At 73.2% G+C, this 57,671-nt stretch carries 40 protein-coding genes (1 of these 40 running past the window's edge); 18 read left to right on the top strand and 22 right to left on the bottom strand.

Annotated elements, in window-relative coordinates; all coding sequences use genetic code 11:
* Window positions 1-53: 53 nt before the first annotated feature.
* A complete protein-coding gene (locus ABZ564_RS20340) occupies window positions 54-929 on the bottom strand; it encodes a carbon-nitrogen hydrolase family protein (protein WP_360858095.1) in 876 nt (291 codons plus the stop codon).
* Window positions 930-1,165: 236 nt separating this feature from the next.
* Here ABZ564_RS20340 and ABZ564_RS20345 point away from each other — a divergent pair, with 236 nt between their 5' ends.
* Complete coding sequence (locus ABZ564_RS20345; RefSeq protein WP_360858098.1) at window positions 1,166-2,077, top strand: LysR family transcriptional regulator; 912 nt, start codon at window positions 1,166-1,168, stop codon at window positions 2,075-2,077.
* Between the two features lie 89 nt (window positions 2,078-2,166).
* Window positions 2,167-3,528 (top strand): histidinol dehydrogenase, encoded by a 1,362-nt coding sequence (hisD, locus tag ABZ564_RS20350; protein ID WP_360858101.1) that lies wholly within the window; start codon window positions 2,167-2,169, stop codon window positions 3,526-3,528.
* Window positions 3,529-3,609: 81 nt separating this feature from the next.
* Here hisD (ABZ564_RS20350) and ABZ564_RS20355 read toward each other — a convergent pair whose 3' ends face one another.
* Window positions 3,610-4,608, bottom strand: coding sequence for a LacI family DNA-binding transcriptional regulator (locus tag ABZ564_RS20355; RefSeq protein ID WP_360858104.1), 999 nt, complete (start codon window positions 4,606-4,608; stop codon window positions 3,610-3,612).
* Window positions 4,609-4,870: 262 nt separating this feature from the next.
* On the opposite strand from ABZ564_RS20355, the gene ABZ564_RS20360 reads away from it, so the two are divergent.
* The 7 genes from ABZ564_RS20360 to ABZ564_RS20390 all read left to right on the top strand — a co-directional run bounded on the left by ABZ564_RS20360 (window position 4,871) and on the right by ABZ564_RS20390 (window position 11,930).
* The gene (locus tag ABZ564_RS20360; RefSeq protein ID WP_360858107.1) at window positions 4,871-6,010 is read left to right on the top strand and encodes a cupin domain-containing protein; all 1,140 of its coding nucleotides are present in this window, start codon (window positions 4,871-4,873) and stop codon (window positions 6,008-6,010) included.
* Between the two features lie 5 nt (window positions 6,011-6,015).
* Complete coding sequence (locus ABZ564_RS20365) at window positions 6,016-6,753, top strand: alpha/beta fold hydrolase (protein ID WP_360858110.1); 738 nt, start codon at window positions 6,016-6,018, stop codon at window positions 6,751-6,753.
* Window positions 6,754-6,801: 48 nt separating this feature from the next.
* The gene (gene hisD / locus ABZ564_RS20370; RefSeq protein ID WP_360858112.1) at window positions 6,802-8,112 is read left to right on the top strand and encodes a histidinol dehydrogenase; all 1,311 of its coding nucleotides are present in this window, start codon (window positions 6,802-6,804) and stop codon (window positions 8,110-8,112) included.
* Complete coding sequence (locus ABZ564_RS20375) at window positions 8,109-8,882, top strand: SDR family oxidoreductase (protein WP_360858115.1); 774 nt, start codon at window positions 8,109-8,111, stop codon at window positions 8,880-8,882. Before hisD (ABZ564_RS20370) ends, ABZ564_RS20375 begins: the two co-directional genes overlap by 4 nt.
* The gene (locus ABZ564_RS20380; protein ID WP_360858118.1) at window positions 8,879-9,664 is read left to right on the top strand and encodes an aldolase/citrate lyase family protein; all 786 of its coding nucleotides are present in this window, start codon (window positions 8,879-8,881) and stop codon (window positions 9,662-9,664) included. The genes ABZ564_RS20375 and ABZ564_RS20380 overlap by 4 nt, the downstream gene beginning before the upstream one ends.
* Before the next feature lie 330 nt (window positions 9,665-9,994).
* A complete protein-coding gene (locus tag ABZ564_RS20385; protein ID WP_360858121.1) occupies window positions 9,995-10,993 on the top strand; it encodes an ester cyclase in 999 nt (332 codons plus the stop codon).
* A 352-nt stretch (window positions 10,994-11,345) separates the two neighbouring features.
* Complete coding sequence (locus ABZ564_RS20390) at window positions 11,346-11,930, top strand: TMEM165/GDT1 family protein (RefSeq protein ID WP_360858124.1); 585 nt, start codon at window positions 11,346-11,348, stop codon at window positions 11,928-11,930.
* Between the two features lie 70 nt (window positions 11,931-12,000).
* On the opposite strand, the gene ABZ564_RS20395 is transcribed toward ABZ564_RS20390, so the two are convergent.
* The 7 genes from ABZ564_RS20395 to ABZ564_RS20425 form a co-directional block, all read right to left on the bottom strand.
* Window positions 12,001-12,501: a methylated-DNA--[protein]-cysteine S-methyltransferase gene (locus ABZ564_RS20395; protein WP_360858127.1), complete on the bottom strand. Its 501-nt coding sequence runs from the start codon at window positions 12,499-12,501 to the stop codon at window positions 12,001-12,003.
* Window positions 12,498-13,988 carry an AlkA N-terminal domain-containing protein gene (locus tag ABZ564_RS20400; protein ID WP_360858130.1) on the bottom strand — a complete coding sequence of 497 codons (1,491 nt, stop codon included), beginning with the start codon at window positions 13,986-13,988 and terminating at the stop codon, window positions 12,498-12,500. The genes ABZ564_RS20395 and ABZ564_RS20400 overlap by 4 nt, the downstream gene beginning before the upstream one ends.
* Before the next feature lie 113 nt (window positions 13,989-14,101).
* Window positions 14,102-15,814, bottom strand: coding sequence for an aldehyde dehydrogenase family protein (locus ABZ564_RS20405; protein ID WP_360858133.1), 1,713 nt, complete (start codon window positions 15,812-15,814; stop codon window positions 14,102-14,104).
* 36 nt (window positions 15,815-15,850) lie between these two features.
* The gene (locus tag ABZ564_RS20410) at window positions 15,851-17,152 is read right to left on the bottom strand and encodes an MFS transporter (RefSeq protein ID WP_360858136.1); all 1,302 of its coding nucleotides are present in this window, start codon (window positions 17,150-17,152) and stop codon (window positions 15,851-15,853) included.
* A 239-nt stretch (window positions 17,153-17,391) separates the two neighbouring features.
* Window positions 17,392-18,327: a TauD/TfdA family dioxygenase gene (locus tag ABZ564_RS20415; RefSeq protein ID WP_360858139.1), complete on the bottom strand. Its 936-nt coding sequence runs from the start codon at window positions 18,325-18,327 to the stop codon at window positions 17,392-17,394.
* Between the two features lie 170 nt (window positions 18,328-18,497).
* Window positions 18,498-19,100 carry a TetR/AcrR family transcriptional regulator gene (locus tag ABZ564_RS20420; protein ID WP_360858142.1) on the bottom strand — a complete coding sequence of 201 codons (603 nt, stop codon included), beginning with the start codon at window positions 19,098-19,100 and terminating at the stop codon, window positions 18,498-18,500.
* Window positions 19,101-19,162: 62 nt separating this feature from the next.
* Window positions 19,163-20,695: an AMP-binding protein gene (locus tag ABZ564_RS20425; RefSeq protein ID WP_360858145.1), complete on the bottom strand. Its 1,533-nt coding sequence runs from the start codon at window positions 20,693-20,695 to the stop codon at window positions 19,163-19,165.
* 73 nt (window positions 20,696-20,768) lie between these two features.
* Here ABZ564_RS20425 and ABZ564_RS20430 point away from each other — a divergent pair, with 73 nt between their 5' ends.
* Complete coding sequence (locus ABZ564_RS20430; protein WP_360858148.1) at window positions 20,769-21,386, top strand: TetR/AcrR family transcriptional regulator; 618 nt, start codon at window positions 20,769-20,771, stop codon at window positions 21,384-21,386.
* 34 nt (window positions 21,387-21,420) lie between these two features.
* Entirely contained in the window at window positions 21,421-23,079 is a 1,659-nt protein-coding gene (locus ABZ564_RS20435; RefSeq protein ID WP_360858151.1) for an acyl-CoA dehydrogenase family protein, read from the top strand.
* Between the two features lie 30 nt (window positions 23,080-23,109).
* On the opposite strand, the gene ABZ564_RS20440 is transcribed toward ABZ564_RS20435, so the two are convergent.
* The 3 genes from ABZ564_RS20440 to ABZ564_RS20450 form a co-directional block, all read right to left on the bottom strand.
* Entirely contained in the window at window positions 23,110-26,451 is a 3,342-nt protein-coding gene (locus ABZ564_RS20440) for an AAA family ATPase (protein ID WP_360858154.1), read from the bottom strand.
* A gap of 81 nt (window positions 26,452-26,532) precedes the next feature.
* Window positions 26,533-29,475, bottom strand: coding sequence for an FG-GAP-like repeat-containing protein (locus tag ABZ564_RS20445; RefSeq protein WP_360858157.1), 2,943 nt, complete (start codon window positions 29,473-29,475; stop codon window positions 26,533-26,535).
* Window positions 29,475-32,027 carry a S8 family serine peptidase gene (locus ABZ564_RS20450; RefSeq protein ID WP_360858159.1) on the bottom strand — a complete coding sequence of 851 codons (2,553 nt, stop codon included), beginning with the start codon at window positions 32,025-32,027 and terminating at the stop codon, window positions 29,475-29,477. The genes ABZ564_RS20445 and ABZ564_RS20450 overlap by 1 nt, the downstream gene beginning before the upstream one ends.
* A gap of 262 nt (window positions 32,028-32,289) precedes the next feature.
* Here ABZ564_RS20450 and ABZ564_RS20455 point away from each other — a divergent pair, with 262 nt between their 5' ends.
* Window positions 32,290-33,600 carry a hypothetical protein gene (locus ABZ564_RS20455; RefSeq protein WP_360858162.1) on the top strand — a complete coding sequence of 437 codons (1,311 nt, stop codon included), beginning with the start codon at window positions 32,290-32,292 and terminating at the stop codon, window positions 33,598-33,600.
* Between the two features lie 34 nt (window positions 33,601-33,634).
* Window positions 33,635-34,654, top strand: a complete 1,020-nt coding sequence (locus ABZ564_RS20460) for a DUF389 domain-containing protein (RefSeq protein WP_360858165.1) — start codon at window positions 33,635-33,637, stop codon at window positions 34,652-34,654.
* A gap of 23 nt (window positions 34,655-34,677) precedes the next feature.
* On the opposite strand, the gene ABZ564_RS20465 is transcribed toward ABZ564_RS20460, so the two are convergent.
* Window positions 34,678-36,111 carry an NAD(P)/FAD-dependent oxidoreductase gene (locus ABZ564_RS20465; protein ID WP_360858168.1) on the bottom strand — a complete coding sequence of 478 codons (1,434 nt, stop codon included), beginning with the start codon at window positions 36,109-36,111 and terminating at the stop codon, window positions 34,678-34,680.
* A 127-nt stretch (window positions 36,112-36,238) separates the two neighbouring features.
* Between ABZ564_RS20465 and ABZ564_RS20470 the strand changes: the two genes are divergently transcribed.
* Window positions 36,239-37,045: a nucleotidyltransferase domain-containing protein gene (locus ABZ564_RS20470; protein WP_360858246.1), complete on the top strand. Its 807-nt coding sequence runs from the start codon at window positions 36,239-36,241 to the stop codon at window positions 37,043-37,045.
* A gap of 35 nt (window positions 37,046-37,080) precedes the next feature.
* Here the strand turns inward: ABZ564_RS20470 and ABZ564_RS20475 are convergent, their stop codons facing one another.
* The 6 genes from ABZ564_RS20475 to ABZ564_RS20500 form a co-directional block, all read right to left on the bottom strand.
* Window positions 37,081-37,908, bottom strand: coding sequence for an inositol monophosphatase family protein (locus ABZ564_RS20475; RefSeq protein ID WP_360858171.1), 828 nt, complete (start codon window positions 37,906-37,908; stop codon window positions 37,081-37,083).
* Between the two features lie 82 nt (window positions 37,909-37,990).
* On the bottom strand, window positions 37,991-39,268 hold the full coding sequence (locus ABZ564_RS20480) for a lectin (protein ID WP_360858174.1): 1,278 nt from the start codon (window positions 39,266-39,268) through the stop codon (window positions 37,991-37,993).
* A gap of 283 nt (window positions 39,269-39,551) precedes the next feature.
* Window positions 39,552-41,234 (bottom strand): ABC transporter family substrate-binding protein, encoded by a 1,683-nt coding sequence (locus ABZ564_RS20485; protein WP_360858177.1) that lies wholly within the window; start codon window positions 41,232-41,234, stop codon window positions 39,552-39,554.
* Between the two features lie 52 nt (window positions 41,235-41,286).
* Entirely contained in the window at window positions 41,287-43,413 is a 2,127-nt protein-coding gene (locus ABZ564_RS20490; RefSeq protein ID WP_360858180.1) for an ABC transporter ATP-binding protein, read from the bottom strand.
* Complete coding sequence (locus ABZ564_RS20495; protein ID WP_360858182.1) at window positions 43,410-44,330, bottom strand: ABC transporter permease; 921 nt, start codon at window positions 44,328-44,330, stop codon at window positions 43,410-43,412. Before ABZ564_RS20495 ends, ABZ564_RS20490 begins: the two co-directional genes overlap by 4 nt.
* A 1-nt stretch (window position 44,331) precedes the next feature.
* Entirely contained in the window at window positions 44,332-45,315 is a 984-nt protein-coding gene (locus ABZ564_RS20500; RefSeq protein WP_360858185.1) for an ABC transporter permease, read from the bottom strand.
* 354 nt (window positions 45,316-45,669) lie between these two features.
* Between ABZ564_RS20500 and ABZ564_RS20505 the strand changes: the two genes are divergently transcribed.
* Window positions 45,670-46,734, top strand: coding sequence for a biotin/lipoate A/B protein ligase family protein (locus ABZ564_RS20505; protein ID WP_360858188.1), 1,065 nt, complete (start codon window positions 45,670-45,672; stop codon window positions 46,732-46,734).
* On the opposite strand, the gene ABZ564_RS20510 is transcribed toward ABZ564_RS20505, so the two are convergent.
* A complete protein-coding gene (locus tag ABZ564_RS20510; protein WP_360858191.1) occupies window positions 46,731-48,215 on the bottom strand; it encodes an amidase in 1,485 nt (494 codons plus the stop codon). The two genes, ABZ564_RS20505 and ABZ564_RS20510, sit on opposite strands and share 4 nt — an antisense overlap.
* A gap of 113 nt (window positions 48,216-48,328) precedes the next feature.
* The gene (locus ABZ564_RS20515) at window positions 48,329-48,682 is read right to left on the bottom strand and encodes a hypothetical protein (protein WP_360858194.1); all 354 of its coding nucleotides are present in this window, start codon (window positions 48,680-48,682) and stop codon (window positions 48,329-48,331) included.
* Between the two features lie 273 nt (window positions 48,683-48,955).
* Here ABZ564_RS20515 and ABZ564_RS20520 point away from each other — a divergent pair, with 273 nt between their 5' ends.
* From ABZ564_RS20520 to ABZ564_RS20530, 3 genes are all read left to right on the top strand, one after another.
* Window positions 48,956-49,729, top strand: a complete 774-nt coding sequence (locus tag ABZ564_RS20520; protein WP_360858197.1) for a hypothetical protein — start codon at window positions 48,956-48,958, stop codon at window positions 49,727-49,729.
* A 127-nt stretch (window positions 49,730-49,856) separates the two neighbouring features.
* Window positions 49,857-53,165, top strand: a complete 3,309-nt coding sequence (locus ABZ564_RS20525; RefSeq protein ID WP_360858199.1) for a right-handed parallel beta-helix repeat-containing protein — start codon at window positions 49,857-49,859, stop codon at window positions 53,163-53,165.
* 66 nt (window positions 53,166-53,231) lie between these two features.
* Window positions 53,232-54,404 (top strand): S8 family serine peptidase, encoded by a 1,173-nt coding sequence (locus ABZ564_RS20530; protein ID WP_360858202.1) that lies wholly within the window; start codon window positions 53,232-53,234, stop codon window positions 54,402-54,404.
* A 9-nt stretch (window positions 54,405-54,413) separates the two neighbouring features.
* On the opposite strand, the gene eccCa is transcribed toward ABZ564_RS20530, so the two are convergent.
* Window positions 54,414-57,671: the 3' portion of a type VII secretion protein EccCa gene (gene eccCa / locus ABZ564_RS20535; RefSeq protein WP_360858205.1), read on the bottom strand. The gene runs 714 nt beyond the window's last position; the window shows 3,258 of its 3,972 coding nt (coding positions 715-3,972); its start codon lies off the right edge, out of view; the stop codon is at window positions 54,414-54,416.

The following is a 57,671-nucleotide window of genomic DNA, read 5'->3' on the forward strand; positions in this document are numbered from 1 at the left end:
CCGGCGCCCCGGGGGCCCTGGGGGCCCGGGGGCGCCGTTCACCGGCCGGCTGCTCAGCCTTCCGGACCGCGCCGCCAGCTCTCCGGATCGATCCGTCCCGCGTACAGGGGGAGATCGATCGGCGACCGGCCGGCCTCGAACGGATCCCACACCCGGGTGAGACCTACGGTTCCCCGCGCGCGCACCCGGCGGGCCTCGCCCAGATCGAGTACGTCCGTCAGGATCTCCTCCGGGCCCGGCCCGGCCTCGGCACGCAGGTTCCCCTCGGGATCCACGACGACGCTGCGCCCGACACCGTCCGGCGCCGCCGCGTTGAGGCTGGCCATGAACACCTGGTTCACGATCGAGTTCGCCTGGGCGAGGACGACCTCCTGGGCCCGGTCCACGGTGGGCGTACGCACCAGGTTCAGTACGAGGTCGGCGCCCTGCCACGCCAAGTGGCGGGTGACCTCGGGGAACCAGGCGTCGTAGCAGATCGTCAGGCCCACGCGCCCGTGGCCCGGCAGGTCGAAGACCACGAAAGCGCTGCCGGACGCGGTCGTCTCGTACGGCCGCCACGGAAAGATCTTGCGGTACTCCGCGACCCGTTCGCCCGTGGGCGCGTAGACGGGTGCCGTGTTGTAGATCCGGCCGTCCGCGCCCTGCTCGTACACGCTGCCGGGAACCAGCCAGATGCCCAGTTCGCGTGCGAGGGCGGCCAGCGCGGTGCCACGCGGCCCGTCCAGGGGTTCGGCCGCCGCGCGCATCACGGCCTCGGGGTCCTCGTCCGGCCGGTGACCGCACAGGTGCAGTTCCGGGTAGGCGAGCAGCCGCACACCGGGGTGCGCCGCGACCACGCGGCGTACGTCCGCGGCGAACGCGCCCGGATCATCCGCGGCATGGTGCAGGGCGGCCGTCTGTACGAGCCCGATCGACAGGGGGGTGGTCATCGCTGGGTCAGCCTTCCGCGCTGAGTGGGATCCGGGGGACACGGTCGAGCCAATCACCGCGTCGGCCACGGGACAAGCCCCCTCATCCCAGCGGTATCCACAGGAAGAACCAGCACATCGATGACGGCTTCACCCGCCCCCGCGCCGCCCTCCCCCCGAAGGCACCGTGGTAGAACGAGGTCGTCGCGGCCGTGCGACACGGACGCGGACCACCGACTCGACAGGACAGGCATCGGATGACCCTCAACCAGCTGAGGGCCTTCGTCGAGGCGGAGCGGCTCGGGTCGTTCACCGCGGCGGCGCGGGCCATGGACATCGCCCAGGCGTCGGCCTCCGAACTGGTGCGCCGGCTCGAGACGGAGCTGGACGCCGAGCTGTTCGCACGCGGCAGCCGGACCCTGACCCTGACCTCGGCCGGCCAGGAGCTGCTGCCGTTCGCCCAGCAGGCGGTGGAGGCCGCCGAGAGCGGCACCCGGGCGGTGCGTTCGCTCGGGTCGCTGGGCGGCGGGACCGCCACGCTCGGCGTGCTCCGCAACGCGGACTACTACCTGCTGTCCGATCTCGTACGGCTGTTCCACGCCCGCTATCCGTCCGTCCGGGTGCGGCTGGTGGGCCAGAACTCGGCCGAGACCGCGTCGGCCGTGGCCGCCGGACGCATCGAGGCGGGCCTGGTCGTACTGCCGATCGACGACGAAGGGCTGGTGGTGAGGCCTCTCCTGCGCGACGAGGTCCTCTACGTCAGCGCGAGCGAGGAGCGCACCCGCACGCCGGTGACCATGGAGGCCTTCGCCGGAGCGCCCCTGGTGCTCTACGACGCCCATTACGGGTGGCAGGACCCCACCCGGCGCCAGCTGGCGGAGCGGGCCCAGCTCGCGGGGGTCCGCATCGATCCGCTGATCGAACTCGAACACGTCGAGGCCGCACTGAAGCTCACGGCCGCGGGGGTGGGAGACACCATCGCCAGTCGGGCGGTGGTCGCCGGCCCGGCGTTTCCGCCCGGTCTGCGCACCGCCCCCTTCGCGCCCCCGCTCTTCGACACCATCGCCCTGGTCAGACGGCAGGGGCATCCCCTGTCCCGGGCCACCAGAGAGCTCGTCAGGATCGCCGAGGACACCCTGCGCGAACTGCGGACCGACCTCGGTCTGTGACCCGTTCTCTCAGGGACAGGGAAACCCTGTGGTTGCGACAGGATCAGACCCTCTAGTCCTGTGGCAGCGTGCCGTCTAGCGTTCCTGCCATGCAGATCACGCACGACGAAGCACAGACCCTTCCGCCTTTCCAGTGGCTCAAGAAGCCGTCCGTGGACGGTCCCCCCGCCCAGCGCGACCCCAAGGTGGTCGAGCGCGTCTCCCAGATGCTGACGGAGATCGAGCGCAGGGGCATGGACGCGGTGCGCGCCTACGCCGAGGAGCTGGACGGCTGGTCGGGCGACCCGGAGATCGGTGCCGCCGAACTGAAGAAGTCGGGCGACGCCCTCCCGCCGGACGTCCGCACCGCTCTGGAGATGGGCTACGAACGCACCCACCGATTCGCCGCCGCGCAGCGCGAGCACCTGACGGACTTCGAGATCGAGGTCGCTCCCGGCGTGGCCGGCGGCCAGCGCTACGTACCCGTCTCACGGGTCGGCGCGTACCTTCCGGCCGGCCGTTTCCCCCTCCTCGCCAGCGCCTTCATGACGGTGAACGTGGCGAAGACCGCCGGTGTCCCCACCGTCCTGGCGTGTACGCCCCCCTCCGGTGAGCACGGGGCGCACCCCGCCGTGCTGTACGGCGCCTACCTGTCCCGTGCCGACCGCGTGTTCGCCCTCGGCGGCGTCCAGGCGCTCGGCGCCCTGGCCTTCGGCCTGCTCGGCGAGGCCCCGGTCGACATGCTGGTCGGAGCGGGCAACGCGTTCGTCACCGAGGCCAAGCGGCAGCTGTTCGGCCGGGTCGGCATCGACCTGCTGGCCGGCCCCTCCGAGGTCGCCGTCATCGCCGACGACAGCGCCGACCCGGTCTGGGTGGCGGCGGACCTGCTGGGCCAGGCCGAGCACGGCCCCAACTCGCCCGCGGCCCTGATCACCACGTCCGAGCGGCAGGGGCGGGCCGTCATCGCGGAGATGGAGCGCCAGCTGGCGACCCTGGCCACGCGCGACATCGCGGGTCCGGCCTGGCGCGACTTCGGCTCCGTCATCGTGGTGGCCGACCGGGCCGACGCGGTGGCCGTCGCCGACGTCATCGCTCCCGAGCACCTGGAGGTGCAGACCGAGGACGACGACTACTACCTGCAGAACCTCTCCAACTACGGTTCGCTGTTCATCGGCTCGTGGTCGACGGTCGCCTACTCGGACAAGGGCATCGCCGGCACCAACCACGTGCTGCCCACCGGCAAGACCGCCCGCTACAACGCGGGGCTCTCCGTCTCCCGGTTCCTGAAGCCGCTGACCTACCAGCGCGCGTCGAAGGAGGGGACGGTGTCCCTGGCCCCCGCCGTCGAACGCATCTCGGCGTTCGAGGGACTGGCGGCCCACGGCGCCACCGCGACGCTCCGCATCGACCGGATCGGCCGGACCTCCGGCGCGTTCGACGGCATCCCGGCCGCTCTGCACGACCAGCTCTGACCCTCCTGCGTGCCGCCGCGCCACGGGTGCGGCGGCACGCAGGCGGTCGTCCGCGGCCGGCCACGCCGGAGGCGCGAGGGCTCAGCGGGCGCGGGCGTGGGTGGCCCGGGGGACGAACTCCGTCGGCAGGACCACGCGTTCGCCCGCGGGGTCCACGTCCTTGGCGATCCGGCGGACCAGCAGGCGGGCCGCCTGCCGCGACAGCTCCCGCAGATCGTGCCGGACGGTGGTCAGCCGGAACACCTCCCACGCGGCCATCGGAAGGTCGTCGAAGCCGACCACGGTGAGGTCCTCGGGTACCTTGACGCCCGCTGCCATGGCCGCGTTCAGGACGCCGATGGCGACGACGTCGTTCCCGCAGAACACCGCCGTCGGCGCCCGGTCGGCCGCGAGCAGCGCGGGCAGCGCCCGGTAGCCGGTCTCGTACTCGAACGCGCCACGCACCACCCGGGCCTCCGGCAGCCCGACCCCCGCCTCGGCGAGGGCCAGACGAAAGCCCAGTTCCCGCTCGCGGCCCGTCGTGGTGTTCGGAGCGCCGAAGACGCCGGCGACGCGCCGGTGTCCCAGGGCGACGAGCTCCCGGGCGACGAGCCGCCCGCCGCCCTCGTTGTCGACGACGGAGGCGAAGTCACCGGCCCGGCCGGTGTCGCGGTTGAGAAAGACATAGGGCATGCCGCGCCGCTCCAGCTGGTCGGGCAGGCGGGAGTCGGTGGTGGCGGTGGCGAGGACGACGCCGTCCATCGACTGATCGAGGAGCTTCTCCTCGGCGACCGCCTCGTCGGAGCGCTCGGTGATCAGCATCATCCGGTAGCCGAGGCTCCCCAGTTCATCGTGAAGCGGGGCGATGACGTGTGGGTAGAACGGGTTCGTCAGGTCGGTGACGATCACGCCGACCCGTCGTGTGGCACGCGTCGACAGGGTGCGTCCGGCCTCGCTCGGCACGTAGTCGAGGGCCTCGGCGGCCCGTCTGACCTTCTCCCGGGTGGCCGGGGAGACCCGGGGGTCGTCGCGCAGGGCGCGGGAGACCGTCGGCTGCGAGACACCGGCCAGCCTGGCCACGTCGTGACTGGTGATCCCCATGGGCGCTCTCCTCGTCGCAATCGGCGCCGGTCCGAGGGCGCACGCCTTACCAGTATACGTATGCCATACCCGCATCCGGGGCGCCCGCCGAACGCTCCGGAAACACCACCAGGTCCGGGCTGCCGGACATGTTCCGGGCGCAGAACAAAGAAAAATCCGGGCGCAGAACAAAGAAAAAAATGAATCACCCTTCCCCCCTTGACATCCCGCCGCCCGCCACATGTCATGGGTATGCATACGTATACACGAATGAGGAGCGGCCATGTCCGAGACCGTCGTCACCCCCAGCGAGCTGGCGCGCCGTACCGTGCGCCGCAGCGACTTCGTCTCCTGCAACCAGGCCTTCATCGACTGCCGCACCCCCGGGTCGGACCGCAAGGAGAACTACGCGATGATCGGGCCGGGGGTCTCCCAGGCAGCCGGTCAGCACGTGAACCTCCGGCTGCCGCACGGCTACAACATCGGTGCCGCCGCGATGCCGCACGGCATCACCAACAATCTGCACCTGCACTACACCGCCGAGGTCTTCGTCTGCACCGAGGGCGAGTACCTGCTGCGCTGGGGCGCCGACGGCACCGAGGGCGAACTCCTGCTCCGGGCCGGCGACATCGCCTCCATCCCGACCTGGATCTTCCGCGGGTTCACCAACACGGGCCCGGACAACGGCTGGATGTTCACCGTGCTCGGCATGGACGACACCGGCGGCATCATCTGGGGCCCCTCGGTGCTGCGGGAGGCGCAGAAGCACGGCCTGTACCTCACCGCGGACAACACACTCGTCGACGCCGTCGCGGGCGACACCGTGCCGCCGGAGTCCGAGCTCGTCACCCCCCTGGCGCAGGAGCACCTCGACCGGCTGCGCAGCTACACCCCGGACGAGATGAAGCGCCGGATCGCCGCGGCGGACGAGCTGGTCTTCTCCGACCGTCCGTTCCTCGACAGCACGCTGCCCGGCGGAGGCGCCCGGCTGAGCTGCGTCATCGGCTACGGCATGACCGAGGACCCGCACCAGGAGCCGCGTGTCTTCAACCCCCACGGGCACAACGTCGCCTGGCTGCGCGCCGAACCCGGGCAGGGCGTCTCGACGCACCGCCAGCACGAGACCCAGACCCTGATCGTGAAGGACGGCCTGTGGGAGGTCACCCTCAACCGCACCGATCCCGTCTCGGTGCGCCTCGGTCCCCGCGACATGATCTCCGTGCCGCAGGACGCCTGGCGCACCGTGCGCAACGTCGGTGACGAGCGGGGCGACCTGCTGGTGGTCAACTCCGGTGACGGCCGTGTCCGCCTGGAGTGGGACGAGGAAGTGCTCAAGAGCGCCGCGGACGCGGGGCTGGGCATCGACCACAACGGGTACGTCGCCCCGTACGCGCTGCTGCCCCGTTCCGCGCGCTCCTGGTGACCGGCGTGCCGAACGAGGACACCGCGGGCCCGCTGCCCCTCGTCGTGGTCCCCGGGATGCTGTGCGACGCGGACCTGTGGAGCGAGGTGGCCTTCCCCGCGGGTCATGACGTCCACCACGTCGCCCTGCGCCGGCCGGACGTCGGCGCGCTCGCCGAGGACGTACTGGCGGCCGTGGAGGGCCCGTTCGTGCTCGTGGGGCTCAGCCTGGGTGCCATCGTCGGGTTCGAGGCGCTCCGCAGGGCGCCCGGACGCGTCGCCGGCCTGTGCGTCATGGCGACGAACGCGGCGGCGCCGCGCCCCGAGCAGTACACGGCCTGGCGGGAGCTGGACGAGCTGATCACGGCCGGCCGGTTCCCGGACGTCGTCGAACGGACGCTGCCGGACATGTTCCCGGACCGGAGTCCCACCCCCGAGGGGGCGCGACGCTACCGCGAGATGGCGCGCTCCGTGGGCGCCGACGCGGCCCGGGCCCAGCTCGCCGCACAGGCGACCCGCTCGGACGCGGCCGAGGTGCTGCGGGCGACCCGCTGCCCCACCGTCGTCCTGGCCGGGGCGCGCGACACCCTCTGCCCGCCGGCCTTCCACCGCCGCGTCGCCGACGCCGTGCCCGGAGCCCGTCTGACGCTGCTGCCCGACGCCGGGCACCTGCTGCCCTGGCAGCAGCCCGGCGCGGTGACGGCCGCACTGCGTGACCTGGTGGCGGCCGCCTCCGTCGCGGGGCCCTCCGCCACCCGCCCCTGAGTACCACCCGACCTGTCCCCCCCCATGCCCACCCGGAAGAGAGCCGTCATGCCCCGACACCTCAAGTCCCCCGTCGCCGCCGCTCAGGTGACCGCGGCCCGAGCGGACGTCAGCGAACGCGTCGCCGCCATCCTCGACGACATCCGTGCGCACGGCGACGACGCGGTCCGCCGGTACTCCGAGCAGTTCGACGACTGGAGCCCCGCGGAGTTCCGCCTGAACCCGGACGAGATCCGGCGGATCGTGTCCCAGGTGCCCGACACCGTCCTGGACGACATCCGCTTCGTCCAGCAGCAGGTCCGCACGTTCGCCCGGGCCCAGCGGGACGCGCTCGCCGACGTCGAGATCGAGACGCTGCCGGGTGTCCGGCTCGGTCACCGCCACGTCCCCGTCTCCGGCGCCGGCGCCTACGTGCCCGGTGGCCGCTACCCGCTGACCGCCTCCGCGCACATGACCGTCGTGACCGCCAAGGTGGCGGGCGTCCCGCGCGTCGCGGCGTGCACCCCTCCCATCCGCGGGGAGATCCCCGCCGCGACGGTCGCGGCGATGCACATGGCGGGCGCCGACGAGATCTATCTGCTGGGCGGGGTCCAGGCCGTCGCGGCGCTCGCCCTCGGGACCGAGACCATCAGCCGCGTCCCGATGCTCGCGGGTCCGGGCAACGCCTACGTGGCCGAGGCCAAGCGGCAGTTGTTCGGTGAGGTCGGCATCGACCTGTTCGCCGGTCCCACCGAGATCCTGGTGATCGCCGACGAGCACGCGGACCCGTTCGTGGTGGCCGTCGACCTGCTGTCGCAGGCGGAGCACGGCCCCGACTCCCCCGCCGTCCTCGTCACCACGTCCGAGGAGCTGGGCCGCGAGGTCGAGCGGCACATCGAGCGTCTGCTGCCCGGCATGCCCACCCGTGACTTCGCCGCGCCGGCCTGGCGCGACCACGGTGAGATCGTCGTCGCCGACACCCTCGACGAGGCCTTCGAGATCGCCGACTCCTACGCGAGCGAGCACGTGGAGGTGCTGACCGAGGAGCCGCGCCAGGCACTGGAGAAGATGCGGGACTACGGTGCGCTCTTCCTGGGCGAGGGCACCTGCGTCTCCTACGGCGACAAGGTCATCGGCACCAACCACGTCCTGCCCACCCGTGGCGCCGCCCGCTACACCGGCGGACTGTGGGTCGGCAAGTACCTCAAGACGGTGACGTACCAGGAGGTCACCGACACCGCCTCCTCCGCCCTGCTCGGCGAGGTGTGCGGCCGGGCCGCCCGGGTCGAGCTCTTCGAGGGGCACGCCCGCTCCGGTGACGTCCGGGCCGCCAAGTACGGCAAGGGCACGCTGCCGTGGAACGAGGAGGACGTCGCATGACCGGGCGCACCTCTCCGCTGGAGGGCCGCACCGCCCTCGTCACCGGCGGCGGCAGCGGCCTGGGCCGGGCCGTGACCGGGGCGCTGCTCGCCGACGGGGCACGGGTGGTGATCACCGGCCGCGACGAGACGGTGCTCAAGGAGACCGCGGCGCGCTTCGGGCCGCGCGTCACGCACCGCGTCTGCGACGTCTCCCGCCCGGACGACGTCGACGGACTCGCCCGGAGCCTGGCCGACGAGGAGATCTCGATCCTGGTCAACAACGCCGGCATCGCCGGCCCGGTGGCCCCCCTCACCGAGATCGATCCGCGCGACTGGGACGAGGTCTTCGACGTGAACGTGCGCGGGGTGTTCCTGATGTGCCGGGCCTTCCTGCCCGCCATGACCGCGCGGGGCGCCGGCGACATCATCAACATCGCCTCGGTGTCCGGCAAGCGCCCGCTGCTGCGGCGCACACCGTACTGCGCGTCGAAGATGGCGGTCATCGGCCTCACCACGACCCTGGCCGGCGAGGTCGGCCCCCTGGGCGTGACCGTCAACTCCCTTTCTCCCGGGCCGGTGTCCGGGCCGCGGATGGAGCGCAACTTCCGGCTGGAGGCCGAGCGCACCGGCAGCACGTACGCACAGGCCGAGCAGGCGTTCGTGGGTCGGTCCGCCCTGGGTCGCATGGTCACCGAGGACGAGGTGGGCGAGGCGGTCAGCGCGATGCTGCGCATGCGCGGTCTGTGCGGGGCCGATATCGACCTCTCCGCGGGGATGGTGGCCCGATGACGGCACCCGCCCCGGCACGGCGCAGCCTGAAGCAGCGCCTGGCGGCCGGCGAGCGGCTGCGGGGGGCCCTGCTACGGCTCCCCTCGGAGACGCTCGTGGAAATGGCGGGGGTCGCGGGCCTGGACTACGTGGCCATCGACTGCGAGCACGGGCCTGCCGACACAGCCCTGCTCCAGCAGCATCTGACGGCCGCGGCGGCGCACGGGCTCGACGTCCTGGTCCGCGTGGGCTCGGACGAGCCGGCGTTCGCCCTGCGCTGTCTCGACCTCGGTGCCGCCGGGCTGATCCACCCGCACGTGGACGGTCCGCAGGACGCCCGGAGGGCGGTCTCCGTCAGCCACTATCCGCCGTGGGGGGAGCGGGGCTTCGCCACCTACAGCCGAGCCGGTCGCTTCGGCACGGTCACGGCCGCGGACCATGTGGCGGCGTCCCGCGAGACCCTGGTCGTGGCGATGATCGAGACGCGGCGCGCCTGTGACGCCGCCGACTCCATCATCGCCACCGAAGGGGTGGACGCGGTCCTGGTGGGCCCCGCCGACCTCGCCGCCGACTGCGGCTTCCCGGAGCCCGCGACGGTCGACGGCCTGATCGCCCGGGTCCATGACGCCGCCCGGGCCGAGAAGTGCGCGGTGATGACGATCGTGCCGGGCCTCGAGGCCGGGGTGGCCGCCGAAAGCCGTGGGGACCAGTTGATCCTCTTCAACATGACCCACGTCCTGATGGACACCTTCCGCTCACTTGCCGCGCCCCGGGCGACAGGGGCCGCGCAGGACTTCACCTGACAGGTCGCGGCAACCCGCGAGGGGGCCGCCGCCCGGGCGACGGGGCCCCGTCGCGACCCTTCGGAGCCACCAAAAGTTCATACGTATGCACTACTCTTCCCGTGTCATCGGGGCGGCCGCGTCCGCCGCAGCGGCCGCCACTCCCGCCGCCGACCCGTCTCCCCTCGACAAGGATCGACACGGACGAGTGGAACGGCATACTCCGAGCCCATCGCCATGATGGCTGCGCGGCGGCCGGAAGCCGCACCCCAGCCACCCGGGACGCACCCTGGGCGATTACTCTCCTGACATCCCTCTACATACGCATTCACACACTGGAACGGAAGCACCATGACCCTGGACCCCGTCGCGTACCTCCCCTACAAGGACCCGGACGACTTCATCCGCGAGGTGACCGACCGTATCTGGGTCGACCGCGACATCGCGCACATCGTCGACAACTACGAACCCGACTCCATCGTGCACACCAGCCTCGGCACCGTCGTCGGCCGTGACGGGGTCATCGAGGGCAGCACGATCCGCATGGGCAGCGCCCCGGGCCACATCGGTCAGGCCGAGGACGTGGTGTGGGAGGCGCGCGGGGACGACGCGTTCCTCAGCAGCCACCTGGTCTTCTCCGCCGACGAGCACCTGGTGGACGGCCGCAACATCCGCATCCGCAAGCGCACGGTGGCCAACTGCCTGTACCGGCGCGGCCGGATGGTCGAGGAGTGGGTCGTGCGCGACGACCTGGCCGACTGCCTGCAGAGTGGCCAGGACCCGGACGAGGCGGCGAGCAAGCTGACCTTCCAGGGGTACAGCGGCTCCATGCTGGAGGAACCGCCGCGGGACGTCCTGCTGGAGGGCGTCAGCGGCGCCCGCCCGGACGAGTTCCGCCCCGAGTGCGAGATGGTCCTGCGGTTCATCGACGAGGTCTGGACGCAGCGCCAGCTCAACAAGGTCCACGACTACATGGACCGCGACCTGTTCCTCCACACGATCGGCGACCGGACGGTCATCCGCCCCGAGCGCTACCAGAGCGACCTGCTCGCCATGGTCGGCCCCTTCCCCGACGCCCGGTTCGCCGTCCGTGACATCCAGACGAACCACTCCCCGCGCTACGCGGGGCTGCGCGTGGCCGTCCTGTGGACCATGCACGGCACCTACCGCGGTGTCCCCGCCTTCGGCCCGCTCACCGGCCGGCCGGTGACGGTGCTGGGCGTATCGCAGTTCCTGATCCAGGAGGGCCGCATCGTCAAGGAGGTGCGCGTCTACGACGAGATCTCGCTGCGGGCGCAGATCAACGCCGCGCGCGCGGACGGCCCCGAGGTGGAGGCCAACATCTACTGAGGTTCCGTGCACGGGCCTCCGTCCCGCAGCGGCGATGCCCGCCGCGTGCGGACGGGGCCCCGCACGGGCCCGGTCGCGTACGGGACCCGCGACGCTCCCCCGCGGCCATGCGGTAATATGGACGGCTGCGAAGGGGAGTAGCCCTGCAAACCGGTCGTCGACATACTGGAGCCTCCGGGTTCCCGGTGGCCGGGCTCGTGGAGTGTCACGGGCGGGCGAGACCTTCGGTCAGGTATGACACACCCACGCCCCGTGGGCGGTGCCGTCATGCCGGGCCGAGTGGTCCTCCGAAACGCCCGAGCGGCACTTCGCGGAGATCCCGGGCCCGGCTCGTAACAGAAAGCCACCCGGAATGCATCTCGACCCCCTGGCGATCATCACCGCTTTCGGGCTGATCTTCCTCGCCGAACTCCCGGACAAGACGATGTTCGCGTCGCTCGCCATGGGCACGCGCATGCGCCCGCTCTACGTCTGGTTCGGCACCTCGTCCGCGTTCATCGTGCACGTCGCCATCGCGGTGGGCGCCGGCGGGCTGCTCGGTCTGCTGCCCGACTGGATCGTCAAGCTCGTCTCGGCCCTCCTCTTCGCCTTCGGCGCCTTCATGCTGCTGCGCGGGGGCGGGGACGACGAGGACGACGAGGCGGGCCCGAAGACGGTGACCGGGTTCTGGCCGGTGTACTCGACGGCGTTCATGGCGGTGTTCATCAGCGAGTGGGGCGACCTCACGCAGATCACGACCGCCAACCTGGCGGCGAGCAACGGCACCTGGTCCACGGCGATCGGCTCCGCCGCCGCCCTGATGTCCGTGTCGGCGCTGGCGCTGCTGGCCGGCCGGTTCATCGCGAAGCGCGTACCGCTGAAGACCGTGCAGCGGATCGGCGGGCTGTGCATGCTGGGCCTGGCGGTCTGGACGGTGATCGAGATCTTCACCGGCTGACCCACCGGACGGACGGTCCACGGCGAAGGGGCCCCGCACACGCTCGTGCGGGGCCCCTTCGCCGTATCCGTCAGAACAGCGCCGGCGCGCTCTGCTCCGTACCGTTCTCGAACGCCAGCAGGCGCTGTTTGCGGTCCAGGCCGCCGCCGTAGCCGGTGAGGCCGCCCGATGCCCCGATCACCCGGTGGCAGGGCACGATGATGCCGACCGGGTTCTTGCCGTTGGCCAGGCCCACCGCCCGGGAGGCGCCGGGCTTGCCGAGGTTCTCGGCGAGTTCCCCGTACGAGCGGGTCTCGCCGTACGGGATGAGCCGCAGCTGCTCCCAGACGCTGCGCTGGAACGGGGTGCCCTCCAGACGCAACGGCAGGTCGAAGTCGCGCAGTTCGCCGGCGAAGTAGGCGTCGAGCTGGCGGATCGCCTCGGTGAAGGGGCGCGGGTCGGGCTCTCCGAAGGTCTCCTCGGGGGGCCGGTGGCGCTGGCCGGTCATGTAGAGGCCGGCGAGGACGCCGTCGGTGGCGACGAGGGTCAGCGGGCCGTAGGGGCTGTCGGTGACGGTGTGCTGCCGGGTCACGGGGTGCTTCCTTCGGCTTGGGGGAGGTGGTTGATGGGATGGTCGTCGACCGTCCAGAGGTACTGGACGGCGTACGCCCGCCAGGGGCGCCAGCCGGCCGCGCGGGCGGTGAGGGCGGCCGGGGTGACGGGCAGGCCGAGGTGCTGGGCGGCCCTGCGGATGCCGAGGTCGGTCGGGAGGAAGGCGTCCGGGTCGCCGAGGGCGCGCATGGCGATGACCTCGACGGTCCAGGGGCCGAAGCCCGGCAGCGCGGCCAGTTCGGTCCGGGCCCGTTCCCACTCGGAGTCGGGGCCGAGGCGCAGCGAGCCGTCCGCCAGGGCGTGGACGAGGGTGGTGAGCGTGCGGCGGCGGCTGCGCGGCAGGGCCAGCCGCTCGGGGTCGAGGCCGGCCAGCGCCTCCGGGTCGGGGAAGAGGTGGGTGAGCCCGCCCTCCGGGTCGTCGACCGGGGTGCCGTGGGCGGTGACCAGGCGGGCGGCATGGGTGCGGGCGGCGGCGGTGGACACCTGCTGGCCGAGCACGGCCCGGACGGCGAACTCCGCGCCGTCGACGGTCCGCGGCACCCGGCGGCCCGGTGCCGCGTCGACCAGCGGGGCGAGCAGCGGGTCGGCGCGCAGCTGCTCGTCGACGGCGACCGGGTCGGCGTCGAGGTCGAGCAGCCGGCGGCACCGGCTGATGGCGAGGGTCAGGTCGCGCGGGTCGGTGAGGGAGAGCCGGCAGGCGATGTGGTCGGGGCGCGGGGTGAGCGCGACGATGCCGTGGCCGTGCGGCAGGGCGAGGGTGCGCCGGTAGGCCCCGTCGCGCCACTCCTCGACGCCGGGGACGGCGGTGGCGGCGAGGTGGCCGAAGAGGTTGCCGGGGTTGAGCGGGGCACGGTACGGCAGGCGCAGCGCGATGACGCCGGGGGTGGCGGGTGCCGGTGCGCTGCGGGCGGCCCGGGTGCGCAGTTCGCCGGGGGCCAGGGCGAAGACCTCGCGGACGGTGTCGTTGAAGGTGCGGACGGAGGAGAACCCGGCCGCGAAGGCCACCTCGGTCATGGGCAGCGCGGTGGTCTCGATCAGCACGCGCGCGGTCTGGGCGCGCTGGGCACGGGCCAGGGCGAGCGGTCCGGCGCCCAGCTCGGCGAGCAGCTGGCGTTCGATCTGCCGGGGTGAGTATCCGAGGCGGGCGGCGAGGCCGGGTACGCCTTCGCGGTCGATGACCCCGTCCCGGATGAGGCGCATCGCGCGGGCCACCGAGTCGGCGCGCGCGTTCCACTCGGGCGAGCCGGGGCTGGTGTCGGGCCGGCACCGCTTGCAGGCCCGGAACCCGGCCTGCTGGCAGGCCGCCGCGCTCGGGTAGAACGTCATGTTCTCGGCCTTGGGCGGCACGACGGGGCAGCTCGGGCGGCAGTAGATCCGGGTGGTCAGGACGGCGGTGAAGAACCAGCCGTCGAAGCGGGCGTCCTTGGACCGGACCGCCCGGACGCAGCGCTCGGTGTCGGTGTGCATGGTTCAAGGATGGGCCACGGGCGGGGCTCGGGCTGGCGGAAATCCGACATGGGCGTCGGGCTGCCTGGGGCTGCCCGACGCCATGTATCCGGCGTGGCTTCGCCGGCTCCGGCTCAGCCGCGCAGGGCGGAGGCGAAGATGCCGGGCAGCCGGGTCGCCCTGGGGTCGGCGGTGTAGGCGGTGAGCCGTTCCATGGTCGTACGGCCGGTGCGGTTGGTGACGTAGTACGGAGGGCGCGGGGACAGGGACGGCGAGCCGGTGAACAGGCCGCGCGGGGCGGGTGCGAAGGGGGCGCGTACGACCGTCTTCTCCACGTGCTCCAGCATGAACGCGTTGTGCACGAAGCCGATGCCGCTGCCGATGTCCTGCCGGGTGTGCCCGGGGAAGGCGCCCCACGGGGTGTAGCCGAGCAGGAAGCCGAACGCCGACCAGCAGTTGACGCCGAGGGTGCCGTAGCGCAGCCCGGCGACCGCCTCGTCGACCGCGCGGCGGTGGGCGCGTTCGGTGCGGGGGTGGACCAGCAGGGTCGCACCGAGTGTGCCGGGGAGCCGGTCGTTGGCGAACTCCGTTGCGGCGCGCAGGAACTGCGGGGCGTCGGCGCCCGGCAGGCGTACGACTCCGAGGGCGCTGGCGAACACCTCGGTGTCCAGCATCGGGTCGCCCTCGTCCGTGATGTCCGGCACCAGGAGGCGGCAGGCCCCCTCGCCGTGGGTCTCGGCGTCCGGGTGGGAGCGGACGACCGCGTCGAGGCGGTCGGCGGCGCCCGGGTAGTAGTCGGCGCGGGGCGGCAGTTCGCGCAGCACCCGGCGGATCTCGGCGAGCAGCCGCTCGGTGCCGTCCCAGTCGCGGGGTACGACGAGGATCTGGCTGGCGACGCAGTTGTGGCCGGAGTTGTTCATCTTGCTGGTGACGATGTGCTCGGCCTGGAAGCGGAAGTCGGCCGCGCTCCACGGGCCGGGGGTCACGATGCAGGGGCTGACGCCGCCCAGTTCGCTGGTGAACGGCTTGTCGTTGAGCGAGGTGTCCTCGTTCCTGCGCCGCTCGGCCTGCTCGTCGGTGCCCCAGACGATGGCGTCGTGGGTGCGTTCGCTGCCGGTGACGTGGATGCTGTCGATGCCGTCGTGGGTGGTGAGGTAGGCGCCGGTCTCGGCTCCGCCGTCCACGAAGCGCACCCAGCCCCGCTCGATGAACTCGGCGAACACCTCCTCGAAGTGCGGGCGGAGGTAGGCGTTGACGGGGTTCATCTTGGCGAGGACGACCTCGCCCTCCGCGTAGAGCTTGTGCAGGATGTCGAGCGGGGTGATCGCGGGGACGTTCCCGGCGCCCAGGACCAGGGCGACGGCCGGGCGGCCGGGGCGGCCCCGGTACTCCCCCGCCGCGTCGGCCAGCGCCTCCCGGCGCGTGGTGCCGGGGAGCGTCCAGACCTCGGCGGTGAACCCGTTGAGCAGGAGGCGGTCCGCCGCGGTGGCGGGGAAGACGTCGACGAGGACGCGGCCGTCGTGGTCGCGGACGGCCTCGGGGCCGACCGGGTCCTGTCCGGCGGCCAGCCTGCGCAGCACGTGCAGATAGGCGCTCACCGTCTGGGCCAGGGCCCAGGGGGCGGTGACCCAGTCCTCGGCGGCCCAGGCCGAGTCGGCTTCGTACCCCTTGGCGGCGGCCGCGTCGGCGACCATGGCGGGCGCGGCTTCGGCGATGCGGGGGAGCATCCGCTCCAGCAGCCGGACGCGTTCCGCCGGCGGGGTGGCGGTCCAGCTGCCGGCGTGTTCGCGCAGGCCGGAGACGGCGAGGTCGAGCGAGCTGGTGTCGAGTGCGGGGGCTGCGCTCACGGGCGGGCTCCTTGGGAGGGTTCCGGTGGGGGGAGGTCAGGGGGTCGGGCGGGCCGCGTCGCGGGCCGGGTCGATGAACCAGAAGGATGCCGCAGACCCGAGGACGAGGAGAAGACCGGAGAGCACGACGGCGTTCTGGTAGCCGTCCGTGCCCTGGGCGTCGACCAGGGCGCCCACGACGGCCGGGGCGGCGAGTCCGGCCATGGTGACCAGCGCGTTCATGACGCCCAGGGCGCCGCCGCGCCGGGTGGGCGGGGCGAGTTCGCTGATGGTGGTGGCCGCGACGGCCGCGTACGAACCGCCGAAGCCGAAGCCGAGGGCGATCAGCACGGTCTTGGCCGTGGAGCCGTCCGCGAGCGGGACGGCCAGGCAGCACAGGGCGCCGAGCGCGAGCAGCGCGCCGCCGACCCAGCCGCGGGCGCGGCGGCTGCTGACGCCGCGTCGCATCAGCCGCCCCGTGACGCCGGCCTGGGCGAGCAGGACGACGGCGCCGATGGTCCAGGGGGCGACGACGACGGTGCCCGCCTCGCCGGCCGTGTAGCCGAGCGCGTTGCGCAGGTAGGACGGCAGCCAGACCAGCATGAGGGCGACGGTCCAGTAGCTGGTGAAGTAGGCGAAGGTGGCCCCGATCCAGGTGCGGCTGGTGAGGATTTCGCGGTACGGGACCCGGTCGGCCGGGGCCTGTTCGCGTACGGGCGTACGGGCGGTCTCGACGCGGTGGCCGCCGTCGGCGCCCAGTGCCGTCCAGACCGCGGCCCACACCAGGCCGATCGCCGCCAGCACCCACAGGGCCGTGCGCCAGCCGTGGTGCTGGATCAGCCAGGACAGGCCGGGTGCGGAGGTGATCACGCCGAGCGTGACGCCGAGCGTGATCAGGGCGCCCGGCAGGTTGCGCCGGTCGTTGGGGAACCAGGCGAGCGTGGCCTGCTGCGCCACCGGGAAGGCCGGGCCCTCCGCCGCGCCGAGGAAGACCCGGGAGGCGACGAGGACGGCGAGGCCGCCGCCGATCGCGGCGGGCACCTGGGCCACGGACCACAGCAGGGCCATGAGCAGCAGCAGGATCTTGGGCGAGACCCGGTCGGCGGCGAGGCCGACCACCACGGCGGCGACGGAGAAGAGCAGGAAGAACGCGCCGTTGACGAGGCCGAACTGAGTGGCGCTCAGGTGCAGGTCCGCGCGGATCTCGTCGGCGGCCAGGCCGAGCACGGACTTGTCGGCGAAGTTGACCATCATGAAGACCACGAGGAGCACGGTCACCGTCCAGGCCCGGGTGGGGGTGCCGGCGGGTTCCCCCGTGTGGGTGGGGTGTGGGGGCCGTTCGATCGGTGCCGCGGTCATGGGATCTCCTGAGGAGCAGGGTCGGCGGGGTGCGGCCGTGAAGGGCGCGGGGCGGCCGTGAAGGGCGCGGGGTGGCCGTAAAGGGCGCGGGCCGGCTGTGAAGGGCGCGGGCCGGCTGTGAAGGGCGCGGGCCGGCTCGCACCGCGATCGGCGGGCGGTGCGAGCCGGGAGGGGGCCTTGCGAGGTGCCGTGCCAGGCGCCGCGGATCCGGCCGCGATCGGCAGGACACCCCCTGGGGGTCAGGACAGCGGGACGCCGGCGATGGCGATGCGCTCCATGACCCGGCGCTGCGGGAAGTAGTCGTTGATCGCGTAGTGCTGGGTGGCGATGTTGTCCCAGATGGCGATCGAGTCGGCCTCCCAGTGGAAGCGGACCTGGTACTCGGGGATGCGGGCCTGGAGCACCAGGATGTCGAGCAGTTCGCGGCTCTCGGCGTCGGACAGGCCGTTGATCCGGGTGGTGAACGGCTCGTTGACGTACAGGGTCCTGCGGCCGCTGCGCGGGTGGCGGACCACGACGGGGTGCTCGACCTGGGGCCAGGACTTGCGGAACTCGGCCTTCTGCTCGTCGTTCATGAGGGCGCCCCAGCTGGGTGCCCAGTCGTGGACGGCGGTGAGTTCCCCGATCCGCTCCTTCAGGTCGTCGGGCAGGTTGTCGTAGGCGGCGGCCATGTCCGCCCACATGGTGTCGCCGCCCGCCTCCGGCACCTCCACGGCGCGCAGCACCGAGCCGAGCGCCGGGTTGACCATGAACGAGTGGTCGCTGTGCCAGATGTTCTTGTTGCCGGCCGCCTTGGCGTCCTTGGCGAGGCGCGAGACGCCGGCCGTCCCGGTCTTCGGGAAGAACGGGTTGGGCTCCGGCGGGCCCCAGATGCCGGACAGGGCGAGCTGGTGCTCGGCGGTGAAGCCGGTCTGCTTGCGGAAGAAGACCACCTTCCACTCCAGCAGGGCCTGGCGCAGTTCCTCGGCGAGTTCGCCGGTGATCGGGCGAGTCAGGTCGACGCCGCCGAGCACGGCGCCGAAGTGCGGGGTGAGCGGGCTGATCTCGACGTGCCGGTAGGCGGTCGGCTCCGCGCCGGGAGCGAGCCGTTCGAGGGTGCGGCTCCCGTAGTGCATGAGGGGCTTGTCCAGGACCGGCCTCGGGTTCTCGACCGGGTTCGTCACAGCGGTCTGCATGGGGTTCCTCCCGACGGCGGGCTAATTACGTAACCAGCAGTATCGATATGAGGATGCGGCGGGGCAAGAGGTGTGACGGCTCGATTTGCCGGTGGATTCCGCGACCGGTCCGAGGCGCTCGCGGGCAGGCAAAAGCGCCCGGCGGCGCGGCCGGGTGACGGGGTTCTGGCCTACGCCGGAGCGGCCACCGCCCGACCGATGAGGTCCACCACGGAGTCCACCAGCCGCTCGTCCGGCAGGCGTTGTTCGCCGACCATGCGGAAGACCAGCGAGGCCGCGACGAGCGTCGCGGCGGCGGCCATGTCGATGTCCGCCCGCACGTCGCCGCGCGCCACACCGCGCTCCAGCAGGTGCCGGGTCTCGCTCATCACGCGGGCCGTGTAGGCGCGGTACGCGCCCGGTTCGGCGCCCGCCTCCGACGCCGAGCCGATCACCCCGGCCAGCAGGCGGGAGACGCCCGGCCGCCGGTACGCCTCCATGCGCGCCGTCAGCACGGCGCGCAGCTCGGCCCGGAAGTCGCCCATGTCGGGGACGGTCAGCGGCCCGATCCGGGACTCGGCGGCGGCCAGGACGAGGTCCTGCTTGGTGGCCCAGCGCCGGTACATGGCCGGCTTGCTCACCCCGGCGCGGGCGGCCACGGCGTCCATCGTCAGGGCGCCCATGCCGTTCTCCGTCACCAGCTCGACGACGGCGTCGAGTACGGCCCGGGTGACGCGCTCCTCGCGGGGTCTGCCGGGGCCCCGCCGCGCCTTGGTCACCTGTTCGTCGGCCATGCGCCGACCCTACGCGGGCCGGACCCGCCGGCGGCGGCAGGGGTACGGGTCCGGGCCGGGGCTCACCGTGCGGCGGTCCCGTTCAGCTCGTCGCGCAGGACGTGCTTGGTGATCTTCCCGGAGGGCGTACGGGGCAGGTCGGGGCGCAGGACGAGCTCGCGGGGCACCTTGTAGCGGGCGATCCGGGTCTCCAGCCAGGCGCGCACGCCCTCCAGGTCGAGCGAGGCGCCCTCGCGCGGGACGACCACGGCCACCACGGTCTCGCCCCACTGCGGATGGGGCCGCCCGACGACGGCGACGTCCAGGACGTCCGGGTGGCCGCGCAGGGCGCCCTCCACCTCCTGCGAGGCGACGTTCTCGCCGCCGGTGATGATCACGTCCTTCATCCGGTCGACGACCGTGACGAACCCGTCCTCGTCGACCCGGCCGAGGTCGCCGCTGCGGTACCAGTCGCCGGCGAACGCCTCGGCGGTGGCCTTCTCGTCGTCGAGGTAGCCGGCCATGCGGGTGTCGGAGCGCAGCCAGATCTCCCCGGTCTCCCCCACGCCCGCGTCCGTGCCGTCCTGGCGCACGACCCGCAGGTCGACCCCGGGCATGCCGCCCCGGCCGATCGCCCCGGCCTTCGTGAGCTGCTCGGCGGGCGAGAGCGAGGCGCCCACGGGGCCGGTCTCGCTCATCCCGTACACCTGGTGGAAGTCGTCGGAGCCGTACGCCTTCATGAGGCGGCGCGCGGTGTCCGCGTCGAGCGGTCCGGCGCCGTAGATCCAGGCGCGCACGGACGAGAGGTCGTACGAGGCGAAGTCGGCGACCGCCTGCGTCGGGGCGATCAGGGCGATCGGGGCGCCGAACATGGCGGTGACGCGTTCGCGCTGGACGGTCTCCAGCATGCCCCGGGGGTCGTACTCGCGCTGGAGCACCACCGTGCCGCGCGTCAGGAGCGTGCCCATCACCCAGTTGTTGAGCGGGGACGCGTGCCAGACGGGCATGCAGATCAGGAACCGCTCGTCGCGGCGCAGCGGGATGGCGGCGGCGGTGTACGCGGCCGTCAGGGTGATCGTCCGGTGGGTGTGGACGCAGCCCTTGGGGGTGCCGGAGGTGCCCGAGGTGTACAGGATCTGCGCGACCTCGCCGTCCGGGCCCGCTTCCCCCGCCCACGGCACGGCCGCCGCCACCCGTGCCTCGAACGCGTCGGCGGGCAGCTCGGCGGCCTCGGTGTCGGGGTGGCTGACCAGCCAGGTCACCTCGACGTCGGCGGCGGTGGCGCGCGCCCCGATCTCCGCGTCGACGACGGCGATCCTTGCCCCGCAGTGCCGCAGCTGCCGCTCCACCTCGGCCGTCTGGAGCTTGTGGTTCACGGGGACCAGGGTGGCGCCCGCGTACCAGGCGCCGAACGCCGCGAACAGGAACGCCGGGGTGTTGTACGTCATCACGGCGAGGCGGTCGCCCGGTCGCAGCCCGGCCTCCCGCAGCACGGTGGCGGCACGGCGGGCCGCGTCGGCGAACTCCCGGTAGGACCACCGCTGCTCCCGGTAGACGACCGCTTCGTGGTCGCCCGCCGAGCGGACGGCGCTGTCCAGCAGGGTACTGAGGTGCATCACGTTCTCCTGACGAGCCGGCCCGTTCACACGGACCGTGGCGGGAAACTCTGAATGATGGTTCACTTCTTTCATGGCCTACCGCAAGACCCCAGCCGAAATCAGTCGGCTCGAAGCAGCCAGGGAACACCTCGTCGCCTGCGCCACCTCGGTGGTCACCGAGGTGGGCTGGGCGCAGGCGTCGGTCACCGCCGTCGCCGACTCGGCCGGCATCGCGGCCGGCTCCGTCTACCAGCACTTCGCGTCCAAGGCGGCCCTGGCCGTCGAGGTGTTCCGGCGCGCCGCCGGACGCGAGGTGGAGGTCCTGGGCGAGGTGCTGCACGAGCCGGGCACGCCGGTCGAGCGGCTCGCCCGCGGCGTCGAGGTCTTCGCCCGCCGGGCGCTGGAGAACCGCGGACTGGCCTACGCGCTGCTCGCCGCCCCCGCCGATCCGGCGGTCGGCGCCGAACGGCTGGATTTCCGCCGCCGCTACCGGGCGCTGTTCGCGGAGGTCGTCCACGAGGGCATCGAGGCCGGGCTGCTGCCCGCGCAGAACGGCGGGATCACCGCCGCCGCGCTCACCGGCGCGGTCGGCGAGGTCCTGGTCGACCCGCTCGGCGCCCGGGACGGGGAGACCACCGAGACGCTGCTGACCGAACTCGTCGCCATGGCCCTGCGCTGCGCGGGCGCCCCGTCCGCCGCGCGCCCCTGACCGATCCGTATACCCCTTCCCCCAGGAGGCTCCCGTGTCCACGACCGCCGTCCCCCGCAGCAACCCCGGCGCCACGACCCACGAAGTGACCAACCAGCCGCCGCCGTTGACCGGGCACGACGTCGCCGACGACGCGGTGCTCCTGGAGGGGCTGCGCCGCGAGGGGGCCGAGTGGCACGCCGAGGAGCTGCACCGGCTCGGCCGGCTCGTCGGCGGCGAGCAGGCCCAGGAGTGGGCCGAGCAGGCCAACGCCAACGAACCCGTGCTGCGCACCCACGACCGCTACGGCCACCGCGTCGACGAGGTCGACTTCCACCCCGCCTACCACCACCTGATGGACGCCTCGGTGAGCGCGGGCCTCGCCGGTGCCGCCTGGGCCGACGAGCGCCCCGGCGCCCACGTCGCGCGGGCGGCGGGCTTCATGGTGATGTCGACGCTGGAGGCGGGCCACCTGTGCCCCGTCTCCATGACGTACGCCGTCGTCCCGGCCCTGCGGCACGCGCCGGACCTGGCCAAGACGTACGAACCGCTGCTCACCAGCCGGGTGTACGAGGCCGGACTGCGCACCCCCGGCGAGAAGCCGGGGCTGCTCGCCGGGATGGGCATGACGGAGAAGCAGGGCGGCACCGATGTGCGCGCCAACACCACCACGGCCACCGAGGCGGGTGACGGGACCTGGCGGCTGCGCGGGCACAAGTGGTTCACCAGCGCCCCGATGAACGACCTGTTCCTGGTGCTCGCCCAGGCGCCGGGCGGCCTCTCGTGCTTCCTGGTGCCGCGGGTGCTCCCGGACGGCAGCCGCAACACCTTCCGCATCCAGCGGCTCAAGGACAAGCTCGGCAACCGGTCCAACGCCAGCAGCGAGCCCGAGTTCGACGACACGGTCGCCTGGCTCGTGGGCCCGGAGGGCAAGGGGGTGCGCACCATCATCGACATGGTGACGATGACCCGCCTGGACTGCGTCATCGGCTCGGCGGCCGGCATCCGCGCCGCACTCGCCCAGGCCGCCCACCACGTGCGCCACCGCTCGGTCTTCGGCGCCAAACTGATCGACCAGCCGCTGATGCGCAATGTGATCGGTGACCTCGCGGTCGAGTCCGAGGCGGCCACCACGCTCGGGCTGCGGCTGGCCGGCGCCGCCGACCGGGCCCAGCGGGGCGACGCCGGGGAGCGGGCGTTCCTGCGGCTGGCCACGGCGGTGTCCAAGTACTGGGTGTGCAAGCGGCAGCCCGTCGCCGTCGCCGAGGCGCTGGAATGCCTCGGCGGCAACGGCTACGTGGAGGAATCGGGCATGCCGCGCATGTACCGGGAGGCACCGCTCAACGGCATCTGGGAGGGGTCGGGCAATGTGAACGCGCTGGACCTGCTGCGCGCGCTGGCCCGGGAGCCGGAGTCGCTGGAGGCCTTCCGCGCCGAGGTCGAGGCCGCCTCGGGGGCGGACCGCCGGCTGGACACGGCCTGGCAGGAGCTGCGCGGCGAGCTGGTCCTCACCGAGGACGCCCCGCTGCGGGCCCGGCGGCTCATCGAGCGCGCGGCGCTGGTGCTCCAGGGCTCGCTGCTGGTACGGCACGCGCCGACGGCGGTCGCGGACGCGTTCTGCGCCTCCCGGCTGGCCGGCGACCGGGGACTCGCCTTCGGCACGCTCGCCGCGGGCACCGACTTCGCGGGCCTGCTGGAGCGGCTGCCCGCGTAAGCGAACCCCGCGCACGGAGCCGGACCGCCCTTACGGAGTGCCGCTCTCGATGAGCCGGCGCACCCCGGCCACATGGGCCACCCCCGCCGGGTACGGCAGGGCGGCGGCCAGGGCATCGGCGCGGCGCAGGGCCTCGTGGGCGGCGTCGCCCTCGCCCAGCCGGAACAGGGCCAGGGCGAGGACCGTCCGCGCGTCCGCCTCCGCGATCCGCTCGCCCGTCCGGGCGGCCCGGGCGACCTCGTCGGCGGCCAGCCGCCGCGCCGGTTCCGGCCGGCCGCTGTGCAGCTCCGCCCAGGCCGCGAGGACGGGCATGTCCCGCTCGTGGCCCTCCAGGGCACGCCGGGCGTGGCCCGGGAGCCCGTCGCGCAGGGCGAGTTCGGCGCGGGCCGCCCGTACGCCGTCGCCCGCCTGCCGGTCCACGAGCCCCGGCGACGACCGCGCCCGGTCCAGCAGGACGGCGGCGTCCTGCGCGTCCCCCGTACGCATCCGGACCAGGGACAGGGCCGCCAGGGTGTACGGAAGGCACCAGGCCTCGTTCTGCTCGGCGCCGGCCACCGCGGCCTCCGCCAGCGTCCGCGCGGTGTCGAACTTCCGGAGCAGCAGCCACAGTTCGGCGAGGTTGGCCCGTTCGAAGGCGGCTCCGGCCAGATCGCCCGACTGCTCGACGAGGTCGAGGGCCCGCTGCCCGGTGGCGACGGCCTCGCGCAGTTGTCCGCTGCGGCGCTCGTTCTCCCGCAGCGTCGAGAGCACCGAACCGAGGAGGGTCGGGTCCCCGTACGCCTCGGCCGGGGCCAGCGCCAGGTCGGCCGCCTCGCGGGCCTCGTCCAGCCGCCCGCTCAGCCCGAAGATGCCGGCCCGCTGCGAGTGCACCCGGGCCATCAGCCCTTCCCCCGGCTTTCCGGGCACCCGCAGCGCGGCGGCCAGGGCCTGCCGGGCGGCGTGGTCCCCGTCCTCGTACCGCCCCTGGATACGGCACAGCACCGCCTCGGCGAGGTAGTGGCCGGCGGCCGGTTCCGGTGCGGTGTCCGCCGTCACCGGGTGCGCGGCGAGCACCTGCCGGCCGGCGTCGGGCAGGCCGGTGCGCCCGAGGGTGTCGGCCAGCCACGCGGCGGCGAGCACGACCTCCTCGTGGTCGCCGCGCCGGACGAACTCGTCCAGCGCGAGGCTCAGCACCTCGGCCGCCTGGGCGAAGTTCCCCATGCGGCGCAGCACCTGGCTGTGGGCGAGGCGGGCGCGGGCGGCGTCCACGTCGAGCCGGGCGACCAGGTCGCGGTAGTAGCGGTCGGCGGTGTCGTTGGCGAAGAGGGCGGCGGCCCGGGCGGCGGCCCGGCGCAGGTATTCGGCGGCGCGCGGGTCGTCGGCGCGCGCGAAGTGGGTGGCGAGGGTGTCGACGGCGTCGGGGCGGCGGCGGAGCACCGCCTGCGCGAAGGCGCCGTGCAGTTGTCTGCGGCGGATCGCGGACAGTTTCTCGTAGCAGGTGAGGCGGACCAGGGGGTGGCGGAAGGTCAGCCCCGCCTCGTGCTGTCCGCCGACCACGATGTCCCGCTCCTCGATGAGCGAGGCGGCCATGGCCCGTTCCAGCGCGTCGGTGGCGGCCCCGCCGGTGACGGCCGGGTCCAGCCCGTGCCTGGCGACGTCGAGCAGTTCCGACAACGATGTCTCGGGGCCTGCCACGGAGAGCGCCTCGACGATTCTCCGGGTGTCGTGGTCGAGCCGGCCCAGCCGCTCCGCGACGAGCTGCCGCACTCCGTCCGGGGCGGCTGTCCCCGCCCCCTCGGCCAGCCCGTGCGCCAGCTCGACGGCGAACAGCGGGTTGCCCAGGGAGAGTTCCCAGACCCGGTCGGCCGTCCCCGAAACGTGCCCGAAGGTGAGCTCGACCGTGTCGCGTACGACCGCGAGGCACGCCTCCTGGTCCAGGCGCGGCACCTCCTCGCGGGTGGCCAGGCCCTGGCGGACCAGGGCCGACAGGCCGGTGCGCCGCGGGTCGCCCTCGGGCAGCTCCTCCTCCCGGTACGTCACGAGGAACCGCCAGCCGTCCGTCTGCGCCGCCCGCCTGGCCAGGTGGCTCAGCAGCTGGAAGGAGCCCAGGTCCGCCGCGTGCAGGTCGTCGAGCACGAGGAGCAGCGGCTGTACGGACGCCAGCTCGCCGAGCAGGCCGGAGGTGGCGCGGAACAGCCGGTCGCGCTCCTCCTCGGGGCTGCGCTCGGAGTCCGCGCGCACCCGGCCCAGGGCGGGCAGGAACGCGGCCAGTTCGGGGTACTCGCCGCCGACGCGGGCGCGCTCCGCCTCGTCGCGTTCGGCCAGCCAGCCGTCCAGCGCCTCGGCGAACGCCCCGTACGGGGTGTGCCCCTCCGCGTCGTGCCCGCCGCCCCACAGGACGGCCGCGCCGGAGGCCGCCGCCCGCCGGGCCACCTCGCCGACCAGCCGGGTCTTGCCGACCCCGGCCTCACCGGTGAGCACCCGGACGACCGGGAGGCCGTCCGCCGCGAGCAGCCGGCTCAGCTCGGCGTCGCGGCCGCGCAGCGGGGTGGCGGCCGGGGCCCGCAGGGAGGCGGGGAGCGAGGGCGTGGACGGGAGCCGGGCGGGCGGGGCCGCCGCCAGCGCGGCCCGGTGCAGGCGCTCGGTCTCCGGGCCCGGCCGTACGCCCAGCTCGGCGTCCAGGGCGGCGCGGCAGGCGTGGTACTGCCGCACCGCGCGCCGCCGCAGCCCCTGCCGGATGAACGCGTCGATGAGCACCTGGTGCGCCTGCTCCTCGGCCGGGTTCACCGCGAGCACCTGCTCGGCGACGGTCACCGCCTCGTCGGCGGCGCCCGCCTCCAGGCGGGCGGAGGCGAGCCCAAGGAGGAGCTTCTCCTTCAGTTCCACGAGTTCGAAGCGCCGGCCCTCGGCCCAGTCGGCGTAGCGGTCGTCCGGCAGCAGTTCTCCGGAGAACAGCTCCAGGGCCCGCACGATCGCGTCCGCGTCGCCGGTGGCGAGGGCGGCGCGCGCGGCGTTCTGCGCGTGGTCGGCGTCGACCCACACCGTGCGGGGGTCGAGGTAGAGCAGGGGCCCGTCCGAGACGAGGTAGGAGGACGCGGCGCGCGAGGCGAGTTCGGGTTCCAGGGCCCGGCGGGCGGCGTGGAGGGCGACGCGCAGGCTGCCCTGGGCGGCCTGGGGATCGGTGTCCGGCCAGCAGACGTCCATCACCTGCTCGCGGTGGAGGCGGTGCCCGGGTACGACGGCGAGCAGCTTCACCAGCGCCTGCGCGGTCAGTCTCGGCCACCGGGCAGCGGGTTCGGGCCCGCCGTCACGAGTGACCTGGAATCCACCGAAAAGGCGTATACGGAGCAGTGGTGCGGGCGGGGCGATGCCCGCTGTCTGGCGCGCGTTCATGAGGGCGCCACTGTAACCGGACGCGCCGAGGACCCTCCGGGCGGTGCCCGGAGGGTCCTCGGTTCATGCGGTGGGACGGGTTCAGGAGAGCTTGAGCGTCACCATGTTGGGCGTCGACTTGTTCGAGATCAGGTAGCGGCCACCGATCAGGTCGGCCGCCGTGTCCACGCCCCGGTCGTCGAAGTTGAGCGAGACGACCTCGTCGACCCCGTCACCGTCGAAGTCGGCGGCGGCGTAGTTGCGGGCCGCGGAGTAGCTGGGCGACTTCCCCAGCGCGTCCGGGTACGCGTGATCAGCGTCCAGCAGGCTCGGGTCCCAGAGGTAGACACCGCCCTGGACACCGGTGACGAGCACCTTCTGGCCGCCGGGGGCGGTCAGCCAGCCCCCGCTCCGGGAGTCCGGCACCAGGTTCAGCGAGCGGTCGTCGCCGTCGGCCAGGAACGTCCGGAGGGTCGCCGCGCCCGCCTCCATGAGCGTGCCGTCGCCCTCGAAGTAGTTGCCGTGCGTCCACAGCCCGCCGGTGTAGGTGCGGTGCAGCATCTCTCCCGTACGGCCGTCGCGGATCTCCATGACGTTGTACGGGATGAGGGTGTCGGAGCCGTTGGCGTTGACGGGCGCCCACGCGACCCAGGTGTAGACGACCGCGTGGCCGTCCGCGTAGGGGATCTCGGGCGAGGCGAACACCGCACGGTCGAGGAGACCGGTGCGGAGCTTGCCGTCCACGGCCGAGGCGGGGGCCTTCGGCTCGATGGACCAGCCCTCCGCCCCGGTCTTCGCGTCGAGCTGCACGGCCCGCATCACGGGGGCGTCGATGTCGATGGACTCGGCGCTGGTGTACTGCACGTACACCTTGCCGTCACCCGTCGACGCGTCGGAGAAGAGCACGTCGCCGGCGCTCTCGGGCGCGGTGTAGCTCCACAGCGCCTCGCCGTCGCCCGTGTAGGCGCGCAGGGCGTCGGTCGGGACGAGGATGTCGGCCTTCTTGTCACCGTTGACGTCGGTGAGCGTGACGGACCGGACGAACTGCCCCCCACCGTCGATCGTCTTCAGGACCGCTCCGGTCCGCGGGTCGAGGACCACGACGGCGCTGTCGGCGGCGACGACGATCTCCGGCCGCTCGTCCCCGGTCACGTCCGCGGTCTCGATGCGGTGCACCGAACCCGGCAGGGTGGCCTGCCACAGCTTCTTCGGCGTGCCGTTCAGCAGCGAGGTGCCGGAGTAGGCCCAGAGGCCGTGTGCCTCACCGCCGCCGACGAGGTCGTCCTTCTTGTCACCGTCGACATCGATGCCCTTCGCGTACGCCATGGCGCCCTGGAGCGGCGTGAGGTGCTGCTCCTTGCCGTCCTTGAAGGCGTACGTGCGGACGTTCTGGTCGCCGTCGACGACGCGGATGTGCCGGCCGCTCTTGTCGCTGAAGATGTCCTGGAACATGGGGGACGCGGTGACGCCCTTGGTCTGCCAGCTCACCTTCCCCTTGCCCGAGAAGACGGTCAGCGACGCGTACCGGCCGCCCGCGTTGGCGGCGGTCCCGATCTCGGTGTCGTCCTGGGCGGCGGCGACCAGCTTCTTGTTGACGACGTCGAGCCGCCAGGTGACGGGGGCGTCACTCGTGTTGCCGGGGCCACGCTTCGTGGTGTGCTGCCACAGCGCGGTCTCCGGGTCCGAGCCGTCCAGGACCCGGACGGTGCTGGATCCCACGAACATCGTGGGATCGAGGGAGGACTCGCTGACGGCGTACTCGGCCTTGGTGTTCCCGGTCAGGTCGCCGACCGCGAACGCGGTGGGCAGCACGTTGACGCGGCTGTCCAGGGTGGTGCGGCGGCCGTCGGCCAGGTCGTAGGCGGCCACCTCGTAACGGAGTTCGTCGGCGGTGTCCGCCTGCTCCACCGCGACGATCTGGTTGCGTCCGGCGTCCAGGCGCATCTGGCGGCTGTAGAGCGCGCTGTCCGTCTGCCAGACGACGGAGCCGTCGTTGGTGTCGAGGACGAGGGTCCGGCCGCGCGCGGCCGTGCCCTCCGTCTTGCGCAGGTCCCAGGAGACGGCGACCTTGCCGTTGCCGAGGTCCTGGATCGCGCCCCAGGTGGCCGGCTGGATCTCCTCGGTGTCGTACGTCCAGGTGCTGGACTCCGACAGCTTGCCGTCGGCGTACGAGAAGCGCGTGCCGGTCAGCTGCGCCGTCTCGGACAGCGAGGCGCGGTCGTTCAGGCGCGGGACGTTGCCGACGAGCAGGGCACCGTCGACGACCTGGACCGTGGTCGCGTAGGAGTAGAACTTCGACCAGACGGTCTTCCCGGTCGTGCCGTCCAGGACGGTGACGATCGTGCCGGAGGTCATCGTCGTGCCCGGAATCCGGACGCCGGTGGGCGGGTTCTCGCCCACGCTGGCGGAGAAGACCACGTCGGGCACACCGTCACCGGACAGGTCACCGCTGCCGTAGCCCTGGTCGGACGTGGGGGTGAAGGGGCTGACCGCGTTGTAGCCCATCTGGACGAGCGGCGGGTACAGCTCGGTGTCCCACACGCGGAGCGGCTTGACGCCCCAGTCCGCGTAGAGCGACGTGGTGCTCCGGGTCCACTGCTCGGTGCCGTCGGCGGCGGCGCGCGCGACGTGGCCGAGGCTGTGCAGGGTGAAGTAGTCACCCTTCTTGCTGTCGGCCGGCATGGTGACGCCGAAGCCCTTCACGCCCTCGATGGACGAGGTGGGCGTCATGGTGACGTTGGTGGCGGCGTCGGTGGTCGCGGCCTGGGGCGCGGCGGCCCCGGCGGACGCGTCCGACTGCGAGCCGTCGGCGGTGCCGACGACCTTCGCCGGGTCGCTCTTGTCGGTGCCGGTCGTGTCCTGGCCGTACAGGTCGACCTGGAGGCGGTCCGTCAGCTTCTTGGCCTGCGCGCTGGTGAGGCGCATGCCCTGGGCGTCGTCACCGCTGTCGGCGGCGAGGGCGTGCGGGGCGGCGGTCAGGGCCAGGCCGGCCGCGACCAGTCCGGAGGCGAGCCGCAGGGCGCGCCGGGAGTTGTGGGCTCTCATCACTTGTCTTCCTGCGCGAGGTGGACGGCCGAACCGGCGCTCAGAACCGGCTGGTTGAAGGAGTACTGGAGGGCGTCGTCACCGGTCTGGTTCTCGATGCCGACCGTCGCGCCCGCGCCGCGGTCCGCGACGGACTGGTACTGGAGGGTGACCGAGCCGGTGGCCTCGTCGAAGACGGCCTCGAAGGTGGCGCGGTTGCCGGAACCGTCCGCGTAGGCGGCGTTGTTCCAGACGATCGCGAAGGAGCGGTTGCCCTTCGAGCCGGTGACCGCGGTCTGCACGCTGGACTTCTTGTCGAGGACCAGGTCGTCCCAGAGGACGGCGACGGTGCCGTTGGGCCGGTAGGCCGAGGGCAGCGCCACGTTGGCGTAGTCCCCGATGCGCGGCTCCAGGAAGTTGATCAGGCCGTTCGTGGAGACGGAGGCGCTGGTGTAGGAGACGCCGTACAGCTTGACCGGGAAGGGCAGCGAGACCGTCTTGGCGTCCTCGTCACCGGTGAGCGCCACCTTGGTGGAGCCCTTGATCCAGGAGTACGTGGCCGGGGTGCAGGTGTTGCCGTAGAGGTCGGTGCGGTTCGGAAGCTTGACGTTCACCGTCTTCTCCCCGTCGACCTTCAGGGTCTCGCGGGAGATGCCGTTGCACAGAACCGGGGCGGCGGGCGTCACGGTCAGGGCGTAGCTGCCCTCGGAGACGGACGGCAGGGTGTACGTGCCGTCGGTGCCGGTGGTGACCGCGGGCACCGGGGAGCCGGTGACCTGGACGGTCGCCTTGGCGAGCGGGCGGCCCTGGACGTCGAGGACCTTGCCGGAGACCTTGTGGCCGGGGACCGCGTCGAGCGCGAAGTCCTTACCGAGGACCTGGCCGGCGGTGACCGTGACGTCGGCGAGGGTGGCCGGGGCGAAGCCGTAGCCGCTCAGCTTGAAGGAGTACGTGCCCGGCGCGAGCGTGAACCGGTAGGTGCCGTCGGCGTGGGTGCTGACCTCACGGGTGCCGGTGGCGCCGGTGGCCTCGATGGTGATGCCGGACAGGGCGGCGCCGGTGGCCTTGTTGGTGACCTTGCCGGTCATCGTCGCGGCCGTGTGCGGGGCCTTGTCGATGGAGGCGAGGATGTCGAGCTTGCCCTCGCCCCAGACGTTGTTCATGCCGGCGGTGCCGCCGCAGTGGGTGTCGTCCACGTCGATCGCGCCCTCGTTGAGCAGCGCGCGGGTGGCGTCGACGTCACCGATGAGCGAGGGGGCGGCGGACCACAGCAGGGCCACCGCGCCGGCGAGGTGCGGGGTCGCCATCGACGTACCGGAGATGGTGTTGTACCCGTTGCCCGGCCAGGCGGAGCGGACGTCGACGCCGGGGGCGGAGATGTTCGGCTTGGCCGAGCCGTCGACCGGCGAGGGACCGAAGCCGGAGAAAGTGGCGATCTTGCCGTTGACGTCGTAGGCGCCGACGCCGTAGGACTCGGCCTGCGCCCCCGGCGGGTGGGTCGTCGAGCAGGTGACGCCGTCGCCGTCGTTGCCGGCCGCGAACGCCTCGAAGATGCCCGCGGAGTTCCAGGCGTTCAGGATGTCCGTGTAGAAGGTGCCGTCCCCGCCCCAGGAGTTGTTGACGATGTTCGGGGCGAGGTCCGGGCGCGGGTTCTGGCCGTTCTCATCGGTCGGCGCGAGGATCCACTCGCCCGCCTTGAGCAGGTTGCTGTCCGAGCACAGGTCGGACTCGCAGCCCTTGGCGGCGATCCACTTCGCGTTCGGGGCGACGCCGATGCCGTTCTTGCCGACCATGGTGCCCATGGTGTGGGTGCCGTGGCCGTTGTTGTCGCAGGGCGCGTCGGTCGGGCACTCACCGCTGGCGTCGTACCAGTTGTAGGAGTGGGTGAACGAGCCGTCGCCGTTGTTGCCCCGGTAGGTCTCGACCAGGTCCGGGTGGTCGAACTGGACGCCCGAGTCGACGTTGGCGATGACGATGCCCTCGCCACGGTCCTGGTAGTCGTCCCAGACCCGGTCGGCCTTGATGTCCTTGACGCCCCACTCGGAGGTGCCGGCCTCCGCCTCCTCGGCAACGGTGGCGGCCTTGACGGCTGCCTTCGTCTGGGCCTCGGTGGGCTGCGTCACGATGTCGTCGAGCTTGTAGTGCTGCTCCTTGACGATCCGGGCGACGTCCGAGCGCTTCGCGAGCTGCTCGACGAGGTCCTGGTCGCCCGTGACCTTGACCGCGTTGGCGATCCAGAAGTCCTGGTGGCCGACCTTCTTCTTGTCGAGGAAGGTGTTGAGCGACTGCTGGCTCTCGTGGGCCTTCGTCTTCAGCTCGTTGAACGCCGACTTCGCGCGGGCGGCGTGACCGCGCTGCCGCTTGGCGGAGGTGAGGTCGGCCTTGTCCTTGAGGACGACGAAGAACGAGCTCTCGCCGCCCTTCTCCACGGCCTTGAGCAGAGCGGAGTCGACCGGGGTGGTCGGGCCGGTGGCAGCGGCCGCGGACGGGGGGCCGATCAGCAGGCCCGTAACGGTGAGCGCTGCTGCCGCCCAAGCGGCGGTTCTCCGCCGGGGCGATCGGGACAGGTGCATCAAGATGCTCCTCCAGGAACGGTACGGGGGGAGCCCGGACGTTAGGAGGGCGGCGTTACTCCGGCATTACAAACCACGTAAACCATCGTTTACGCAGGTCAGAGCCGTGTTACACGCTGTCTTACGGAGCACTCGCGCGGGCCCCTGTTTCAGGGCCGTCACGCGCGGCGGTCTCCGTTCGGCCTATCCCTGCTCGCGCGCGCCCGCCGATAAACGTTGCCTGGCAGTTCCAGGGAAAAAAGCGGACCGGGCGGGAGGCACCGTGGCTGACGACGGCGCGGCGGACGACGGTTCCTCACCTGCCGGGCTGCGGGCCCTCCGGGAACGTGTGACCGCCCTCGAACAGGCGCGTGCCCGGCCGCCCCGGCACCGCGGCCGGTCGTTCCTCGCCGCCCTCCTGATCGTCCTCGGCTGCCTGCTCGCCCCGCTCTCCGTCGTCGCCTCCTGGGCGTCCGACCAGGTCGCGGACACCGACCGCTACGTGGACACGGTCGCCCCGCTGGCCTCCGACCCGGCCGTCCAGGACGCCGTGGCAGGCAGGGTGACCGATGCGCTCATGACCCGGATCGACCTGTCCGCCCTGCTGGCCGGCGTCGCGCCCGAGGACCGGCCCCGGCTGGAGAAGGCGCTCGGGCGCCTCGGCGGTTCGCTGGAGGACGCGGTCCGCGGTCTCGTCCATGACCGGGCGCGCGCGGTCGCCGCTTCGGACGCCTTCGAGACGCTGTGGACCGAGGCCAACCGGCGGGCCCACCGGGCCGTCGACAAGGCGCTGACCGGCAAGGGCGGCGGGGCGGTCGAGCTGACCGACGACGCGGCGACGCTCGATCTCGCGCCCGTCGTCGACCGGGTCAAGCAGCAGCTGGTGGACCGGGGCCTGACGGTCGCCGAACGCATCCCCGAGATCCACACCGACATCACGCTCATCAGGTCCGAGGAGATCGGCGAGGTCAGGACGTATCTGCGCGTCCTTCAGTTCCTGGGCGGCTGGCTCCCGGTGATCGCGGTGCTCCTGACCGCCGGGGGCGTGCTCCTGTCGGTGCGGCGGCGCCGCGCCCTGGTCGCCGGGGTCCTGGGCGTCGCGTTCGCCGTCGGAGTGCTCGGCATCGGGCTGCGGGTCTTCCGGGCGGTCTACCTGGACGCCCTGCCGGCCGGCGTGTCGCCGGGGGCGGCGGGCGCGGTCTACGACGCGATGACCCGGTTCCTGGGGACCGCGGTGCGGATGGTGGTGGCGCTCGGGGTCGTCGTCGCGCTGTCGGCCTGGCTCACCGGGCCGGGCCGCCACGCCGCGACCGTCAGGGGGCTGTGGACCTCCGGCATCGGGGCGGTGCGCGCCACCGCCGACGGGGCCGGGCTGCGGACCGGTCCCGTCGGCCCGTTCGTACGCCGGTTCCGTGCCTGGATCACCTGGCTGCTGGTGGCCGCCGCGCTCGTGGTGTACCTGCTGTGGGCGCACCCGACCGGGTGGGTCGTCGTCGGGATCGCGCTGTGCCTGCTGTTCCTGCTGGCCGTGGTGGAGTTCCTGGCGGCCGGACCGCGTGCCACGGACCGGGAACCGGCCGCCACGGCCGTCTGACCGGGGCCGGGCACCGACAGAGAGGAGCGAGACGATGACAGTGGTCGATGCGGACGCCGTCCGGCGGATGACGGACGCGCTGTTCATCGAGCGCGGACTGCGCAGTCCGAGCTCCACCCGGTTCTGGGGGCTGCTCGTGCTGGCCGCCGTGATCGCGAGCGCCGGAGTGGTCGGCGACTCGACGGCCACGGTGATCGGCGCGATGATCGTCGCCCCGCTGATGACCCCGATCCTCGGCTGTGCGCTGGCCCTCGTGCTGGCCCGCCGCCGGCAGGTGGTGCGCTGTCTGCTGCTGGTGACCGGGGGCGCCCTGGCGGTGGTGGCGATCGGGATGCTGCTCGGCTGGATCGTCTCCCCGCCCGACGCGTTCGCCTCCAACAGCCAGGTCTCCTCGCGGATCAGCCCCCGCCTCATCGACCTCCTCGCGGCACTGGCCACCGGAACGGTCGGCGCCTTCGCCCTGGTGCGCGCCGACATCTCCGACACCCTGCCCGGCGTCGCCATCGCCATCTCGCTGGTGCCGCCGCTGGCGGTGACCGGGCTCCTGCTGACGGTCCACCGCTACCACGACGCCGGCGAGTCGGCGCTGCTGTTCGCCACCAACGTGGCCGCGATCGTGGCGACCGGGACGGTGGTCTTCCTCTGCTACGGCGTGCGGGCGGGGGCCGTGCGGGCGCGGATGCGGGTCGGGAAGTTCCGGGGCTGGACGCTCGTGGCGGTGGCCTGTGTCGTGGTGCTCGTCGCCGCCCCGCTCACCGCCGGCACGATCAGAGTCGCCCGGGACCGTGCGCTGGCCGCCGACGCCCGGCCGGTCGCGGAGCGGTGGGCGGCCACCGGGAAGTGGCAGATCTCGTCCGTGGAGGCGCGCAACGGCCTCATCGTCATCGGCGTGCTCGGCCTGCCGCCGCAGCCCGCGCCGACCGCGCTGCGCCAGGCGCTCGACGACCACGGCATGCGGGACGCCGACCTCGAACTGCGCCTGGTCGGCGGGCGTACGCACTGGTGCCCGGCCGACACCGACACCTGCACGGTGCGCAAGGCCGGGCACAGCTGAACGCCGTCCGCGTCCCGCCCGGGTCAGCGGCGGCCCGGGGCGCCCGCCTCCACCAGCCGCCGCCACACCGCCTTCGCCGCGTGGTGTCCGGACATGCCGTGCACGCCCGGCCCCGGCGGGGTCGCCGATGAGCAGAGGAAGACCGCCGGGTGCGCGGTGGTGTACGGGACGCGGGCGAGCCTGGGCCGGATGACGGTCTGCAGGCCCGCGAAGGCGCCGCAGGCGATGTCCCCGTCCACGTAGTTCGCGTTGCGCCGCGCGATGCCGGGCGGGCCCGCGACCGCGCGGGCGAGCACGAGGTCGCGGAAGCCGGGGGCGAACCGCTCCAGCTGTCGTTCGATGACGTCGGTGGCATCGCCCTGCCAGCCGGCCGGGACGTGCCCGTACACCCAGAAGACGTGCTTGCCCTCGGGGGCGCGGGAGGGGTCGACGAGGCCGGGCTGCGCGGTGATCAGGAAGGGGGCGCGGGGGTCGCGGCCGTCGACCGCCCGGTGCAGCGCGTCGTCGATCTCGCCGGCGGTGGAGCCGATGTGCACGGTGCCGGCCCGGCGGGCCTCCTCGGCGGTCCAGGGCACCGGGCCGGAGAGCGCGTAGTCGATCTTGAAGCAGGAGGCGCCGTAGCGGTACCCCTGGTAGGCGCGGCCGAGGCCGGCGATCCGGGCGAGCGCGGTGGGCGAGGTGTCGAAGACGTAGGCGCGGGCGGGCGGCAGTTCGTCGAGGCGCTTGACCTCCGTACCGGTCCTGATGGTGCCGCCGAGCTCCCGCAGGTACGAGGCGAGGGCGTCGGAGATGGCCTGGGAGCCGCCGCGCGGCACGGGCCAGCCCCGCTCGTGCGCGGCCAGCGCGAAGAGCAGGGCGATGCCGCCGGTCGCGAGGCCGTTGGTGGGCGCGATGGCGTGCGCCGCGAGGCCGGCGATCAGGCCGCGCGCCTTCTCGCTCCGGAAGCGGCGGGAGAGCAGCGTGGCGGGCTGGATCGCGTCGAGCCCGAAGCGCGCCCAGCGGTACGGGTCGCGGGGCAGCCCGTCCCACGGGGTGCGCAGGAAGTCCCGGGCGAGGGTGTCCCAGTGGCCGAGGTAGGGGGCGAGGAGCCGGCGGTAGGCGCCCGCGTCCTGGGGGCCGAGCGCCATGGCGGTCTCCCCCACCGAGGTGGCGAGCACGGCGGCGGTGCCGTCGGGGAAGGGGTGGGCGAGGGCGAGATCCGGCTGGAGCCACTCGAGGCCGTGCCGGGCGAGCGGCATCGCCCGGAAGGCCGGCGAGCCTATGGCCAGGGGGTGCACCGCCGAGCAGGGGTCGTGCCGGAATCCGGGGAGCGTCAGCTCCTCCGTACGCGCCCCGCCGCCGACCGCGGGACCGGCCTCGAAGACCTCGACGGCGAAGCCCCGGCGGGCCAGTTCGACTGCGGCGGTCAGTCCGTTGGGGCCCGCGCCCACCACGACCGCATCGAGCATCGACGGCACCTTCGGACTCCTTATGTCAGCCGACGGTCGGAGCCCCCAGGATATTCGCAGGCACCGTCACCCGGGGGGCGGGTAGTCTCCCCGACCGATGACCGCAGACGACTTCGCCCGGACCGCGGGCTCCGGCATGCCCGGCCGGATCGCCGAGATGGCCGCACGGCTCACCGAAGTGCCCGGCGTCCGGGCGGTCCTGCTCGGCGGCAGCCGGGCCCGGGGAACGCACCGCCCGGACTCCGACTGGGACCTGGGCGTGTACTACCGCGGTACGCCGGACACCGCCGCCCTGTCCGCGCTGGCCGCCGCGTTCCAGGGCTCCCCGGTCGAGGTGACCGGTCCCGGCGGATGGGGCCCCTGGGTGAACGCCGGTGGCTGGCTGCGCGTGGACGGCGTCCCGGTCGACTGGATCCTGCGGGACCTGGACCGGGTCGAGCGGGTCTGGGCGGACTGCCGGGAGGGCCGCTACGAGGTGGGCGTCCAGCCGGGCCATCCGCTGGGCTTCTGGTCGTCCGCGTACCCGGGCGAGGTCGCCCTCGGGCGCGTACTGTCCGACCCCGGAGGGGAGTTGACGGCCCTGAAGGAGCGCATGTCGGTCTATCCGGAGCCGCTGCGCGCGGCGCTGGCCGACGCGGCCTGGGAGGCGGAGTTCTCCGTCACGGGTGCCCGCAAGGCGGCCCCGGCGGGCGACCGGCTGTACGTCTCCCTCTGCCTGTCCCGCGCCTTCGGCATCCTCGCCCAGTCGCTCCACGCCCACCACCGCACGTGGTGCCTCAACGAGAAGGGCGCGCTGGCCGCGGCCGCCGCCCTGCCGGACACTCCCGCGGGCTTCGCGGACCGGGTGGACGCGGCCCTGCGGGGGCTGGACACGGCGGCGGTGGAGACGGCCGCGGAGGTGGTGCGGGAGGTGCGCGAGGTGCTGGCGACGGCGACGGGCTGACCGGGGTGCTGGGCCTCCGAGCGGCGCGCCCGCCGTCAGGCGCCCGTGCGCAGCGCCGCCAGGACGCGGTCGGCCGTCGCCCGGTCGCGGGCGGCGGTGAAGGGCAGGCTGTTGCCGCCGGCGATACGGAACGGCTCACCGGACAGCGTGGAGTGCGTGCCGCCCGCCTCGGCGACCAGGAGGAGCCCCGCCGCGTGATCCCACGCGAACTCCCAGCTGAAGGCCACGGCGTCGATCTCACCCCGGGCGACGGCGAGGTATTCGAGGCCCGCGGAACCGCAGGGGCGGGCGGCGAAGCCCTCGGCGCGCAGGCCGAGCAGGGCGTGCTTCTGCGCGTCGGTGGTGTAGTCGGGGTGCGACATCGCGACGCGCAGCACGGCGCCGGGGGCGGGCGAGCCGGCTCGTATCGCGGTGCCGTCGACCTTCGCGCCCCGTCCGCGGACGGCGACGGCCATCTCGTCGAGGGCGGGGGCGTACGTCCAGGAGGCCAGCAGCTCGCCCCGGTGGGCGAGGGCGACCAGGGTGCAGAAGCCGGGCTCGCCGCGTACGAACTGGCGGGTGCCGTCGACCGGGTCGACGATCCACACGGGGGCGTCGCCGCGCAGGGCCTCGTACACCTTCGGGTCGGCGTGGACGGCCTCCTCGCCGACGACCACGGAGCCGGGCAGGAGCCGGCCGAGCGAGGCGGTGAGGTGTTCCTCGGCGCGCCGGTCCGCGACGGTCACGAGGTCGTGCGGGCCGTTCTTCTCGACGATCTCGTCGGCGGCGAGCTGTCGGTAGCGGGGCATGATCTCGGCAGCGGCCGCCGCGCGGACCGCCGCCTCGATCTCGGTCAGGTCACCGGCGAGGAAGTCATCGATCATGCCCCCAGCCAATCATGCGCGCCGGGAGCGCCGGTGGCCCGGTCGGCTCCCCGGCGCCTCGGGCGGCGGAGAGCCGTGCCGGTCAGCCGTTCACCGTCCACTTCTGGTTGGCCGTGCCCGCGCAGGTCCAGATCTGCAGCGGGGTGCCGTTCGCGGAGTTGTTGCCCGTGACGTCCAGGCACTTGTCCGCCTGGGGGTTGACGATGTCGCGGGCGCCGCTGACCGCCCACTTCTGCGCTGCCGAGCCGTTGCAGTCCCAGAGCTGGACCCTGGTGCCGTCCGCCGTGCCGCCGGAGGCCACGTCGAGGCACTTGCCCAGGGCCCGGATCGTGCCGTCGGCGCCCACGGTCCACTTCTGGGCGTTGGTGCCGTTGCAGTCGTAGAGCTGGACCGGGGTGCCGTTGGCGGTGCCGGCGGCGGCGACGTCCACGCACTTGCCGGCGAGTCCGGTGATCCGCCCGCCCGTGCCCGGCTGGCTGTCACTGGTGGTGACGCGGACGTGGTCGACGACGAGCTGGTTGGGGAAGGCGGTGCTGCCGTCGGGGTCGCCGGGCCAGTAGCCGCCGACCGCCAGGTTGAGGATGACGAAGAACGGCTTGTTGAAGACCCAGGGGTTGCCGCCGGTGTCGGCGGGGGTGCGGCGCTGGTAGACGTTGCCGTCCACGGACCAGGTGAGGGAGTCGGGGGCCCAGTCGACGGCGAAGGTGTGGAAGGCGTCCGCGAACGCCTGGCCGTTCGGCAGGGTGTAGCCGGCGCCGATGCCGCCGGAGCCGGAGTAGCCGGGGCCGTGGAGCGTGCCGTGGACAGTGGAGGGCTCGAAGCCGACGTTCTCCATGATGTCGATCTCACCCGAGTTGGGCCAGCCGACCTGTCCGATGTCGCTGCCGAGCATCCAGAAGGCGGGCCACATGCCCTGGCCGCGCGGGATCTTCATCCGGGCCTCGACGTGTCCGTACGCCTGGCTGAACTTGCCCGAGGTGTTCAGCCGGGCCGAGGTGTACTGACAGGTGCCGTACCAGCACTGGTAGTTGGACGGGTTCTCCTTGCGTGCGGTGATGACCAGATGGCCCTGACCGTCCAGCGCGGCGTTCTTGGTGCCGGAGGTGTAGTACTGCCGCTCGTGGTTGTCGACGTTGTCGCCGGTCTCGGTCTGCCACTTGCCGCTGTCCACGGCCGAACCGGCCGCGCCGTCGAACTCGTCGGAGAACGTCGTCGTGGCGGTCGCCGCGGCCTGCGACATCGGGGTGGTGTCCGCCGGGGCGGGACCGCCGGTGCCGGCCAGGCCGGCCGTGGCCAGGGCGAGAGCGAGGGCCGGGAGTACGGAGCGCAGCAGGCGTCGCGAAAGGCGTGGGGAGTCCATGACTCTCCCTTCCGGTGCGTATGGGGGGAGGGAAGGGGAACCCTGCCGCACACACGAAAGTCATGTGCATGACAGATAGAGCAGACACGGTGGAGCAGACGCGATGGAGCGAGCACGGGGCACTTGGTTCGCTACGTGATTTAAGAAGTGAAGGAAGGCCCTGTCAAGACTTTGGTACGGACCACAGGAGTCGAAGCGACGGCGGCTCCGGACACACCGACGGTCCGCGGGCATGGGCGACATGCCCGCGGACCGTCGGTTCGGTGCCGTGCGGGGGCGGCCTCTACTTCTGCCAGCCCACCGTCTCCGGGAGCGGGGTGTGGAAGATGGTCGCGCCGACGTTGGCGAGGCCCTTCTTCACCCCGTACGTGGAGGGTCCGCTGAACAGCGGCAGGAAGGCGTATTCCTGGAGCGCCTCACGCTCCACCTTGTTGACCGCCGCGGTCTGCTCGTCGAGGTCGGCGATCTCGGTGGTCGCGCGGATCTCCTTGTCCAGCGCCTGGGTGCCGGAGCCGGTGATGTTGGAGTCGCGGTCCGAGCAGTAGAAGTCGCACAGGTAGCGCGCGCCGAACGGGTCCATGGAGCGGTTGCCCGACAGGAAGAGGTCGAACCTGCGCTCGCTGATGGTCTTGGCGAAGTCCGCGTCGTCGCCCTTCCTGATGACGAGGTGGATACCGGCCGGCTTCAGCATCGCGGCGAGCGCGCCGGCGGTGGCCTTGCCCAACGGGTCGTCGCCCAGGAGGGTGTACCCCACTTCGAGCTTCTTGCCGTTCTTGACGCGGACTCCGTCGGTCCCGGCCTTCCAGCCGGCCGCGTCGAGCGTCTTCTTCGCCTCGGCCGGGTCGTACTTCAGGACGGCCGACACATTGTCCTCGTACCCCTTCTGGAAACTGTAGAGCACCGCCGAACCGGGCAGCGGCTCCTTGTAGTCGAGCCCCTGGAACTGGATCTTCGCGATCTGCGCGCGGTCGACGCTCTGCTGGATCGCCTTGCGGACGGCCTTCTCGGAGAGGACCGCCGACTTGGTGTTGAAGTAGAGGGAGTACTCGAAGGGGCTGCCGCCGCTGCGGATCTCCGTGCCCTTCAGCCCCTTGACCTGCTTCAGGCTCTCGGCGTCGACGGCGGAGGTGTAGTCGAGCTGCCCGTTCCTGAAGGCGTTGACGGCCGCTGTGGATTCCAGGTTGACGTACACCCGCTTGTCGAGCTTGCCCTTCCTGCCCCACCACTTGGGGTTGCGGACGAAGGTGATGTTGCCGGAGTGGGTGTCCCACTTGCCGACCGTGTAGGGGCCCGCGCCCCACTCGGGGTGGGCCTTCTTCACGTACGCCTTGTTGAAGTTCTCGACCGTCGCCGCCTTCGGGTGCAGGAAGGTGGTGAACAGGGTGGACCAGGAGGCGTTGACGCCCTTGAAGGAGATGACGGCCTGCTTGGCGTCCTCGCCCTTCTCGACCGAGGTGATCTGGTCGTAGCCGTCCGTGGAAGAGGTGGCGAAGCCCTTGTCGGAGCCGTTGTTGGCCTTCCACGTGGCCTCGATGGCCCGCCAGTCGATGGGGGTGCCGTCGTTGAAGGCGGCCTTCGGGTTGATCGTCAGGACGACCTTCTGGTCGCCGCCCTCGACGCTGACCTTCACGTCGCTGTAGTAGTCCTTGTTGTACTGCACGTCGCCGGTCGGCGAGTACGTGATCGCGTCGGCGTTGTACCAGCCCCAGACCCGGGAGGCGGTCAGTGTGGCGTTGACGTTGAACGGGTTGCCCTGGTCGTCGAAGGTGCCGACGGTGGTGTACGTGCCGCCGTCCTTGATGTTCTCGTACGGCTGCGGGTTGTAGTCGACGGCGGCCGACGCGGCCTTGGGCGCGTCCTTCCCCACCCCGTCGGAGCCGTCGCTCCCGCCGGAGGACTGGCACGCGGTGGCGGCGACGGAGACAGCGACGATCAGGGCGACGGGCATGGCCGGTCTTGCGCGCATGGCGGAGTGTTCCTTCTGATGGGAGGGGTGGAGAGGACGGGGCGGTGACGCCTCAGACGGCGTGACAGGCGTACGTGTGGCCGGGCTGCCCGGCCACCGGGGATGCCTCGGGCCGTTCCGTACGACAGCGCTCCCGCACGTCCTCGCCTGCCAGCCGGTACAGGGGGCATCGGTCGACGAAGACGCAGCCCGCCGGCAGCCGGGCGGCGCTCGGCTGCTCGCCCTCCAGCACGAGGCGTTCGCGTGCGCGTTCGCGCTTCGGGTCCGGGACCGGAATCGCGGACAGCAGCGCCTTGGTGTACGGGTGCTGGGGCGCGGCGAACAGCGACTCGGTGTCACCGGTCTCGACGATGTGGCCCAGGTACATCACGGCGATGCGGTCGGAGACGTACCGGACGACGGCCAGGTCGTGAGCCACCACCAGGTAGGCGAGGCCGAGTTCGCGCTTGAGCCGGGACAGCAGGTTGATCACGCCCGCCTGCACGGACACGTCCAGGGCGGAGAGCGGTTCGTCGAGCACGAGCAGCTTCGGCTCCGTCGCGAGGGCCCGGGCGATCCCGACGCGCTGGCGCTGGCCACCGGAGAGGGCGGCCGGGAAACGGTCGCTCATCGCCTCGTCCAGGCCGACCAGCGCGAGCAGTTCGCGGACGCGGGCCCGGATCGACGCCCGGTCCCGGCCGATGGCGCGCAGGGGTTCGGCGAGCAGCTCGAAGACCGGCAGCCGCGGGTCGAGCGCCCCCATCGGGTCCTGCATCACGATCTGGACGTCCCGGCGCAACTCCCGCGACCGGGTCGCGGATTCGGCGGTCCCCAGCTCGATGCCGGTGAGTTCGATCCGGCCGCCCTCGGGCCGTCGCAGCCGCATGATCTCCAACAGGGTGGTGGTCTTGCCGCTGCCCGACTCCCCCACCAGGCCCAGGGTCTCCCCGGACCGCAGCTCGAAGCCGGCCCCGTTGACCGCCCGCAACGTACCCACGCGGCGCTTGAGGACGGCCCCCTTGGTGACCGGGAACGTCTTCACCAGGTCCTCGACCCGGAGGACCACCTCACCGGCGGGGGTGTCCCGCTCGGGCTGGTCGGCGGCTCGGGCGGCCCCGGTGGTGTCCGCCGGATGCGCGGCCTCGGCCGGTTCGGCGCCGCCCGCCGGGTCGAGGGACCCGGCGGCGATCTCATCGGCACGCAGGCAGGCCACGTCCCCGTGCCCGGTGACCGCGCGCAGGGCGGGCTCGTCCGTGCGGCAGGCGTCGAGCGCCACGGCGCAGCGGCTCGCGAAGGGGCAGCCGGCCGGGAGGTCCACCAGGGCGGGCGGTTCGCCGCCGATCGGGACGAGGGGCCGGCGTACCCCGCTGTCCACCGTGGGCACGGCGGCGAGCAGGCGGGCGGTGTACGGCATGACGGGGCGCGCGAAGAGTTCGTCGACGCCCGCGCGCTCCACGAACCGGCCCGCGTACATGACAGCGACCTCGTCCGCGTGGCCCGCGACCACTCCGAGGTCGTGGGTGATGAGGACGAGTCCGGCGCCGGTCTCCTTCTGGGCGAGGCGCAGGACGTCGAGGATCTGCGCCTGCACGGTGACGTCGAGCGCGGTGGTGGGCTCGTCCGCGACGAGGACGGACGGCTTGTTGGCGATGGCCATGGCGATGACGACGCGCTGGCGCATGCCGCCGGAGAACTCGTGCGGGAAGGCGGCGGCCCGCTCGCGGGGGTCGGGGATGCCGACGAGGCCGAGCAGTTCGACGGCCTGTTCCCAGGCGGCCCGCTTCGTCAGGTCCTGGTGGACGCGTAGGGCGTCGGAGAGCAGCCGGCCCACGGTGAAGAGGGGGGTGAGCGCGGAGAGCGGGTCCTGGAAGACCATGCCGATCTCGTTGCCGCGTATCGCGGAGAGTTCCTTGTCGCCGAGGCCCACCAGGTCCCGGCCGCCGAGCAGCACCCGGCCGCTCGTCGCGGCGGTGGGCGGGAGGAGGCCCATGATGCCCATGGCGGTGGCGGACTTGCCGGAGCCGGACTCGCCGACGATGCCGAGGGTACGACCGGGCAGCAGGTCGAAGCCGATGCCGCGCACCGCCTCGACGGGTCCCGACTCGGACGGGTAGGTGATGTGCAGGTCCCGCACCGAGAGGACCGGGGTGACGGCATCGCCGGGCGGCTGCGCGTGGGGCAGGGTCGTCGCGAGGGTCATCGTCGGCCTCCTGCCGCGCCGGTCGTGGATGTGGGGTCGAGGGCGTCGCGCAGCCCGTCGCCGACGAAGGTCATCGACACGGTGAGCAGGACGACCAGGCCCGCCGGGAAGGCGAACAGCCAGGGGGCGCTGGTGACGGTCCCCGCACCGTCGGCGAGCATCGTGCCGAGCGAGACGTCCGGGGTCTGGACGCCGAAGCCGAGGAACGACAGGGCGGTCTCGCTGAGCACCGTGGAGACGACGCCCAGGGTCAGGTTGACGATGAGCAGGGAGCCCAGGTTGGGGATGAGGTGGCGCAGGATGATGCGCGCCGGGGTCACCCCCATGAATTCGGCGATCGTGATGTAGTCGCGCTCCCGCAGGGAGGTCGAGACGGACCAGATGACCCGCGCGGTGGACATCCAGCCGAAGACCGTCAGGACGACGATGAGGACCCGCCAGTCACCGGCGAGCCGGTGGGAGACCAGGGCGAGGATGAGGAAGGAGGGGACGACCAGCAGGAAGTGGATGACGGCGAGCGTCGCCTTCTCCGCCCGGCCGCCGAAGTACGCGGCGCTGGAGCCGATGACCGCGGCGACGACGACGGTCAGCACGGAGACGCTGACCGCGATGGCCAGTGAGCGCCGCAGGCCGTGCACCGCCGAGGCGTAGATGTCGTTGCCGCCCTGGTTGGTCCCGAACCAGTGGGCGGGGCTCGGCGGCCGGGTGAGCGCGGCGAAGTCGGTGTCGGAGTACGCGTACGGGGTGAACAGGCCGCCGAACAGGCTGAACAGCACCAGCAGGACGAAGATCGCCACACCGGCGACGGCGAGCCGGTTGCGCCGGAATCGCCGCGCGTAGAGCCGGGCGAGACCGGAGCCGTGCCGGGGCACGGCCGCCGGGGCGGGCCCGATGAGGTCCGTCGCTTCCACGGCCATGTCAGCTCACCCTCACGCGCGGGTCGAGGAAGACGGTGGCGATGTCCGCGAGGATCGCGCCGACTGCGGTCAGGGCGGCGGCGAAGGCGGCCGTGGCGACCGTGCCGTGGATGTCGTTCTTGCTGATGGTCTGGATGAAGTAGCGGCCCATGCCGTTCCAGCCGAAGATCGTCTCGGTGATCACGGCGCCGGTGAAGACGGCCGGGATGCTGAACGCCACGGAGGTCGCCGTCGGGATGAGCGCGGCGCGCAGGGCGTGCCGGCGGATCGCCCGGGTGCGGGTGAGTCCGGTGGCCCGCGCGGTGCGGACGTAGTCGGCGTCGAGGGTGTCGAGGAGCAGCGAGCGCTGCGTCAGGTGGTAGCCGACGTACCCCATCAGGGTGAGGGTGAGGGTCGGCAGGATCAGGTGGAGCAGGCGGTCGCCGATGGTGGGCAGGAGCCCCTCGACGTTCGGCGAGTTCTCGCCGGCGACGTAGAGGAAGTGCAGGCCGGCGTGCTGGTTGAGCCAGATCGCGACGAAGACCACGGCGAGCGCCGCGACCGAGGTGGGTACGTTGAACACCGCGATGGACACCGCTTGCGTGACCCGGTCCGCCCAGCCGTACTGCCGGGACGCCGTGTACACGCCCAGCGTGACGCCGATGACGACGGAGAGGAACGTCGCCATGACGACCAGTTCGGCGCTGACGAGCGAGCGGTAGCCGATCTCGCCGTTGACGGATACTCCGGTGGGCGACATGCCCCAGTCGAAGTGGGTCACGACGGAGGTGAGCCAGTCCCACCACCGCTGGACGAGCGGCACCGACGGGTCGAGGTTGTAGGGCGCGAGGGCCCGGTCGATCTGGGCCTCGGTGCGCACGGGCCGCAGTTCCTTGAAGTTCGACCGCGGGTCGAGGAACCAACTGGCCAGGAAGTAGGTGGCGTTGGTCGCGACCACGATCATCAGGAGCCAGCCCGCCGCCTTGCGCGTCACATGGCGCAGCACGGGTGGCACCTCCTCACCGCGCACATGGGGTGCGCCGCCGGGGCGCCGGGTCTGGGGGGCGTATGCATGCGCGGTGGTGCCTTCTGGAGGTCGGGGAAACGTTGCACAGACGTGCGAGCGTCAGTCTGATGCGGGCCCGGACGCCGGCACCAGGTCCGGGCGGGTCCCGCCACGACCTCGCAATACGGCCTTAGCAAACGGCCCGGACAGATCATGATTTGTACGTGATCGCTCGTTGCCGTGTTACGGGCCGGCCCGAGCGCGACCGGCGGACTAATCCGTGCGACGGTGGCGTTGTGCCTGGCCGGAACCCGTACGCAGGTGAGCGGGCCGGGCGGAAGTGGAGGCAGGACCGTGCATGGTGAGTACAAGATCCCCGGCGGCAAGCTGGTCGTGGTGGACCTGGAGGTGGAGGGCGGCGTACTGCGCGGCGTCCGGGTGGCCGGTGACTTCTTCCTGGAGCCGGACGAGGCGATCCTCACGATCGACGCGGCGCTGGAGGGCGCCCCGGCGACCACCGACACGGCCGCCCTGGCGGCCAGGATCGACGCGGCGCTCCCGGATTCGACGGTGATGCTCGGCCTCACCTCGGAGGGCGTCGCCGTCGCCGTGCGCCGGGCGCTGGCGCACGCCACGGAGTGGAGCGACTACGACTGGCAGCTCATCCACGACGCCCCGCAGTCCCCGGCCCTGCACATGGCGCTCGACGAGGTCATCACGGCGGAGGTCGCGGCCGGCCGGCGTCCGCCGACCCTGCGGGTGTGGGAGTGGGACTCCCCCGCGGTGATCATCGGCAGCTTCCAGTCCCTGCGCAACGAGGTCGACCCCGAGGGCGTCGACCGCCACGGCGTCACGGTCGTCCGGCGGATCTCCGGGGGCGGCGCGATGTTCGCGGAGCCCAGCAGCACCATCACGTACTCGCTCGCGGTGCCCCAGTCCCTGGTCTCCGGGCTCTCCTTCGCCGACAGCTACGCGTATCTGGACGACTGGGTGCTCGAAGCGCTGGGCGACATGGGCATCAAGGCGTGGTACCAGCCGCTCAACGACATCGCCACCGAGGTCGGCAAGATCGCGGGGGCGGCGCAGAAGCGGGTGGTCGGCCCGGACGGGGGCCCCGGCGCGGTGCTGCACCACGTGACGATGTCGTACGACATCGACGCCGACAAGATGCTGGACGTGCTGCGCATCGGCAAGGAGAAGATGTCGGACAAGGGCACGAAGAGCGCCAAGAAGCGCGTCGACCCGTTGCGCCGGCAGACCGGTCTGCCGCGCCAGGCTGTCATCGAGCGGATGATCGACTCCTTCCGCAACCGGCACGGGCTGACCCGGGGCGATGTGACGCCCGAGGAACTGGCCAGGGCGGAGGAGCTGGTCCGTACGAAGTTCTCCCACGACGAGTGGACCGCCCGAGTGCCCTAGAGGACCGGCCGGTGGTCGTGCCAGCGGCGGTCCGCCTCCAGCTGGGCGGCCAGCGAGACGAGCCGTTCCTCGCTGCGGGACGGGCCGAGGAGCTGGGCACCGACCGGGAGGCCGTCCCGGGTGAAGCCCGCCGGGACATTGACGCCCGGCCAGCCGAGCACGTTCCACGGCCAGGCGTACGGGCACGCCTCGGTGATCGCCACATCGGTCTGCCAGGCGCTCAGCCCGTCGAACCGGCCGATGCGGGGCGGCGGCAGCGCGGTCGTCGGCGTGAGCAGCACGTCGAACCCGGCCCCGCCGCGCCCCCGGTGGAACAGCGCGCCGATCCGCCGGTGCTGGTGCACCTCGCGCGCCCGGGCCGCCCGCACCACCCGGCCGCCGAGCCGGGTGCCGGTGCGCAGGGCGCTGCGGGTGCGCGCGTCCAGGAGCGCCGGCTCGGGGTGCAGGGCCGCGAGTTCGGCGATGCCCGCGGTGGCACGGGGCACGAAGCCGAGGCCGATCAGCCCGTAGCGCGGCCGGGCCTCCTCGACATGGTGGCCGAGCCGGGCCAGCGCCTCCGCGATCCCGGCGACCGCGCGGCGCACCTCCGGGTGGGGAGCCGTGCCGGTGAGGGTGAGCGGGGGCCGCCAGGCGAGTGCGATGCGCAGCCGGCCCGGGTCGCGGCGGGCGGCGGCCGACGCGTCGACGGCCGGCGGGCGGTGCGGGTCCTCCGGGTGCGGCCCGGCGACCGCGTCCAGCAGGAGGGCGGCGTCCGCGACGGTCCTGGCCAGCGGGCCGTTGACGGTGAGGCCCTGGAACGCGTCGCTGTGCGGGTGCGTGGAGATCCGGCCGCGCTGCGGCTTGATGCCGACGAGGTGGGTCCAGGCGGCGGGGATGCGGACGGAGCCGGCCCCGTCCGAGCCGAGGGCGGCGGGCACCAGACCGGCGGCGACGGCGGCGGCCGAACCGCCGGACGAGCCGCCCGGGGTGTGGCCGGTGTGCCACGGGTTGCGGGTGGCGCCGAACGCGGCGCCCTCGGTGAACGGCCACTGGCCCAGTTCGCAGGAGTTGGTCTTGCCGACGATCACGGCTCCGGCCGCGCGCAGCCTGCGTACGGCCTCGCTGTCGGCGGTCGCCGCGGCCCGGTCGCCGGCGCATCCGAAGTGGGTGGGCATCCCGGCGACGTCGGTGTCGTCCTTGACCGCGACGGGCACCCCGAGCAGCGGCAGCCGCTCCCCCGCCGCGAGCCTGCGGTCGGCCTCGGCCGCCTCGGCGAGCGCGGCCTCGGCGCGCAGGTGCCGGAAGGCGTTGAGGGTGGCCCGGGTCGCCTCGCTCCGGGCCAGCGCGGCGGTGACGAGCTCGACGGAGGTGACCCGGCCGTCCGCGAGGGCCCGCACGCCGTCGGCGAGCCCCCGCGGGGCGGTGTCCGGGGCCGGGGCGTCCTCGCCGGCCGGGTCCGGCGCCGGGTCTTCGGCCGTTCGGGTGGTGTGGGCTGAGGACATGGGCGGCTCGCCTCCTCGTACCGTCAGGTGTGTACGTACACCTGTCCGCGCGAACGGACTTACTGGAGGGTAACGAGTGGGGGCGGGCCCCTCAACCGTTCGGCCCGGTCCCGCTACGGGCGGACGCTGATCTCGCCGATCCCCGTGCCGAGGCCGGCGCAGTGCGCGGTGGACTGGCCGGACTGGCCCGGGGCGAGGGTGACGTGCTCGCCGTCCACGTCCGGCGACCAGCCGCAGACCAGGTGCACCCAGAAGGTCCGGGTCGTGGAGCCGTTGTTCCGGCACAGCGCGTAGCCGGTGTGGTCGTCGATGGCGTGCTTGCCGGTCTCGCAGGACAGGCCGGGCGGTGTCGCGGCGGCCGGGGCCGCGGTGGCGAGCCCGCCCGCCACGGCGAGGGCCGTGGTCAGGCCGGTGACGGCGACGCCGCGCAGCGCGGCGCGGGACAGGCTCCTCAGGGTCTTCTTCATGGTGCCCTTTCGGTGGTGACCGCTCGTGACCGCCGTGGCGGTCCGTGACCGGTCGCGTTCGGCTCTGGCGCGGGCGGGGATCGGAGCGGACCGCCCGCGGTCTGCCTAACCGGGAACGCCGGAAAACGTCACGCTGTGTAGACGCCACCGGGGCGGAGCGCCCGGGGAGCCGTACGCCGAACGGGCGGCGTTCACTCCCCCGGCGTACGCTCGACTGGACCGGAGAGCAGTCGTCCGGCAGTCCCCCACGACCCTTCGCCCCGAGGAGGCGACGTGACCGGTTCCCCTCTCGGCACCCGCCCGGCCGTATGGGCCGCCGCGTTCCTGATCGGCGCCGCCGGCACCGGCGCCCTCGGCGGCGTGGCCCATGCGGAGGACATCGACAACCTCACCGCCCAGCAGATAGCCGACCGCTCCCGCGACGCGCTGCTCGGCGCGAACGCGGTGCACGTCTCCTCGCGCGGCGACCTGGGCAAGGGCAGCCCGCCCATGTCCCTGGACCTCACCGTGGACCGGGACGGCAACTGCAACGGCTCGGTGGACCTGGGCCGGAGCCAGGGCTCGGTGCTGATCGTCAAGCGCGGCGACGACGTGTGGCTCAAGCCGGACGCGGACTTCTGGAAGAACCAGGTGCCGAACGGCGGTTCGGCCTTCGCGGCGATCCTGGGCGACCGTTATCTGAAGGCCCCCGCCGACAGCCCGCGGCTGCGCGCCCTGACGAAGACGTGCGACCTCAACACCTTCCAGAAGCTGGTCAGCGACAACGCGAACGACGACACGGGCACCCTCAACAAGGGCTCGAAGACCACCGTCGGTGAGAACTCCGTGATCCCGCTGACCCGGATGCGCGGCGACATGACGCTGACCGTGGACGTGGCGGCGACCGGCAAGCCCTATCCGCTGCGGCTCTCCCTGCAGGGCGGTGACGGCGGGAACGCGGTGGTGAACCTCTCGGGCTTCGACGAACCGGTGCCGAGGACCACGCCGTCACCGGCCGAGTCGTACGACGTGAGCGCGCTGCTGGGCCGGACCTCCGCTCCGGCGTGACGCCCGCCGACCTCCATGGCGGCCGACCTGCGGCAACAGGCATGATAGGAACGCCCGTTCCAGTAGATTCACCAGTTGCCGCGAGTCCCCGCCGCCCCGACGGGCCGGGGGCCGGGAGGTCGGATACGTGTCACGTCAGGTGCTCACCGTCGCAGCGGACGGTTCGGGCGACTTCCGCACCGTCGCGGAGGCCGTCGCCCGGGCCCGCACCGGAGCCATCGTCACCCTCCGGCCCGGCCGGTACGAGGAGGCGCTCACCGTCACCGCCGCGATCACCCTGACCGCGGCCGAAGGACCGGGCACGGCGGAGTTGGCGCCGCGGCGCGGGACCGCCCTGACGCTCACCGGCGACGCCCTGATGGTCAGTGACCTCGTCCTGCGCGGACACGACGACGAGTTGCCCGTGGTCGACGTGCCACGCGGGCAGATCGCCCTGGACCGCTGCGAGGTGCACGGCTCCTCCTGGGCCGCCCTGTTCGCACGGGGCAACGGCTCCCTGGCCCTGCGCTCGTGCCGGGTGGGCAACCCGGCGGGAGCGGGCCTGGTGTCGACCTCCGGGAACGAGAGCTTCCTGGAGGACTGCCTCGTCGAGCATCTGGGCACCTCCGCGGTGGTCGCCGGGGAGCGCGGGCGGATCACCGTACGCCGCAGCCGGCTGCGCGACGCGCGGGGCAACGGCCTCCTGGCCAACGGCCAGGCCCAGGTGCTTCTGGAGGACTGCGCGATATCCGCCACCGACAAGCCCGGCCTCGCCGTGGAGGAGGACGGCACCGCGCGCATGGTGCGCGGCACGGTCCGCGAGGCCCTGGTCGGCGTCCACATCAGCTCCACCGGCCCGTCCGTACTGGAGGAGGTCACGGTCAGCGACACGACCGGCCACGGGCTCGTCGTGGGGGCGGGCAGCTCTCCCACGCTGACCGGGTGCCGCACGGAACGGACCGCGGGGCACGGGCTGCTCGTGACCGAGCGCAGCCGGGGCACCTTCGCGGACTGCGTGTTCGCCACCGCCCAGGACGCGGCGGTCCGGGTGAACGGCTTCTCGTCGCCGGTGCTGACCGGTGCCGTGGTGCAGGACGCGCGCGGCGTGGGGGTGCTGCTCGACGAGGACTCCGCCGCCGAGTTCGACCGGCTGGAGGTACGGGACTCGGGCGCGTCCGGGATCGTGGTGCGGCGCGGCGCCAATCCGCTGCTGCGGCGCGCCGCCGTCGCCCGGTCCGCGGCGCACGGCGTCGAGGTCCTGAAGGACGGCCGGGGACGCCTGGAGGAGTGCGTCGTCGAGGGCTCGGGCGGGTCGGCCGTCCATGTGCACGGGCACGGCAACCTGTACGTCGGCGGCGGCACCCTGCGCACCACGGGCGCCGCCGGCGTCCACGTGGGCGCGCTCGGCACGCTCACCCTGCGCGACACCCGCGTGGACGGCGCGACCGGGTCCGGTGTCCTGGTGGAGGCCGAGGGCGACCTGTCCGCCGCCCGGGCGCGGATCACCGGTGCCGGCGAGCACGGGGTGCTGGTCGCGGCGGGTGCGCGGGCCTCGCTGAACGCGTGCGAGGTGACCGGGTCCGGCGGTGACGGGGTCCGGGTGGAGGGCGCCGATCCCGTATCACTGACCGGGTGCGACCTCCGGGACAACCGGGGCAGCGGGCTGCGGCAGGCGGTGCCGGGCGACCGGCTGGCCGTGGACCGGCTGACCAGTGCGGGCAACGGCGCGCCCGACGCCTGGGGCAGCGCGGCGGGCGCCGAGGCGGCGGGCGACGGGCGGCTGCCCGGTGGCGCGGTGCCCCGGGCGGCCGAGCCGGATCAGGAGACCGGGCCGGTGGCGGAACTGCAATCGCTGATCGGGCTCGACGAGGTGAAGCAGCAGGTCCTGACACTGATCAACCTGAACCGGCTGGCGCAGCGGCGCGCCAGTCTCGGGATGCCCGCCCCGCCGATGAGCCGCCATCTCGTCTTCGCGGGGCCGCCCGGCACCGGCAAGACGACGGTGGCCCGGCTGTACGGGGCGATCCTGGCGTCGCTCGGGGTGCTGCGGTCCGGGCACCTGGTGGAGGTGTCGCGGGCGGACCTGGTGGCGCAGGTCGTCGGCGGCACCGCGATCAAGACCACCGAGGCGTTCAACAGGGCCCTGGGCGGGGTGCTGTTCGTGGACGAGGCGTACACGCTGCTCTCCGACGGCGGTGGTTCGGGCGCCGACTTCGGCCGGGAGGCCGTCGACACGCTGGTCAAGCTCATGGAGGACCACCGGGACGAGGTGGTGGTGGTCGCGGCCGGCTACCCGAAGGAGATGACCGCCTTCCTCGCCTCCAACCCGGGGCTGACCTCCCGCTTCACCCGTACCGTGGAGTTCACCGACTACACGTCGGACGAGCTGGTCACCATCGTCGAGCGGATGTGCACGGCACACCGCTACGAGCTGGAGCCGGCGGCCCGGACCGCGCTGGGCGCGCACTTCGACGCCGTTCCGCGCGACGCGGGCTTCGGCAACGGGCGCACCGCGCGCAAGGTCTTCGAGGAGATGGTGGACCGCCAGGCGTCCCGGCTCGCGGCCCTGCCGGAGGTGAACGAGCGGGATCTCGCGGTGCTCACCGCCGAGGACCTGGGGGTTCCGGCGGCGCCCGCGCCCGGAACGGGCGACGATCCTCTCCTGCGCCTGGACGCCCTCGTGGGGCTCGCGGCGGTCAAGCGCGAGGTGGGCGACCTGGTCAATCTGCTGGCCGCCGCGCGCCGCCGCAGCGAGGCGGGACTGCCCGTGCCCCGCATCAGCAACCACCTCGTCTTCGCGGGCCCGCCCGGCACCGGCAAGACCACCGTCGCCCGGCTCTACGGGGAGCTGCTGGGCTCCCTGGGGGTCCTGCCGCGCGGCCAGCTGGTCGAGGCGTCACGGGCGGACCTGGTGGGACGCTGGGTCGGCCATACGGCGCAGCTCACCCGGGAGGTCTTCGAACGCGCCCTGGGCGGCGTGCTGTTCATCGACGAGGCGTACACGCTCACCCCGGCGGGGGGATCCGGTTCCTCGGACTTCGGGCAGGAGGCGGTGGACACCCTGCTGAAGCTGATGGAGGACCACCGCGACGAGGTGGTGGTGATCGTGGCGGGCTACACCGAGGAGATGGAGCGCTTCCTCGGTTCGAACCCGGGCCTCGCCTCCCGCTTCGCGCGCCACGTCGAGTTCCCCGACTACACCTCGGACGAACTGGTCACCATCGTGCGCCGGCACGCCGTCGACAACGGCTACGAGTGCGCGCCGGGGGCGGCGGCCGCGTTGCGCGCGCACTTCGAGGGACTGCCCCGGGGCCGTGCGTTCGGCAACGCCCGCCTGGCCCGGCAGACGCTGGAGCAGATGATGACCCGCCAGGCCGGGCGGCTGAGCGCGCTCGCCGCCCCGAGCCTGGACGACCTGCGGCTGCTGCTGCCGGAGGACCTGCCGGCCGTGCGCTGACGTGGCGCGCCCCGGGCCCGTCCGGCCCGGCACCTCTCATCCCGTACCGAATCGAGGAACGGCCCGATGCGCCGACCCGCCACCGCGCTGCTGCTCGCCGCGGCTCTCACCGCCCTGTCCTGCCCGCCCGCGTCGGCCGATGACGGGGGCGGGGCCGAGGTGGTCCTGCCGGTCATCCCCGAGCGGCTGTCCACGCAGCAGAAGTGCACCTCCTTCAGGGGGCGGGCCGCGCCGGACGCCCCCTGGACGCGCGGCGCGCTCGCCCTGGACCAGGTGTGGGCACTGTCCCGGGGCCGGGGGGTGACCGTCGCGGTGGTCGGTACGGGGGTGAGTGACGCGTCCGCCGTGCTCGCGGGCCGGGTCGAGGCGCTGGGCGACGCGGACCGTGACTGTGTGGGCCGGGGCACGTTCCAGGCAGGGCTGATCGCCGGTGCCGTGACGGCGGGCCAGGGTTTCGCGGGCGTCGCGCCCCAGGCCCGGATCCTCGCGGTGCGGGGCACGGGCGGGCGCGGCGAACCGGACCCGGCCCGGCTGGCGGCCGGGGTGCGGCGGGCCGCGGAGGCGGGGGCGGGCGTCATCATGGTGACGGCCCCGCTGGACAGCCGCGACAAGGCGGTACGGGCGGCGCTCGGGGCCGCCGCCCGCGCCGACGCGCTGGTGGTGGTGCCGGCGGCGGCGGACAGCGCTGCGCCGGGGTCTTCCGGTGCGACGCCCCCGCCCGCTCCCGCGCCGCCCGCGAGCGCGCTGGCGGTCCTCGACACCGGACCGCGGGGCGACCGCCCGGACCCCGCTCCGGCCTTCACCCGCGCCGACCTCACGGCGCCGGGCGACGCACTGGTGGGCCCGGGCCCCGTGGGCGACGGCAAGTGGACGGGATCGGGCGCCTCGCTGGCCGCGGCGGTGACGGCGGGCACCGCGGCCCTGGTGCGCTCCTACCGGCCGGAGCTGACGGCGGCCGAGGTGCGGGAGCGGCTGCTGCGGACCGCGTACCCCGGGGACCTGCCGGCGCTCGACCCATACGGTGCGGTGGCGGGCGTCACGGCGAGCGCGGCCCCGACGGCGGCCGCGTCCGCCGATCCGGTACGCCTTCCCGCCGCCCAGGACACGCAGGGCGCCCGCACCACGGCGCTGCTGGTCACCGGGGGCGCGGTGGGGACGGTGCTGCTCGTGGCGTTCGTGGCGGCGATCCTGCCGCGCGGCAGGGCCCGGAAGTGGCGTCCGGGACGGCCGGCGGACTGACCGCCGGGATCACCCGGCCCGACCCTCCGGCTCCTCGTCCGGCAGGGCCAGTTGCATCAGGGCCGCCTTGCGGCGCGCGATGCGCAGGGCGCGCCCCGGCGGCAGGCTGCGTGGCTTCACGCTGTCGAAGACGTACCCCTCGGAAGGCGGGCAGGAGAGCTGGAGGGCCGGGGAGTTGACCTCCTGGAGCTTGCGCATCAGGGGGTCCATCCGGGAGGCGCCCGTCGCCGCCCTGGCCACGACGAGGTGGAGGCCGACCTCGTACCCCAGGGGCAGGTGCGGCAGGAGCGGTTCGAAGGGGCCGTTGAAGGCGGAGCCGACCATCTCGTAGTCGTCGACCAGGACGAACAGGCGCGGCCCCGTCCACCAGTCGGCCCGGCGCATCCGGGCGGGTGAGATGTCCTCGCCGGGTGCGCGGACGGCCATGGCGCGGGCCACCCCGTCGACGAGTTCGCGCAGTGGGTCGGCGGCGACGGCGTGGCCGAGCCGGTAGGCCTCGGGGACCGCTTCGACGAGTTCGCGGCGGTAGTCGACCACGAGGATGCGGGCCTGGTCCGGGGTGTGGGCGGCGGTGATCTGCCGGGCGATCAGGCGCAGCGCGCTGGTCTTGCCGCTCTCTGTGTCCCCGACCGCCACCAGGTGCGGGCTCTGCTCGAAGTCGTGCCACACCGGGGCGAGTTCGGACTCGTCGAGGCCGAGCGGGATGCGTAGCGGGCGGTCGGCCGCGACCGCCGGGAGCGAAGTGGCGGCGAGCCGGGTGGGCAGCATGCGGACCGGCGGGGCCGGGGGCGCGTCCCAGTGCTCCGCGACGGCTTCGACGAGGTCGGCAAGGGCCTCGGGGAGGTCGTCCGCGCCCTCGCCGCCGTCGATGCGGGGCAGGGCGGCGAGGAAGTGCAGCTTGTCGGGGCTCAGGCCGCGGCCCGGCACGGCGGGGACGGTGCCCGCCTTGCGGATGTCGATGCCGGAGTCCATCGGGTCGCCCATGCGCAGTTCCAGGCGGTTGCCCACCTGGTCGCGCAGAGCGGCGGAGAGCTCCACCCAGCGGGCGGTGCTGATCATCAGGTGGATGCCGTAGTTGAGGCCGCGGGTGGCCAGGCCGTTGAAGGCGGCGACGTCGTCGAACATGTCGTTGCGGACCGTGGACCAGCCGTCGACGACGAGGAAGACGTCTCCGAACGGCTCGTCCGCGTAGTCCCCGGCCGCCCGCCGCTTGCGGTAGGTGGCCATGGAGTCGATGCCGTGCTCCTGGAAGAAGACCTCGCGCCGGTTGAGCAGGGAGGTGACCTCCGCCAGGGTGCGGGAGACCCGCTCGGTGTCGAGGCGGCCGGCGACACCGCCGACGTGCGGCAGCCCGGCCAGGGCCTGCAGGGCGCCACCGCCGAAGTCCAGGCAGTAGAACTGCACTTCGCGTGGGGTGTGGGTGAGGGCGAGCGCGGTGACGAGGGTGCGCAGGACGGTGCTCTTGCCGCTCTGCGGTCCGCCCGCGACGGCGAAGTGGCCGCCCGCGCCGGAGAGGTCGAGGGTGAGCAGGTCGCGTATCTGCTCGAAGGGCTTGTCCACGATGCCGACGGGCACCCGCAGCGTCCCCCGCTCGGGCGAGCCGGCGCAGGTGAGGCCGAGCTCCGGGTCGGGGACCACCGGGGGCAGCAGGGCGTCCAGGGCGGGCGGGGAGTCGAGTGGCGGGAGCCATACCTGGTGGGCGGGCGGGCCGCTGTCCGCCAGCCGCCCGATGGCCAGCGCGAGCAGGGACTCGCCGGTTCCGGGCCCGGTGGCGGCCGGTTCCGGGTCGGGCGCGGCGGGCAGGGTCCGGGGCACCACCCAGCCGGTGCCCCAGGGCACGACCTGGCGGGCGATCCGGGCCTGCTGGACGCTGCCCCGCTTGGGGGTGTACGCGCCTGAGACGTAGGCGGCGCGGAACCGGGTGAGGGATTCGACGCCGCTCTTGAGGTAGCCACTGCCGGGGGTGGGGGGCAGGTGGTAGGCGTCGGGGACGCCGAGGACGCCGCGGCTCTCGATGGCGGAGAAGGTGCGCAGGCCGATGCGGTAGGAGAGGTGGCTCTCCAGCTGGTGCATGCGCCCTTCCTCCAGCCGCTGGGAGGCGAGCAGGAGGTGGACGCCCAGGGAGCGGCCGAGCCGGCCGATCATCACGAAGAGGTCCATGAACTCGCGGTGCGCTGCCAGCAGTTCGGAGAACTCGTCGACGACGACGAAGAGCGAGGGCAGCGGCGCGAGAGCGGCCCCGGCCGCGCGGGCCTTCTCGTATTCCAGGACCGAGGAGTAGTTGCCGGCCCGGCGCAGCAGCTCCTGGCGGCGCATGAGTTCACCGTGCAGGGCGTCCTGCATGCGACCGACGAGGGGGGTCTCCTCGGCGAGGTTGGTGATGACCGCGGAGGTGTGCGGCAGTGCATCCATGCCGAGGAAGGTGGCGCCGCCCTTGAAGTCGACGAGGACGAGGTTGAGCGTCTCGGACGAATGTGTCAGCGCGAGGCCGAGCACCAGGGTGCGCAGCAGTTCGCTCTTGCCGGAGCCGGTGGCGCCGATGAGCATGCCGTGCGGGCCCATGCCGCCCTGCGCGGACTCCTTGATGTCGAGCTCGACGGGCCTGCCGTCCTCCCCGAGGGCGATCGGCACCCGCAGCCGCTCGCGGCTCGTCAGGGAGCGGCCGAACAGCTTGTGCGGGTCGTGGGCGCGCAGGTCGGGGATGCCGAGCAGATCGGTCAGTTCGGTGTCGGCGGCGAAGGGCTCGGCCGCGACGGCGCCGCCGCCCAGCCGGTACGGGGCGAGGCGTGCGGCCAGGGCACGGGCCGCGACGGGGCCGAGCGCGTCGGGTTCGCCGAGGAGCGTCGCCTGCTCCTTGCGGTCGCGGTCGGTGCGGACGAGGAAGAGGCCGTCGTCCTGGAGGCGCAGGCGCAGAGTGCCCCGGGCGGGCTTCCAGGTGAACGCGCCGGAGAGGTCGACGACGACGGCGTTGCGGTAGCCGGGGCCGCCCAGGCGGTGGCCGCCGGGGACGGCGCCGCCGTCCACGACGATCAGGGTGAACGGCTCCTCGCGGCCGGGCGGGGTCTCCGGGTCGAAGGGCGGGCGCTCGGTGAAGTCGGCGCCGAGCAGTTCTTCCAGCTCCACCAGGCCGGCGGCGACGGCGCGGGCGGCGCCCGCGCCGTCGCGCTGGTACGCGTGCTGGACGTGCGGAAGCCACTTCAGCCACTCCCAGTCGGCGCGCCGCTCGTCCGACACGCACAGCGCGACGGCCAGTTCCTCCGGTGCGTG

Source organism: Streptomyces sp. NPDC019224, assembly GCF_040632605.1.
Taxonomy (GTDB): Bacteria; Actinomycetota; Actinomycetes; order Streptomycetales; family Streptomycetaceae; genus Streptomyces.

Coding starts and splice junctions, on each gene's coding strand:
- ABZ564_RS20415 (WP_360858139.1), bottom strand. CDS start 18,327: ATGCAGACCGCTGTGACGAACCCGGTCGAGAACCCGAGGCCGGTCCTG.
- ABZ564_RS20490 (WP_360858180.1), bottom strand. CDS start 43,413: ATGACCCTCGCGACGACCCTGCCCCACGCGCAGCCGCCCGGCGATGCC.
- ABZ564_RS20480 (WP_360858174.1), bottom strand. CDS start 39,268: ATGGACTCCCCACGCCTTTCGCGACGCCTGCTGCGCTCCGTACTCCCG.
- ABZ564_RS20460 (WP_360858165.1), top strand. CDS start 33,635: ATGACAGTGGTCGATGCGGACGCCGTCCGGCGGATGACGGACGCGCTG.
- ABZ564_RS20360 (WP_360858107.1), top strand. CDS start 4,871: ATGTCCGAGACCGTCGTCACCCCCAGCGAGCTGGCGCGCCGTACCGTG.
- ABZ564_RS20410 (WP_360858136.1), bottom strand. CDS start 17,152: ATGACCGCGGCACCGATCGAACGGCCCCCACACCCCACCCACACGGGG.
- ABZ564_RS20515 (WP_360858194.1), bottom strand. CDS start 48,682: ATGAAGAAGACCCTGAGGAGCCTGTCCCGCGCCGCGCTGCGCGGCGTC.
- ABZ564_RS20375 (WP_360858115.1), top strand. CDS start 8,109: ATGACCGGGCGCACCTCTCCGCTGGAGGGCCGCACCGCCCTCGTCACC.
- ABZ564_RS20430 (WP_360858148.1), top strand. CDS start 20,769: ATGGCCTACCGCAAGACCCCAGCCGAAATCAGTCGGCTCGAAGCAGCC.
- ABZ564_RS20345 (WP_360858098.1), top strand. CDS start 1,166: ATGACCCTCAACCAGCTGAGGGCCTTCGTCGAGGCGGAGCGGCTCGGG.
- ABZ564_RS20450 (WP_360858159.1), bottom strand. CDS start 32,027: ATGCACCTGTCCCGATCGCCCCGGCGGAGAACCGCCGCTTGGGCGGCA.
- ABZ564_RS20510 (WP_360858191.1), bottom strand. CDS start 48,215: ATGTCCTCAGCCCACACCACCCGAACGGCCGAAGACCCGGCGCCGGAC.
- ABZ564_RS20425 (WP_360858145.1), bottom strand. CDS start 20,695: ATGCACCTCAGTACCCTGCTGGACAGCGCCGTCCGCTCGGCGGGCGAC.
- ABZ564_RS20485 (WP_360858177.1), bottom strand. CDS start 41,234: ATGCGCGCAAGACCGGCCATGCCCGTCGCCCTGATCGTCGCTGTCTCC.
- ABZ564_RS20340 (WP_360858095.1), bottom strand. CDS start 929: ATGACCACCCCCCTGTCGATCGGGCTCGTACAGACGGCCGCCCTGCAC.
- hisD (WP_360858112.1), top strand. CDS start 6,802: ATGCCCCGACACCTCAAGTCCCCCGTCGCCGCCGCTCAGGTGACCGCG.
- ABZ564_RS20385 (WP_360858121.1), top strand. CDS start 9,995: ATGACCCTGGACCCCGTCGCGTACCTCCCCTACAAGGACCCGGACGAC.
- ABZ564_RS20530 (WP_360858202.1), top strand. CDS start 53,232: ATGCGCCGACCCGCCACCGCGCTGCTGCTCGCCGCGGCTCTCACCGCC.
- ABZ564_RS20445 (WP_360858157.1), bottom strand. CDS start 29,475: ATGAGAGCCCACAACTCCCGGCGCGCCCTGCGGCTCGCCTCCGGACTG.
- ABZ564_RS20470 (WP_360858246.1), top strand. CDS start 36,239: ATGCCCGGCCGGATCGCCGAGATGGCCGCACGGCTCACCGAAGTGCCC.
- ABZ564_RS20440 (WP_360858154.1), bottom strand. CDS start 26,451: ATGAACGCGCGCCAGACAGCGGGCATCGCCCCGCCCGCACCACTGCTC.
- ABZ564_RS20390 (WP_360858124.1), top strand. CDS start 11,346: ATGCATCTCGACCCCCTGGCGATCATCACCGCTTTCGGGCTGATCTTC.
- ABZ564_RS20420 (WP_360858142.1), bottom strand. CDS start 19,100: ATGGCCGACGAACAGGTGACCAAGGCGCGGCGGGGCCCCGGCAGACCC.
- ABZ564_RS20475 (WP_360858171.1), bottom strand. CDS start 37,908: ATGATCGATGACTTCCTCGCCGGTGACCTGACCGAGATCGAGGCGGCG.
- hisD (WP_360858101.1), top strand. CDS start 2,167: ATGCAGATCACGCACGACGAAGCACAGACCCTTCCGCCTTTCCAGTGG.
- ABZ564_RS20380 (WP_360858118.1), top strand. CDS start 8,879: ATGACGGCACCCGCCCCGGCACGGCGCAGCCTGAAGCAGCGCCTGGCG.
- ABZ564_RS20400 (WP_360858130.1), bottom strand. CDS start 13,988: ATGCACACCGACACCGAGCGCTGCGTCCGGGCGGTCCGGTCCAAGGAC.
- ABZ564_RS20355 (WP_360858104.1), bottom strand. CDS start 4,608: ATGGGGATCACCAGTCACGACGTGGCCAGGCTGGCCGGTGTCTCGCAG.
- ABZ564_RS20495 (WP_360858182.1), bottom strand. CDS start 44,330: ATGGCCGTGGAAGCGACGGACCTCATCGGGCCCGCCCCGGCGGCCGTG.